Origin of the sequence: Mesorhizobium sp. M5C.F.Ca.ET.164.01.1.1 (assembly GCF_004792125.1) — a bacterium.
Classification (GTDB): domain Bacteria; phylum Pseudomonadota; class Alphaproteobacteria; order Rhizobiales; family Rhizobiaceae; genus Mesorhizobium; species Mesorhizobium wenxiniae.
Window position 1 is genome coordinate 795387 of the sequence record NZ_SRTG01000002.1, and the last position, 51024, is coordinate 846410.

The 51024-nt window shown below is 62.2% G+C and carries 56 protein-coding genes, 2 tRNA genes and 3 pseudogenes (1 of these 61 cut by a window edge); 36 read left to right on the forward strand and 25 right to left on the reverse strand.

Annotation, left to right across the window (positions count from 1 at the left end; all coding sequences use genetic code 11):
• Nucleotides 1-980 carry the 5' end (the start) of an ATP-dependent helicase gene (locus EN807_RS20525; RefSeq protein WP_135936432.1) on the reverse strand. It extends 1102 nt beyond the left edge of the window, so only the first 980 of its 2082 coding nucleotides appear in the window; its start codon is at nucleotides 978-980; its stop codon lies off the left edge, out of view.
• Nucleotides 981-1081: 101 nt separating this feature from the next.
• Nucleotides 1082-1252 (reverse strand): hypothetical protein, encoded by a 171-nt coding sequence (locus EN807_RS35275; RefSeq protein ID WP_082982452.1) that lies wholly within the window; start codon nucleotides 1250-1252, stop codon nucleotides 1082-1084.
• Nucleotides 1253-1402: 150 nt separating this feature from the next.
• Here EN807_RS35275 and EN807_RS20530 point away from each other — a divergent pair, with 150 nt between their 5' ends.
• The 5 genes from EN807_RS20530 (at nucleotide 1403) to EN807_RS20550 (ending at nucleotide 7393) form a co-directional block, all read left to right on the forward strand.
• Nucleotides 1403-1588: a hypothetical protein gene (locus EN807_RS20530; protein WP_065008966.1), complete on the forward strand. Its 186-nt coding sequence runs from the start codon at nucleotides 1403-1405 to the stop codon at nucleotides 1586-1588.
• Between the two features lie 395 nt (nucleotides 1589-1983).
• Entirely contained in the window at nucleotides 1984-3861 is a 1878-nt protein-coding gene (locus tag EN807_RS20535) for an ABC-F family ATP-binding cassette domain-containing protein (protein ID WP_135936433.1), read from the forward strand.
• A gap of 48 nt (nucleotides 3862-3909) precedes the next feature.
• A complete protein-coding gene (locus EN807_RS20540) occupies nucleotides 3910-6018 on the forward strand; it encodes a molybdopterin oxidoreductase family protein (RefSeq protein ID WP_135936434.1) in 2109 nt (702 codons plus the stop codon).
• Between the two features lie 58 nt (nucleotides 6019-6076).
• Nucleotides 6077-6775: a DUF2270 domain-containing protein gene (locus EN807_RS20545; RefSeq protein WP_135936435.1), complete on the forward strand. Its 699-nt coding sequence runs from the start codon at nucleotides 6077-6079 to the stop codon at nucleotides 6773-6775.
• Between the two features lie 348 nt (nucleotides 6776-7123).
• Complete coding sequence (locus tag EN807_RS20550) at nucleotides 7124-7393, forward strand: DUF680 domain-containing protein (protein ID WP_135936436.1); 270 nt, start codon at nucleotides 7124-7126, stop codon at nucleotides 7391-7393.
• Between the two features lie 196 nt (nucleotides 7394-7589).
• Here the strand turns inward: EN807_RS20550 and EN807_RS20555 are convergent, their stop codons facing one another.
• Genes EN807_RS20555 through purM form a run of 3 tightly spaced genes read right to left on the reverse strand, consistent with a single transcriptional unit; the run spans nucleotide 7590 to nucleotide 9902 of the window.
• Entirely contained in the window at nucleotides 7590-8114 is a 525-nt protein-coding gene (locus EN807_RS20555) for a histidine phosphatase family protein (RefSeq protein ID WP_135936437.1), read from the reverse strand.
• A gap of 16 nt (nucleotides 8115-8130) precedes the next feature.
• Nucleotides 8131-8841: a phosphoribosylglycinamide formyltransferase gene (gene purN, locus EN807_RS20560; protein WP_065008972.1), complete on the reverse strand. Its 711-nt coding sequence runs from the start codon at nucleotides 8839-8841 to the stop codon at nucleotides 8131-8133.
• On the reverse strand, nucleotides 8838-9902 hold the full coding sequence (gene purM / locus EN807_RS20565) for a phosphoribosylformylglycinamidine cyclo-ligase (protein ID WP_245477593.1): 1065 nt from the start codon (nucleotides 9900-9902) through the stop codon (nucleotides 8838-8840). The genes purN and purM overlap by 4 nt, the downstream gene beginning before the upstream one ends.
• Before the next feature lie 610 nt (nucleotides 9903-10512).
• Here purM and EN807_RS20570 point away from each other — a divergent pair.
• The 5 genes and pseudogenes from EN807_RS20570 to EN807_RS20590 all read left to right on the forward strand — a co-directional run bounded on the left by EN807_RS20570 (nucleotide 10513) and on the right by EN807_RS20590 (nucleotide 13905).
• Entirely contained in the window at nucleotides 10513-11070 is a 558-nt protein-coding gene (locus EN807_RS20570; protein ID WP_065009012.1) for a CDP-alcohol phosphatidyltransferase family protein, read from the forward strand.
• The gene (locus tag EN807_RS20575) at nucleotides 11042-12241 is read left to right on the forward strand and encodes an AI-2E family transporter (protein WP_135936438.1); all 1200 of its coding nucleotides are present in this window, start codon (nucleotides 11042-11044) and stop codon (nucleotides 12239-12241) included. Before EN807_RS20570 ends, EN807_RS20575 begins: the two co-directional genes overlap by 29 nt.
• Nucleotides 12242-12246: 5 nt before the next feature.
• Nucleotides 12247-12954 (forward strand): DnaA regulatory inactivator HdaA, encoded by a 708-nt coding sequence (gene hdaA, locus EN807_RS20580; protein ID WP_135936439.1) that lies wholly within the window; start codon nucleotides 12247-12249, stop codon nucleotides 12952-12954.
• Nucleotides 12955-13269: 315 nt separating this feature from the next.
• Nucleotides 13270-13526, forward strand: a pseudogene (locus EN807_RS20585) (type II toxin-antitoxin system prevent-host-death family antitoxin).
• Nucleotides 13523-13905: pseudogene (locus EN807_RS20590) on the forward strand (type II toxin-antitoxin system VapC family toxin). The pseudogenes EN807_RS20585 and EN807_RS20590 overlap by 4 nt, the downstream one beginning before the upstream one ends.
• 122 nt (nucleotides 13906-14027) lie before the next feature.
• Here the strand turns inward: EN807_RS20590 and EN807_RS20595 are convergent.
• Entirely contained in the window at nucleotides 14028-14999 is a 972-nt protein-coding gene (locus tag EN807_RS20595) for a GlxA family transcriptional regulator (protein ID WP_135936440.1), read from the reverse strand.
• 129 nt (nucleotides 15000-15128) lie between these two features.
• On the opposite strand from EN807_RS20595, the gene EN807_RS20600 reads away from it, so the two are divergent.
• The gene (locus tag EN807_RS20600) at nucleotides 15129-15956 is read left to right on the forward strand and encodes an alpha/beta hydrolase (RefSeq protein WP_135936441.1); all 828 of its coding nucleotides are present in this window, start codon (nucleotides 15129-15131) and stop codon (nucleotides 15954-15956) included.
• A 129-nt stretch (nucleotides 15957-16085) separates the two neighbouring features.
• On the opposite strand, the gene EN807_RS20605 is transcribed toward EN807_RS20600, so the two are convergent.
• Nucleotides 16086-16162, reverse strand: a tRNA-Pro gene (locus EN807_RS20605).
• Between the two features lie 29 nt (nucleotides 16163-16191).
• On the opposite strand from EN807_RS20605, the gene EN807_RS20610 reads away from it, so the two are divergent.
• The 8 genes from EN807_RS20610 to EN807_RS20650 all read left to right on the forward strand — a co-directional run bounded on the left by EN807_RS20610 (nucleotide 16192) and on the right by EN807_RS20650 (nucleotide 19794).
• Nucleotides 16192-16419, forward strand: coding sequence for a hypothetical protein (locus EN807_RS20610; RefSeq protein ID WP_135936442.1), 228 nt, complete (start codon nucleotides 16192-16194; stop codon nucleotides 16417-16419).
• A gap of 618 nt (nucleotides 16420-17037) precedes the next feature.
• Nucleotides 17038-17343, forward strand: coding sequence for an ETC complex I subunit (locus EN807_RS20620; RefSeq protein WP_127320127.1), 306 nt, complete (start codon nucleotides 17038-17040; stop codon nucleotides 17341-17343).
• Between the two features lie 57 nt (nucleotides 17344-17400).
• Nucleotides 17401-17477 (forward strand) — tRNA-Arg (locus EN807_RS20625).
• A 51-nt stretch (nucleotides 17478-17528) separates the two neighbouring features.
• A complete protein-coding gene (locus tag EN807_RS35620) occupies nucleotides 17529-17822 on the forward strand; it encodes a hypothetical protein (protein WP_189522518.1) in 294 nt (97 codons plus the stop codon).
• Between the two features lie 78 nt (nucleotides 17823-17900).
• The gene (locus tag EN807_RS20635) at nucleotides 17901-18185 is read left to right on the forward strand and encodes a DUF982 domain-containing protein (protein ID WP_127320125.1); all 285 of its coding nucleotides are present in this window, start codon (nucleotides 17901-17903) and stop codon (nucleotides 18183-18185) included.
• A gap of 125 nt (nucleotides 18186-18310) precedes the next feature.
• Nucleotides 18311-18520 (forward strand): hypothetical protein, encoded by a 210-nt coding sequence (locus tag EN807_RS20640; RefSeq protein WP_029354275.1) that lies wholly within the window; start codon nucleotides 18311-18313, stop codon nucleotides 18518-18520.
• A 700-nt stretch (nucleotides 18521-19220) separates the two neighbouring features.
• On the forward strand, nucleotides 19221-19520 hold the full coding sequence (locus EN807_RS20645; protein WP_127317189.1) for a DUF1236 domain-containing protein: 300 nt from the start codon (nucleotides 19221-19223) through the stop codon (nucleotides 19518-19520).
• Nucleotides 19521-19593: 73 nt separating this feature from the next.
• The gene (locus tag EN807_RS20650) at nucleotides 19594-19794 is read left to right on the forward strand and encodes a hypothetical protein (RefSeq protein WP_135936443.1); all 201 of its coding nucleotides are present in this window, start codon (nucleotides 19594-19596) and stop codon (nucleotides 19792-19794) included.
• A gap of 427 nt (nucleotides 19795-20221) precedes the next feature.
• Here EN807_RS20650 and EN807_RS36695 read toward each other — a convergent pair whose 3' ends face one another.
• The 3 genes from EN807_RS36695 to EN807_RS37680 are packed head-to-tail and all read right to left on the reverse strand — an operon-like array spanning nucleotide 20222 to nucleotide 21356.
• Complete coding sequence (locus tag EN807_RS36695; RefSeq protein WP_246684231.1) at nucleotides 20222-20443, reverse strand: hypothetical protein; 222 nt, start codon at nucleotides 20441-20443, stop codon at nucleotides 20222-20224.
• Complete coding sequence (locus tag EN807_RS36700) at nucleotides 20440-20967, reverse strand: divalent metal cation transporter (protein WP_348640249.1); 528 nt, start codon at nucleotides 20965-20967, stop codon at nucleotides 20440-20442. Before EN807_RS36700 ends, EN807_RS36695 begins: the two co-directional genes overlap by 4 nt.
• Nucleotides 20968-20981: 14 nt before the next feature.
• Nucleotides 20982-21356, reverse strand: coding sequence for a divalent metal cation transporter (locus tag EN807_RS37680; RefSeq protein WP_348640253.1), 375 nt, complete (start codon nucleotides 21354-21356; stop codon nucleotides 20982-20984).
• 553 nt (nucleotides 21357-21909) lie between these two features.
• On the opposite strand from EN807_RS37680, the gene EN807_RS20665 reads away from it, so the two are divergent.
• Nucleotides 21910-23136 (forward strand): anion transporter, encoded by a 1227-nt coding sequence (locus tag EN807_RS20665; protein WP_135936445.1) that lies wholly within the window; start codon nucleotides 21910-21912, stop codon nucleotides 23134-23136.
• 53 nt (nucleotides 23137-23189) lie between these two features.
• On the opposite strand, the gene EN807_RS20670 is transcribed toward EN807_RS20665, so the two are convergent.
• Both EN807_RS20670 and EN807_RS20675 read right to left on the reverse strand, forming a co-directional pair.
• A complete protein-coding gene (locus tag EN807_RS20670; RefSeq protein ID WP_127316482.1) occupies nucleotides 23190-23579 on the reverse strand; it encodes a YkvA family protein in 390 nt (129 codons plus the stop codon).
• A gap of 120 nt (nucleotides 23580-23699) precedes the next feature.
• Nucleotides 23700-24869, reverse strand: coding sequence for a cystathionine beta-lyase (locus EN807_RS20675; RefSeq protein WP_135936446.1), 1170 nt, complete (start codon nucleotides 24867-24869; stop codon nucleotides 23700-23702).
• A 445-nt stretch (nucleotides 24870-25314) separates the two neighbouring features.
• Here EN807_RS20675 and EN807_RS20680 point away from each other — a divergent pair, with 445 nt between their 5' ends.
• The 5 genes from EN807_RS20680 to EN807_RS20700 all read left to right on the forward strand — a co-directional run bounded on the left by EN807_RS20680 (nucleotide 25315) and on the right by EN807_RS20700 (nucleotide 30373).
• The gene (locus EN807_RS20680) at nucleotides 25315-26343 is read left to right on the forward strand and encodes an amino acid ABC transporter substrate-binding protein (RefSeq protein ID WP_135936447.1); all 1029 of its coding nucleotides are present in this window, start codon (nucleotides 25315-25317) and stop codon (nucleotides 26341-26343) included.
• Between the two features lie 63 nt (nucleotides 26344-26406).
• Nucleotides 26407-27594, forward strand: coding sequence for an amino acid ABC transporter permease (locus EN807_RS20685; protein WP_127316477.1), 1188 nt, complete (start codon nucleotides 26407-26409; stop codon nucleotides 27592-27594).
• 4 nt (nucleotides 27595-27598) lie between these two features.
• The gene (locus EN807_RS20690; RefSeq protein ID WP_127316476.1) at nucleotides 27599-28756 is read left to right on the forward strand and encodes an amino acid ABC transporter permease; all 1158 of its coding nucleotides are present in this window, start codon (nucleotides 27599-27601) and stop codon (nucleotides 28754-28756) included.
• Between the two features lie 21 nt (nucleotides 28757-28777).
• Nucleotides 28778-29581 carry an amino acid ABC transporter ATP-binding protein gene (locus EN807_RS20695; RefSeq protein WP_065008990.1) on the forward strand — a complete coding sequence of 268 codons (804 nt, stop codon included), beginning with the start codon at nucleotides 28778-28780 and terminating at the stop codon, nucleotides 29579-29581.
• Between the two features lie 123 nt (nucleotides 29582-29704).
• Nucleotides 29705-30373: a TIGR02117 family protein gene (locus tag EN807_RS20700; RefSeq protein WP_135936448.1), complete on the forward strand. Its 669-nt coding sequence runs from the start codon at nucleotides 29705-29707 to the stop codon at nucleotides 30371-30373.
• 9 nt (nucleotides 30374-30382) lie between these two features.
• Here the strand turns inward: EN807_RS20700 and EN807_RS20705 are convergent, their stop codons facing one another.
• Both EN807_RS20705 and EN807_RS20710 read right to left on the reverse strand, forming a co-directional pair.
• The gene (locus EN807_RS20705; protein ID WP_135936449.1) at nucleotides 30383-31609 is read right to left on the reverse strand and encodes an FAD-dependent monooxygenase; all 1227 of its coding nucleotides are present in this window, start codon (nucleotides 31607-31609) and stop codon (nucleotides 30383-30385) included.
• Nucleotides 31610-31625: 16 nt separating this feature from the next.
• The gene (locus tag EN807_RS20710) at nucleotides 31626-31871 is read right to left on the reverse strand and encodes a zinc-finger domain-containing protein (RefSeq protein WP_127316473.1); all 246 of its coding nucleotides are present in this window, start codon (nucleotides 31869-31871) and stop codon (nucleotides 31626-31628) included.
• Between the two features lie 317 nt (nucleotides 31872-32188).
• On the opposite strand from EN807_RS20710, the gene EN807_RS20715 reads away from it, so the two are divergent.
• Together EN807_RS20715 and ppx are read left to right on the forward strand one after the other, a co-directional pair.
• Entirely contained in the window at nucleotides 32189-34390 is a 2202-nt protein-coding gene (locus EN807_RS20715; RefSeq protein WP_135936450.1) for an RNA degradosome polyphosphate kinase, read from the forward strand.
• A complete protein-coding gene (gene ppx / locus EN807_RS20720; RefSeq protein WP_127316471.1) occupies nucleotides 34390-35925 on the forward strand; it encodes an exopolyphosphatase in 1536 nt (511 codons plus the stop codon). The genes EN807_RS20715 and ppx overlap by 1 nt, the downstream gene beginning before the upstream one ends.
• A gap of 28 nt (nucleotides 35926-35953) precedes the next feature.
• Here ppx and EN807_RS20725 read toward each other — a convergent pair whose 3' ends face one another.
• From EN807_RS20725 to EN807_RS20740, 4 genes are all read right to left on the reverse strand, one after another.
• Nucleotides 35954-36376: a DoxX family protein gene (locus tag EN807_RS20725; protein ID WP_135936451.1), complete on the reverse strand. Its 423-nt coding sequence runs from the start codon at nucleotides 36374-36376 to the stop codon at nucleotides 35954-35956.
• 169 nt (nucleotides 36377-36545) lie between these two features.
• Nucleotides 36546-36968 carry a DoxX family protein gene (locus tag EN807_RS20730; RefSeq protein WP_135936452.1) on the reverse strand — a complete coding sequence of 141 codons (423 nt, stop codon included), beginning with the start codon at nucleotides 36966-36968 and terminating at the stop codon, nucleotides 36546-36548.
• Between the two features lie 122 nt (nucleotides 36969-37090).
• Nucleotides 37091-38488: a class II fumarate hydratase gene (fumC, locus tag EN807_RS20735; protein ID WP_135936453.1), complete on the reverse strand. Its 1398-nt coding sequence runs from the start codon at nucleotides 38486-38488 to the stop codon at nucleotides 37091-37093.
• 272 nt (nucleotides 38489-38760) lie between these two features.
• Nucleotides 38761-39531, reverse strand: coding sequence for an NIPSNAP family protein (locus EN807_RS20740; RefSeq protein WP_135936454.1), 771 nt, complete (start codon nucleotides 39529-39531; stop codon nucleotides 38761-38763).
• Between the two features lie 96 nt (nucleotides 39532-39627).
• Between EN807_RS20740 and EN807_RS20745 the strand changes: the two genes are divergently transcribed.
• Nucleotides 39628-40314, forward strand: a complete 687-nt coding sequence (locus tag EN807_RS20745; protein WP_135936455.1) for a TetR/AcrR family transcriptional regulator — start codon at nucleotides 39628-39630, stop codon at nucleotides 40312-40314.
• Nucleotides 40315-40349: 35 nt separating this feature from the next.
• Here the strand turns inward: EN807_RS20745 and EN807_RS20750 are convergent, their stop codons facing one another.
• Nucleotides 40350-40937 carry a hypothetical protein gene (locus tag EN807_RS20750; RefSeq protein WP_135936456.1) on the reverse strand — a complete coding sequence of 196 codons (588 nt, stop codon included), beginning with the start codon at nucleotides 40935-40937 and terminating at the stop codon, nucleotides 40350-40352.
• Nucleotides 40938-41063: 126 nt separating this feature from the next.
• On the opposite strand from EN807_RS20750, the gene EN807_RS20755 reads away from it, so the two are divergent.
• The 6 genes from EN807_RS20755 to EN807_RS20780 all read left to right on the forward strand — a co-directional run bounded on the left by EN807_RS20755 (nucleotide 41064) and on the right by EN807_RS20780 (nucleotide 44484).
• On the forward strand, nucleotides 41064-42194 hold the full coding sequence (locus EN807_RS20755) for a metallophosphoesterase (RefSeq protein WP_189522519.1): 1131 nt from the start codon (nucleotides 41064-41066) through the stop codon (nucleotides 42192-42194).
• 584 nt (nucleotides 42195-42778) lie between these two features.
• On the forward strand, nucleotides 42779-42988 hold the full coding sequence (locus tag EN807_RS20765; protein WP_010915421.1) for a cold-shock protein: 210 nt from the start codon (nucleotides 42779-42781) through the stop codon (nucleotides 42986-42988).
• A gap of 303 nt (nucleotides 42989-43291) precedes the next feature.
• Complete coding sequence (locus tag EN807_RS20770) at nucleotides 43292-43519, forward strand: hypothetical protein (protein ID WP_065009018.1); 228 nt, start codon at nucleotides 43292-43294, stop codon at nucleotides 43517-43519.
• Nucleotides 43519-43926, forward strand: coding sequence for a hypothetical protein (locus EN807_RS20775; RefSeq protein WP_065009001.1), 408 nt, complete (start codon nucleotides 43519-43521; stop codon nucleotides 43924-43926). Before EN807_RS20770 ends, EN807_RS20775 begins: the two co-directional genes overlap by 1 nt.
• Before the next feature lies 1 nt (nucleotide 43927).
• Nucleotides 43928-44095, forward strand: a complete 168-nt coding sequence (locus EN807_RS35625) for a hypothetical protein (RefSeq protein WP_189522520.1) — start codon at nucleotides 43928-43930, stop codon at nucleotides 44093-44095.
• 5 nt (nucleotides 44096-44100) lie between these two features.
• Nucleotides 44101-44484: a YkgJ family cysteine cluster protein gene (locus EN807_RS20780; RefSeq protein ID WP_135936458.1), complete on the forward strand. Its 384-nt coding sequence runs from the start codon at nucleotides 44101-44103 to the stop codon at nucleotides 44482-44484.
• 9 nt (nucleotides 44485-44493) lie between these two features.
• Here EN807_RS20780 and EN807_RS20785 read toward each other — a convergent pair whose 3' ends face one another.
• Both EN807_RS20785 and EN807_RS20790 read right to left on the reverse strand, forming a co-directional pair.
• Nucleotides 44494-45792: an amidohydrolase family protein gene (locus EN807_RS20785; protein WP_135936502.1), complete on the reverse strand. Its 1299-nt coding sequence runs from the start codon at nucleotides 45790-45792 to the stop codon at nucleotides 44494-44496.
• Between the two features lie 526 nt (nucleotides 45793-46318).
• Nucleotides 46319-46681, reverse strand: a pseudogene (locus EN807_RS20790) (transposase); the annotation flags it as partial.
• Nucleotides 46682-46889: 208 nt separating this feature from the next.
• Here EN807_RS20790 and EN807_RS20795 point away from each other — a divergent pair.
• Entirely contained in the window at nucleotides 46890-47501 is a 612-nt protein-coding gene (locus EN807_RS20795; RefSeq protein ID WP_135936459.1) for a LysE family translocator, read from the forward strand.
• A gap of 123 nt (nucleotides 47502-47624) precedes the next feature.
• Here EN807_RS20795 and EN807_RS20800 read toward each other — a convergent pair whose 3' ends face one another.
• The 3 genes from EN807_RS20800 to EN807_RS20810 all read right to left on the reverse strand — a co-directional run bounded on the left by EN807_RS20800 (nucleotide 47625) and on the right by EN807_RS20810 (nucleotide 49377).
• Entirely contained in the window at nucleotides 47625-48287 is a 663-nt protein-coding gene (locus EN807_RS20800; RefSeq protein WP_135936460.1) for a hypothetical protein, read from the reverse strand.
• A 181-nt stretch (nucleotides 48288-48468) separates the two neighbouring features.
• Nucleotides 48469-48831, reverse strand: coding sequence for a nuclear transport factor 2 family protein (locus tag EN807_RS20805; protein ID WP_065009126.1), 363 nt, complete (start codon nucleotides 48829-48831; stop codon nucleotides 48469-48471).
• Nucleotides 48832-48951: 120 nt separating this feature from the next.
• Entirely contained in the window at nucleotides 48952-49377 is a 426-nt protein-coding gene (locus EN807_RS20810; protein WP_135936461.1) for a nuclear transport factor 2 family protein, read from the reverse strand.
• 210 nt (nucleotides 49378-49587) lie between these two features.
• On the opposite strand from EN807_RS20810, the gene EN807_RS20820 reads away from it, so the two are divergent.
• Nucleotides 49588-50187: a TetR/AcrR family transcriptional regulator gene (locus EN807_RS20820; protein ID WP_135936462.1), complete on the forward strand. Its 600-nt coding sequence runs from the start codon at nucleotides 49588-49590 to the stop codon at nucleotides 50185-50187.
• 91 nt (nucleotides 50188-50278) lie between these two features.
• Here EN807_RS20820 and EN807_RS20825 read toward each other — a convergent pair.
• A partial coding sequence (locus tag EN807_RS20825) for a TCP-1/cpn60 chaperonin family protein (RefSeq protein ID WP_281405214.1) occupies nucleotides 50279-51024 on the reverse strand: 746 nt, incomplete at its 5' end.

Sequence of the window (51024 nt, forward strand, 5' to 3'; positions counted from 1 at the left end):
GCCTCGCCGATCACCGCATTGGCGGCGGCCAGGATGGTCTCGGTCGAGCGGTAGTTGCGCTCAAGCATGACGATCTCGGCCGGCTGCGCGAACTGTTTGGGGAAGTCGAGGATATTGCGCACTTCCGCCGCTCGAAACGAATAGATCGACTGCGCATCGTCGCCGACCACCGTCAGCCCGGAGCCGTCCGGCTTGAGCGCCGTGAGGATCGAGGCCTGCAGCCGGTTGGTGTCCTGGTATTCGTCGACCAGCACATGGTCGAAGCGCCCGCCCAGATGCGCTGATATCTCCGGCTCGCCGGCCATCTGCGCCCAGTAGAGCAGCAGGTCGTCGTAATCGAGCACGTTCTGCGCCTGCTTGGTCTCGACATATCGGGCGAACAGCGTCTTAAGCTGTTCTGCCCAACCCGCGCACCAGGGAAACACCGAACCGAGAATCTCGCCGAGCGGCGCCTGCGCGTTGACGGCACGCGAATAGATCGCCAGGCACGTGCCCTTGGTCGGAAAACGGCCTTCGGTTTTGGAGAAGCCGAGTTCGTGCCGGGCGAGGTTCATCAAGTCGGCCGAATCCTCGCGGTCATGGATGGTGAAGGCCGGATCGAGGCCGATCTCCAGCGCATAATCGCGCAGCAGCCTGGCGCCGATGCCGTGAAACGTGCCGGCCCAGCTCAGCGCATCGGTGATGATGGAAGCGTCTCGGCCGAGCACCTCGCCGGCGATGCGCTCGACCCGCTTGGCCATTTCCGATGCGGCACGACGCGAAAACGTCATCAAAAGGATGCGCCTCGGGTCAGCGCCCCTGACGATCAGATGCGCGACGCGATGCGCCAGCGTGCTGGTCTTGCCGGAGCCGGCCCCGGCGATCACCAACAGCGGCCCGGCGACCTTGCCGTCGCCATGCTCGACGGCAATGCACTGCTCGGCATTCAGCTTCGCGAGATAGGCAGGCCGGAAGGTCGAATCACGGGCAGCGAGGTTCATTGCCCATCAAGCATCGTTTCCGCTTTGTTCGCAACGGTTTCGGCGTGAAAGTTGCGATCGATGCGTCCGTTTCTACTGGCGCACCCGCCGATGAACTGGACCTAGCGCTCGGGCTCTACGCCCATTGCCGCCGACTGCCGCCGCAACGACTCGTCGTCATCGGGAGGCGGCAGCAACGGCGGATCGAAGTCGTCGGGCACCTCGTCAATGATTTCTCTGACTATACGGTAGGCCACGTAGACTGCGGCACCGGCTATGAGCAGACGGATCATGATCTTCTCCATTGGTGTGGACAAACCGAAGAGCCCGCGTTTTGTTCCTCGCTCTCTCGTTTTGTTCCCCGCTTTCCGAACGCCCCGAGCTCTGCCCGAGCGTGCAACCAAATCAGCACCGTCTCGTTTGCCCGATGACAGGAGGTTGCGATGAACAAGCTTTCAATTTTGCTGGCCCCGACCTGGCTCGTTTTGGCGGCAGCGCTGGCTGTCGCGGCTTGCGATAACAACATCCCACCGACAAAGGCCCCCGGCGCCGATCAAAACCCGCAGGTCGACCCTGCACCCAAATCGACGTCAGGCGATGAGCAACCCGGCACGCCGCCGGCGCAGTGATGGAACGCAGAAAAAGTGGCCGGCGCCGCTTGGGAGGGGAGCGATGACGCCGGCCAGGCGGGTATCAGGTCCGCCGCGTACATAGAGATAGCTGAGTCTTGCCGTTGCGTCATGGGGTGATCGCGGAAGACGACCGCGTTGGACAGTCAATCTACTGACAAATGTGACAAAACTGCAATTTCCGATGCGAGAAGCCGATGCTCGCCAGGCGCCGCGTCGTCGCAGCAGGTTCCGGCCCAACCCGGGGCTGGCCTCTGATCCGGTGAGGACGGCGATCGGAACTTTCCTCCCGCAGCATCAGGCAATCTGCCGCTGCCGGCCATTTTCATGCCTTATCCGGCCAAGCGGCGCTCAAGGTCTTGCGAAGCGCTGACGTCCCGTGCAAAAGCGCGGCCATGCTGATCATTAACGACCTTTCGCTCCGCATGGCCGGACGTCTGCTTCTCGACCATGCCTCGCTGACCTTGCCGGCCGGCAGCAAGGCAGGCCTCGTCGGTCGCAACGGCACCGGCAAGACCACTTTGTTCAAGGCGATTACCGGCGACCTCGCCTCCGAGACCGGCTCGATCAGCCTGCCGAAGAACACGCGCATAGGCCAGGTGGCGCAGGAAGCGCCCGGCACCGAGGAGCCGCTGATCGAGATCGTGCTCAAGGCCGACCTTGAACGCTCCGCATTGATCGAGGAGGAAAAGTCGGCGACCGATCCGCACCGCATCGCCGACATCCACATGCGGCTGGCCGATATCGACGCCCATTCGGCCGAGTCGCGTGCGGCCACCATCCTCGCCGGCCTCGGCTTCGACGACGACGCCCAGCGGCGGCCAGCCTCGTCGTTCTCCGGCGGCTGGCGCATGCGCGTCGCACTCGCCGCAGTGCTGTTTGCCGAGCCCGATCTGCTGCTGCTCGACGAGCCGACCAACTACCTCGACCTCGAAGGCACGCTGTGGCTGGAAAACTACGTGTCGAAATATCCGCACACCGTACTTCTGATCTCGCACGACCGCGACCTGCTCAACCGCGCCGTCAACTCGATCGTCCATCTCGACCAGAAGAAGCTGACTTTCTGGCGCGGCGGCTACGACCAGTTCGAACGCCAATACACCGAGCAGCGCGAATTGCAGGAGAAGGGCAGGGTCAAGCAGGAAGCCGCGCGCAGGCACATGGAATCCTTCGTCGAGCGCTTTCGGGCCAAGGCTTCCAAGGCGAGACAGGCGCAGTCGCGCATCAAGGCGCTGGAGAAGATGAAGCCGATCGCCGCAATTGTGAACGACAACGTGCGGCCGTTCTCCTTTCCCGAGCCGGTGAAGACGGTCGCCTCGCCGATTATCGCGCTGAACAATGTCAATGTCGGCTACACCGAGGGTCAGCCGATCCTTAAGAAGATGACGCTGCGCATCGACGCCGATGACCGCATCGCGCTGCTTGGCGCCAATGGCAACGGCAAGTCGACGTTCGCCAAGCTTCTGTCGGGCCGGCTGAAGCAGGAGACCGGCACCATGACGGTGGCGCCCGGGCTGAAGGTGGCGATCTTTGCCCAGCATCAGCTCGACGATCTCCGGCCGAACGAAAACGCCTATGAGCATGTCCGCCGGCTGATGCCGGAAGCGCCGGAATCGAAAGTGCGCGGCCGCGTCGCCCAGTTCGGCCTGACCACCGAAAAGATGAACACCGCCGCCAAGGACCTGTCGGGCGGCGAGAAGGCGCGACTGCTGATGGGCCTGTCGGCTTTCGAGGGCCCAAACCTGTTCATCCTCGACGAACCGACCAACCATCTCGACATCGACAGCCGTGAATCGCTGATCCATGCGCTGAACGAGTTTCCCGGCGCCGTCATCCTGATCTCGCACGACCGCCATCTGCTCGAGGCAACGGCCGACCGGCTATGGCTGGTCAAGGATGGGACGGTCAATCCTTTTGACGGCGACCTCGATGACTACAAGACGCTGGTCACCGGTGTCTCCGGCGACCGCCGCGGCAAGCGCGAAGCCGAAAAAGCCTCGAAGGCCGACCGCCGCCGCGACGCGGCCGCACGCCGTGCCACCTTCGAGCCACTGGCCAAGGAAATCCGCGCCACCGAAGCGCTGATGGACCGCATCCGTAAGCGCATCGACTTGATCGAGGACGAACTCGCCAACCCGGCGGTCTATGAAAAGGACCCGTCGACGGCGACACGGCTGGCCAAGGAGCGCTCGCAACTGGCCCACACGCTGGCCGCCCATGAGGAAAAATGGCTGTCGATGTCGGCGGAATACGAGGAAGGGACGGCGGAGTAGCGCCATCTGGCCCTACACGCCGCCGCCATAAGCGGCTAGTTTGGCCCTATGAATCAGCACGCCAAGCTCAGGATCGGCCATTCGGCCTGTCCGCATGATTGCCCTTCGACCTGCGCGCTCGAGGTCGAGCTGCTCGACAGCAAGCGCATCGGCCGCGTCCATGGCGCCAAGGCCAACACGTATACATCAGGCGTCATCTGCGCCAAGGTCGCCCGCTATGCCGACCGCGTCCATCACCCCGACCGCTTGTTGAAGCCACTGATCCGCGCCGGCGCCAAAGGCGAGGGCGTCTGGAAGGAAGCGAGCTGGGAGGCCGCGCTCGACCTCGTCGCCGAAAAATTCATTGCGGCCGAGGCAAAATACGGCTCGGAGACGGTCTGGCCATATTACTATGCCGGCACGATGGGGCTGGTGCAGCGCGACGGCATCGAGCGGCTGCGCCACGCGAAAAAGTACTCCGGCTTCTTCGGTTCTATCTGCACCAATCTGGCTTGGACCGGCTGGATGATGGGCGCCGGCGCGTTGCGCGGTCCCGACCCGCGCGAGATGGCCAAGTCCGACTGCGTGGTGATCTGGGGCACCAATGCCGTGGTCACCCAGGTCAACGTCATGACCCACGCGATCAAGGCGCGCAAGGAACGCGGCGCCAAAATCGTCGTCATCGACGTCTACGAGAATGCGTCGATGAAGCAGGCCGATCTCGGCCTGGTGCTGAAGCCCGGCACCGACGGCGCGCTGGCCTGCGCGGTGATGCATGTGCTGTTCCGTGACGGCATGGCCGACCGCGCCTATTTGGAAAAATACACCGACGACCCGCACGGTCTGGAAGCGCATCTTCGGACGAGGACGCCGCAATGGGCGGCTGATATTACCGGGCTTTCCCTCGACGAGATCGAGGCCTTCGCCCGTCTCGTCGGCACGACGAAGAAAACTTATTTCCGCCTCGGCTACGGCTTCTCCCGCCAGCGCAACGGCTCGGTCAACATGCATGCCGCAGCATCGATCGCCGCGGTCACCGGCTGCTGGCAATATGAGGGCGGCGGCGCCTTCCATTCCAATTCGGGTATCTTCAAGCTGAACCAGGAACTGCTGGAAGGCACGCGGATGCGCGACCCCGCGATCCGCCATCTCGACCATTCGCGCATCGGCCCGGTGCTGACCGGGGCGGAGGATGCTCTTTATGGCGGCCCGCCGGTGACGGCGCTGCTGATCCAGAACACCAATCCGGTCAATGTCGCTCCGGAGCAGCGGCTGGTGAAGCAGGGCTTTTTACGCGACGACCTGTTTTCCTGCGTGCACGAGCAGTTCATGACCGACACCGCAAAACTCGCCGATGTCGTGCTGCCGGCGACGATGTTCCTCGAGCATGACGATGTCTACAAGGGCGGCGGCAACCAGCACATCACGCTCGGTCCGAAGCTGATCGACCCGCCGGAAGGGCCGCGCACCAACCATTTCGTCATCGAGGAACTCGGCAAGCGGCTCGGTGTTGGCGACAGGCCTGGCTTTGGCATGACCGAGCAGCAGCATATTGACATCATTTTGGGCAAGCGCGGGCTCGGCAGTTTTTCGAGCCTCAAGGAAGAAAAGTGGGTCGATCTGCAGCCGGATTTCGAGGCGGCGCATTTTATTGACGGCTTCGGCCACGCGGACGGAAAATTCCGCTTCCGCGCCGACTGGACCGGGCAGGCGGCGCCCAACCGGCCGCCGAAAAGCATGGGCCTGTTCGGGCCGGTGGCAAACCTGCCGGAATTCCCCGACCACGTCGACCTGATCGAGGTGGCGGATGCGGCGCATCCGTTCCGGCTGACCACCTCGCCGGCGCGCAATTTCCTCAACTCGACTTTTTCGGAGACGCCGGTGTCGAAGGCCAAGGAGGGCCGGCCGGAACTGCTTTTGCATCCGGACGATGCGGCAGCTTATGGGCTGGCCAATGGCGACCGCGTCGAGATCGGCAATGCGCGGGGCGAAGTCGTGCTGCACGCAAGATTGTTCGACGGCATCAGGCGCGGCGTCGTAATCGCAGAAGGTATCTGGCCGAACAGCGCCCACGAGCGCGGCGAGGGCATCAACGTCCTGACCGGCGCCGACGCGCCGGCGCCCTATGGCGGTGCGGCGTTCCACGACAACAAGGTCTGGCTGCGCGCGGCGAAGTGAAGCGTCGGAACGATATATCCATCCGGCCGTTTTTGCGTGGGCGGGTGGAGGTATGGTGATGGCAGAAGCGTTGGCGGCGCCGGACCCCATCGGAAGGACACTTTCGTCCGGTGAACTCGTAACCACGATGTCGCACTTTCATCGCGCCGAGATTCTGCGCATGACGGGGTGGCGCGACCGCCTGGACCGGACGAGCAATTGGGCGATAACGGTCGTCGCGGCAATGTTGTCCATCTCGCTTTCGACGGCCAGCGCGCATCACGGCGTGCTGCTTTTTGCCATGCTGCTTGTCCTGTTGCTGCTGTGGATAGAAGCGCGGCGATATCGCTTCTTCGACGTTTACCGGGCCCGCGTGCGCCAGTTCGAACGGCACTATTTCGCGCAGATATTCTCGCCGCAGCCGGACTTCGCGTCCGATTGGCTGTTGGTCGTCGGCGAAAGTCTGCGCGCTCCAAAATTCCTCATTTCGCAGCGAGCGGCGTTGGCGCGCCGTCTGCGTCGAAACTACATCCACATGCTGCTGATCCTGCTGATGGCCTGGATCCTGAAACTGTCGACTCCCGGTCTTCTAACCGAAGGTGTCCGCATCGGCTTCGTCGGTTCGGTGCGCGAGGCCGTCACCAGCGCCGCCCTTGGGCCTATTCCCGGGTTGGTCATCGTCGTGCTGGTCGCCGCCTTCTATGCCGGTCTGCTGGTCACGGCGTTCCTGACCGCTAGCGACGACGGCGAGCTCTCTTTTGGCGACGTGCACGTCTAGAGCGGCAGCGTAAAACCGGTAGATCTGCGATTTCATCTGCGCAGGAATCGAACCGATCGGTTCGTTTTTGTTGACGCATTGTGCAAGACCAAGTGAATGCAAATGGCCAGGCCACGCGGCAGGGCGTATCGCCTAACGCATTGAGAAGAAAGTCAAAGATTGTGGCGAGGGAAGCCTTTTGGCGGATTGCAAGCACCCGCTTCAGGAGGTGGCCGGAACATCTTTGTGATTGGAAACTGCTGCAGGGCCAACCCACCTCGGGGTGGTCCGAGCGACGCGAAATCCTCCCAAGGCACGCCACGAGACGGACAACAACACTGAAAGTGTGAAAGTATTGGAGTACCTGAAATGACCAAGATTGCTCTCACCGCTGCCGCCATCCTCATTGCCACAGGCAGCGCCTTTGCCGGCAGCGACCACTATGGTTCGGACGGCGTCAACCAGCCGGCAGCGCTTGCTGGCAATGCGCCTGTTGGAAATGTCGACAACACGTTCACGGGTTCGATCGGCAAGCTGCTCCCGACCGAGCACAACGCTGTCAACACCAATGCGACGCCCGAGTCCGGCACGGCCCAGTCGGTCGTGCCTCAATCGGGCCGGGGCAACTGGGGCCGCTAAGCCCTCAAGCTCCGGAACGCAAAGTGCGGCGGGCCTTGGCCCGCCGTTTTGCTTCTGCCTATCAAGTCTCTGCCTACAGCGCCGCGCATCCTTTTCGACGCGCAAAGGACGCTGCAGCACTTGATTTTGCGCATGATCCCTTCGGAACGGAAGGTCAGCGCAGCAAAAAATCAATTCCGATCTTCGGGCCCATGCGCTAGCGCAGATCCTTCGGCCAAACGCAGTGCGTCAGCCGGGCATCGCCGAGGGCCAGCCGTGCCCAGTCACCGTCGAAAACGAAGCGGGCCAGGGCTGCGGTCGGGAATTTTTCTTCAAGCTTTTTGAGTGCCGCGGCGTCCGATCCGGCGCCGGCCAGCCGGCGTGCGAATTCCTCCAGGCCGGGATTATGACCGAGCACCAAGAGGCTGCTCGTTGCCGCATTTGCCTGCCGCACCTTGGCGAGAACGTCTGCCGCGCTGGCCTCGTAGAGCGCCTGAACAAATTTGGCCGGCGTTTTCGCCGGCAGTTCCGCCGAGACCAGCCGCCATGTGTCGCGGCTGCGCAGCGCCGGCGACACCAGCGCCAGGTCCGGCAGCCAGCCATGCCTGGCCAGTTCGCGCCCGGCCAGCGGGGCGGCCTTCACCCCGCGCCCGGAAAGCGGCCGGTCGAAGTCGATAAGGTCAGGATCGTCCCAGCTCGATTTGGCGTGACGCAGAAGAAGGAGTTGCTTCGTTGTCGCCATGCCAGCCTTCTCCTGCTCAGGGCGTGATGCGCGCCAGATGCTCGAGGTCGGTCTCCTCGCGCAGCGGATCGGGCGCCATGACCACGGAGGAGCTGTTGTCGGCATCGTCGGCGAAGTGGGCAAGCACGGTACGGCCGCCCTCCATCCGCGCCTTGCCTTCGGCGACCAGCCCGAGCGCCAGCGGATAAAGCCGGTGCTCGGCCTTCAGCACGCGCGCGGCGAGCATGTCCTCATTGTCGCCGACCATCACCGGCACGGCGGCCTGGGCGATGATCGGGCCGTCATCCATGTCCAGGGTGACGAAATGCACCGTGCACCCATGGATGCGGATGCCCGCGCGGATGGCTCGCGCATGCGTATCCAGCCCCTTGAAGGCCGGCAACAGGGCAGGGTGGATGTTGATCATCCGTCCCAGCCACTTCTCGACGAAGCGCGCGCCGAGGATGCGCATGTAACCGGCCAGCGCCACGATCTCGGCGCCGAACGAGACAAGTGCGGCGTCGATCGCCCCGTCATGCGCTTCCTTGCTGGTATAGTCGGCTCGCGAAATCACCTTGGTGGCGATGCCGCGCGCCGCGGCGATACCGAGACCGGCGGCATTGGCCCGGTCGGAAATGACGCCGACGATCTCGGCCGGATAGTCCAGGTTGCTGGCCGCGGCGATCAGCGCCGTCATGTTGGAGCCGCGTCCCGAAATCAGAACCACGGTGCGTTTGCGCGCGCTCATAGGCCGATCGAGCCCCGATAGATCACGCCGGCGTCGCGGCGCGGCACGATGCGGCCGATCGGCGTCACGCTCTCACCGGCCTCCTGCAGGACGGCCGCGACCTGTGCCGCCTGGCCGGAGGCGACGGCGAGGATCATGCCGACACCGCAGTTAAAAGTGCGCATCATCTCTGCGGGCGCCACGCCGCCGGTCTTCGCCAGCCACGAGAATACCGCCGGCACCTCGATGGCATCGAGATCGAGCTCAGCGGAAAAATCTTTCGGCAGGACGCGCGGGATGTTTTCAGGAAAGCCGCCCCCGGTGATGTGGGCCAGCGCCTTGATGCCATGCGTGTTACGGATCGCCTTGAGGATCGACTTGACGTAGATGCGGGTCGGCTCGAGCAGCGCCTCGGCCAGCGTGGCTTCATCGTTGAAGGGCGCTGGATCGGTCCACGCAAGGCCGCTGGTGGCGACGATGCGGCGGACCAGCGAAAAGCCATTTGAATGCACGCCCGACGAGGCCAGCCCCAACAGCACATCACCCTCGACGAGGTCGTCGGTCGGCAGCAATTGGCCGCGTTCGGCCGCGCCCACGGCAAAGCCGGCGAGGTCGTAGTCGTTGCCGTGATACATGCCGGGCATTTCCGCCGTCTCGCCGCCGATCAGCGCGCACCCGGCCTGCCGGCAGCCCTCGGCGATGCCGCCGACGATCGAAGCACCCTGGTCTGGATCGAGCTTGCCGGTGGCGAAATAGTCGAGGAAGAACAATGGCTCGGCGCCCTGCACGACGATATCGTTGACGCACATGGCGACGAGGTCGATGCCGATCGTGTCGTGCTTGCCCGCATCGATGGCGATCTTCAGCTTGGTGCCGACGCCGTCATTGGCGGCGACCAGCACCGGGTCGGTGAAGCCGGCGGCCTTGAGGTCGAACAGGCCGCCAAAGCCGCCGATCTCGCCATCGGCGCCCGGCCGGCGCGTCGCGCGCACCAGCGGCTTGATCTTCTCGACCATGAGATTGCCGGCATCGATGTCGACACCCGCCTCGGCATAGGTGAGCCCGTTCTTGCGCTTGCTCATTTTCCGGCGCCTGCTCATCGCTGTTTCGTTTGCTTGAGGGCTCTTCGCATGAACGGTTTTGCCCCGCAAGGCAAGCGGCGATGGCGGTGTTCAATTAGACCGGCCGAACCGGGCTCCATACGCTCCAGCAGTAGAAAGAAATGCCCGCCAGCGCAGCGGCGAGGGCACCGACGGTCGCTAAAGACCTGACCTCGTCGCTCGGGAGGACTCCGTAGGAAAAACCGGCGGCGATCAAACTTGCCGCCACACTCCCGACACCTGGGTTTACGGCGACTGACCGCCCGAAAACGAACGCCACGGCGGCAGCCGCTAACCAGAGAGGCCAAGACGCCAGAAGGCCGACGACCAAGGCAAGAACGAAAGTGGTCAAAAGGTCATGCATCGCCGGGTCGCGGTGTGGAGATGCGAAGGCTAAGAGGCTTTCTGTCACTCCGGCCAAATAGCAAAGTGTGACACGCAGGGCGAGTGTAATTCTCTGTGCCATCGTCATTCGCTAGCTTCGTTTTTTCGGTTTGGAGTGGAGCAGGTGAGCGAGGAGAGAGCGTCGCCACTTGCCGTAGCCTCTCATCTCCATCATGTATCATCAAAACAGAAGCGACGGGATATGCGTTTGACCATCCCCAACATGATCACGATCATGCGTTTCGTGCTGGTGCCGGGCGTGGTGCTGGCCATGCTGCAGGCGCGATGGGACTGGGCTTTCGCCGGCTTCCTGATCGCCGGCATTTCCGACGGCGTCGACGGCTTCATCGCCCGCCACTTCAACCAGTTTTCGCAGCTTGGCGCCTATCTCGATCCGATGGCCGACAAATTGCTGCTGGTCTCGGTGTTCGTCGTGCTGGGCTTCATCGGTGAATTGCCGCTGTGGCTGGTCATCACCATGGTGTCGCGCGATGCGCTGATCGTCTGCGCCGTCGTTTTGTCCACCGTCATGGCCCACCCGGTCGAGATGAAGCCGCTGTTCGTGTCGAAAGCCAACACCGCCATCCAGATCGGGCTGGCGGCGGTGGTGCTGGGCGAGCTGGCCCTCGCCATCGACCTCGACCCGCTCAGGCCGGTGCTCATATTGCTGTCCGGGGTCTTGACCGTGGCTTCGGCCGCGGCCTATCTCGTGGCTTGGCTGAGGCATATGAGCGGCTATGGCGAAGGCTCCAAACCGGGCACCTGACCAGGACATCGACGCGGCAGCCGAGGCTGCCGCTGCCGATGCTGCCGCGTCTGGCGTGTTTCGCCGCCAAATCCGCTTCTGGCTGATCAGCGCCGTCATCCTCGCGATCTTCCTCTATGTCTTCAGCGGCATCCTGCTGCCGTTCGTCGCCGGCATGGTGCTCGCCTACTTCCTCGACCCGGTCGCAGACCGGCTGCAGCGGCTCGGCCTGTCCAGGCTGATGGCGACGATTGTCATCCTGTTTGCCTTCATCGTCGTTCTGGTACTGGCCTTCGTCATCCTGATTCCGGTGCTGGCTTCGCAGATGGCCGATTTCGCCAGCAAGCTGCCGGAATACCTGACCCGCCTGCAGACCCTGATCACCAGCTTCGATCCGAGATGGCTGGAAGAGAAGTTCGGCGTCGACGCCAATGGCCTGCGCGAAGGATTGAATTCGCTGCTGACCTCCGGCTTCGGCCTCCTGACCACGGTGTTCACCTCGATCTGGAGCTCCGGCGTGGCGCTGGTATCGGTGGTCAGCCTGTTCGTCGTCACGCCCGTCGTCGCCTTCTACATGCTGCTCGACTGGGACCGCATGGTGGCGATTGTCGACAGCTGGGTACCGCGCGACTATGTCCAGACCGTCAGGGCAATCGCCAACGACATCAATACCGCCACCGCCGGCTTTGTGCGCGGCCAGGGCACGCTGTGCCTGGTATTGGGCGCCATGTACGCCACCGGGCTGACCTTGACCGGCCTGAATTTCGGCATCCTCATCGGCCTGTTCGCCGGGCTGATCTCTTTTATTCCCTATGTCGGCTCGCTGACCGGGTTGGTGCTGGCCGTCGGCGTCGCCTTCGTCCAGTTCTGGCCGGACTGGACCATGGTCGCCGCGGTGGCCGGCGTGTTCTTCGTCGGCCAGTTTATAGAGGGCAACATTTTGCAGCCGAGGCTGGTCGGCAAAAGCGTCGGCCTGCATCCGGTGTGGCTGATGTTTTCGCTGTTTGCCTTCGGCGCGCTGTTCGGCTTCGTCGGCTTGCTAATCGCCGTGCCGGCCTCGGCCGCCGTTGCCGTTCTGGTGCGCTTTGCCATTTCCCGCTATCTCGAGTCGCCGCTCTACAAGGGCCACAATACCGAACCTGTCCCGCCGCTGCCGGCGCGTCGCCGCGGGAGCGGTGGGCCGCGCAGTTGAGCCAGATGCCGGACCACAACAAGATCGACCCGCCTCGCCAGTTGCCGCTCGATCTCGGCCACGGCACGGGCTACTCGCGCGACGAGCTCGTCGTCTCCGGCACCAACCGCCAGGCGGTGGCGCTGGTCGATCGCTGGCCGGACTGGCCGTCGCCGGTGGTCGTGCTCGCCGGTCCGGCGGGCTCTGGAAAAACCCACCTGGCCTCGATCTGGCGCGCCCGCGCCGGCGCAGTGAAGATCGACGCCGGGCGGATCGGCGACTGCATGGCGAGCCTCGGCGCGCGGCCGGCCCTGATCGACGATGTCGATGCCGGTCCGATCGATGAAGAGGGGCTGTTCCATCTGATCAACGCGGTGCGCGGGGCCGGCTCGACCTTGCTCTTGACCGCGCGGCGCTTTCCGTCCGCCTGGGGCGTCAGACTTCCGGACCTCGCTTCGCGGCTGAAGGCGGCGGCGACGGTCGAGATCCATGAGCCCGACGATCACTTGCTGGCCGGCGTCATCACCAAACTGTTCGCCGACCGCCAGGTCGAGGTCGAGCCGCATGTCGTGCAATATCTGGTGCGCCGCATCGAACGCTCGCTGGCAACCGCGATGCGGGTGGTCGAGCGGCTGGATCGCACCGCGCTCGAGCGCAAGACGCCGATCACGAGGGCGCTGGCCGCCGAAACCGTCAGCGCCATGGATGAGGGGCAGGGCGAGTTCGAGATCTGATACGACTGACTCAGGCGGTGTCCCATTTTGGGAAATCAGTGCTGGCATCCATCTTGCAGGGTCAGCCTTGCCGGCTAACCCCGGTCCTGATGCGTATCAAATCAGGTTGTAGGCTCGCCGGGAGATGAGGCGGTTGGGGTTCTCTTCCCGGCGAGCTTGCCTTCAAAGAGGGTCGCCAGTCGCGGATACGGCACTGGCAACCGCGCCCACGGATAGCAGCAATCCCGAGCCGCCTTTGGCCGTTATAATGGACCGTTGAATGGTCTATTTTCATCGTAAATATGGACCAGAGGATGATCCATGGAGGAGGGGCCGATGCAGATATCCGTTACAGACGCGAAGGGACAACTGACCGAATTGGTGCGTCGTGCCGAGGCAGGAGACGAGATCATTCTGACCCGCCACGGTCATGCGGCCGTGCGCCTGGTTCCGGTCAAGGCAGTGCCGGACAGGAAAAGCCGTCGGGCATTGCTGGAGGCGATGCGCGCATCCGCGCCGTCAGGGCGAAGGTCGGGCCATCTGCCGCGCGAAGCCAGGATTTTCTCTACGGCGATGATGGCCTGCCTGAATGATCGTGGTCGATACCTCGGCGCTGATGGCGATCGTTCTTGACGAGCCGGAGGCTGATGTCTGCATCGCGGCGCTCGAGGCCGAAGACGTCATTCTGATTTCCGCCGGCACCGTGGCCGAAGCGCTGATCGTCGCGGCGCGGCGCAATGTCGGCGAAGAGCTGTCCAGCCTGATCGACAGGCTTGGTTTCGAAATTGCGGCAGTGACGCCGGCGTCTGCGCGTTGCATCGCCGAGGCTACGCAAAATGGGGTAAGGGCATTCACCCGGCCGCGCTCAATTTCGGTGACTGCTTCGCCTATGAGGTGGCCAAGGAACATGCCTGCCGCCTGCTTTATGTCGGCGACGGTTTTTCAAGGACCGATATCGAAAGCGCTCTCTAAGGAAGCAAGCAGACGATAGGCGCGATCCTGTTTGCCGGCCATTCGCGTCGTCCGGTCGACCCGGTCGAGACTCGTCACACCGCAACCGCCACCGTTCAGCTTTCGCCGGGCAGGGCCGCTCGTTACACGCCAAAACGCCTGCGGTAATCGCCCGGCACTAGGCCGGTTATCCTGGCGAACACTTTGCGGAAGGAGCCGGGATCGTCATAGCCGACAGCCCAGGCGATCTGGTCGATGGATCGGGTCGTCGCTTCCAGCATCTCACGTGCCTTGCCGACGCGCAGGTGCTGGCAATACTCGGTCGGCTTGAGGCCGGTGGCGTTGCGAAAGCGGCGCAAAAAAGTCCGCTCCTCCAAGGCCGCATGCTCCGCCATGGTGGCAAGCGTCACATCGCGCGCGCCTCTCGCCTGGAGCCAGTGCTGCACCTTGAGGATGGCTTCGTCGCCATGGTTCAGCCTGGCAACAAACGGGCTGTAGAAGCGTTGCTCGCGTCCCGGCGGGTCCACCAGCATGAAACGCGCCGTTTCTATCATGACTGTCGGCCCAAGCACCCGGTCGACGAGTTTCAGGCCGAGATCGGTCCAGGCCATATAGCCGCCGGCGGTGATGATGTCGCCATCGTCGATGACCAGTCTGTCGGCATCGAGCAGGATGTCGGGAAAGCGTATCGCCAGCGCGTCGCGATAGGCCCAATGCGTGGTCGCAACACGACCCGACAGCAGGCCGGTCTCGGCCAGCACGAAGGCGCCGGCGCAGACCGAGCCCAGCGTCGCGCCCGCCGCATGGCGGGCCCTGAGCCAGTCGGCATAAGGCGCGGCCGCCTCGCGCGGGATCGGATCACCCAGCGTCGGAGGCAAGATGACCATGGCAGGTCCATGGCCAGGGCCGGGCTCGCTGTCGAAGGTGGGGATGACCGTTTGGCTCGCCTCTTGCCACTGCCAATGTCTGACGCGAAGCCTCAGCGCATCCGGCGATCGTTCGGAAGCCAGCCGGTTGGCCAGCTGAAAGAGATCGGTGAGGCCCAACACTGCCGCTGCCTGAACGCCGGGATAAACCACAAGCCCGATTTCGACCGGATCACGCGCCGCAATCATCTGTCAGTTTTGCCTTGTTCAATGTCTGTTTTGCCAATCCTCACCATGACTTCGTTGCGATAGCTTTGTCCACAGAAGGAATCAACCTTCCCCCAACCAATTCAGCCACCTGCATCAAGGAGTAAGAGGATGAGCACATTCACCACCGAGGACGGCACCGAGATTTTCTACAAGGATTGGGGCACAGGCCAGCCAATCGTGTTCCATCACGGCTGGCCGCTCAGCGCCGATGACTGGGACAACCAGATGCTGTTCTTCCTCGACAAGGGCTATCGCGTGATCGCGCATGACCGTCGTGGGCACGGCCGCTCGACACAGACGGCGACCGGCAACGAGATGGAGACCTATGCCGCCGATGTCGCGGCTCTGGTCGCTCACCTTGATGTCAAGAACGCCGTCCATATCGGCCACTCGACCGGCGGCGGCGAGGTGGCGCGTTACGTTGCCCGCTACGGTGGCGAAGGACGCGTCGCCAAAGCGGTGCTGATCGGCGCGGTGCCGCCGATCATGCTCAAGACCGACAGCAACCCCGGCGGCCTGCCGATCGAGGTCTTCGACGGCTTCCGTGCCGCTTTGGTCGCCAACCGCGCCCAGTTCTACAGGGATGTGCCGGCTGGCCCGTTCTACGGCTTCAATCGCGAGGGCGCCAAGGTCTCGCAAGGGGCCGTCGACAATTGGTGGCGCCAGGGCATGATGGGCGGAGCCAAGGCCCATTACGACTGCATCGAGGCTTTTTCCGAGACCGACTTTACGGAGGACCTGAAGAAGATCGACGTGCCTGTCCTGATCATGCACGGCGATGACGATCAGATCGTGCCGATTGGCGACTCCGCTCTGCTTGCAGCCGAGCTGGTGAAACACGGCACGCTCAAGGTCTACAAGGGCCTTCCGCACGGCATGTGCACCACCCACCCGGAGATCATCAATCCGGATCTCCTGGCGTTCATCCAAAGCTGACGCTTCGCAGCTTCAGGCGGGCACGCGCGGAAAGCCGGGCTGCCCGTCGGTCGCGGAGTGCTTCGTCGGCCGCAGATGCTGTCCGGCGCAGGTGCACCGCAGCACGGCCGGTAATTTCCGGTGAATGAATGGTCGGAGTGGAGAGATTCGAACTCCCGACCCTCTGGTCCCAAACCAGATGCGCTACCAGGCTGCGCTACACTCCGAGTCCTTGCGGGCTATAGGGTTCCGGGCTTTGGAAGGCAACCCCCGAAACGACAAAAACGGAACGAACGCCATACAGTGGCAGGGAGTGGCACGAAAAGTCCAATCGGCGGCGGTGCTTGGAACATCAATCGCTTCGCCAGCAAGAAAGCTGCTTGAATTGAGCGATCCTCAGCCCGTCACCAACGATACCACCTCAGAATTCTTTAATCTCGTGCTCATCGAAATCCGCGCGACCGACAACCTGGAAAAGGCTTAGCTAGCCAATTGCAACGCCCCTCGGGCGGCCAACAGCTTGTGCTTTTCGAAGATCGCTAGCTTCTGCGGATAAGTAATCCGCACCTTGGCGTTGCACCCGTCACATCTGAAGTGCGCGATCGTTCTTAGCGCAGAGCCCTTCCTTACCGCCGGATGCGAGCAATCCGGACATTCGAATGTGAGCGCAACATCAGACAAGTCTTCGGCTAAGCCCATTTCCATCCCCTTCGCAAGCGCTGTGGCTACATTCTGGCGAGTCTCAATTAGCAATTCAGATGTAGCAATTCGGATGCCAATCCCATTGTGCCAAAGCGAGACGAGAACGATTTGCTTCGGGATTCCCCAAGCGCCTTGGGCGCCCGGCACAACGTGCTCGTCAACGGCTCCCGCTGCTGATTACCGCGGCCCGAGTCCTTGCGGGCTATAGGTTCCGGGCTTGGCCGCGCGACCCTAAAAGACGAAAACGGAACAACGGCAGGGTCTTTTGCCGTGAACCGTCGCGCGGTCACCGTCGGTGGCCCGCCGTGTACGGCTGGCATCGGCCTTGCCGCCGGCGGCATTGCGCAGTAATGACGGGAATACAGCGGCCGTGCCGCTTGCACGTAGCAACGAGGTGTTCATGTCCGCGCGCATTTTCAGCCCAGCCAAAACCGCGATGCAGTCCGGCAAGGCCAAGACCGGCCACTGGGTGCTGGAATTCGATCCCGAGATGCGCAAGAAAATCGATCCGCTGATGGGCTACACCACGTCGGGTGACATGCGGAGCCAGATCAGGCTCACCTTTGACACCCGGGAAGAGGCGGTGGCCTATGCCGAGAAAGAGGGGCTGGCCTTCCGTGTCGAGGAGCCGAAGGAATCCAAGCGCCGTCAGATTTCCTATGCGGAGAATTTCCGCTATGACCGCAGGACGCCCTGGACACATTGACCGGCAAATGCCGGGCGCCCAGCGCATAATTCAGCCGGCCCTTGGCGTCGGCCCAGCGGTCCCGTAGCTCAGCTGGATAGAGCACCGGCCTTCTAAGCCGATGGTCACAGGTTCGAATCCTGTCGGGATCGCCAGCATTTTCAGGGTCCATACCGGACAGATGGGTTACGGTTTATACCGGAGACATGGGTAACCCATTCGGCCCGAAGGGGTTTGTCGAGTGGTTCCAGTCTGCATGTCTCATCGTCGAAGTATCCCAAATCATAGTCCATGAAGCTGGTCAGCCAGATTCGGTCCTCGACCTGTTCGGTGCCGACGGTCTGACCGGCAAAGACGAGGCTGAGATTGACCTTCTTGCGGTCGAAACAGATGCGCCCGCATGTGGTGACGGTGACGGCCTTGTCGTGGAGCCGATGCTCTTGATCGCTCGGTCAGTTCCGATTGCGTCACGTCTAAAGGCTCGGGCAGCGGCGCTCTGAATTCACGATGATGCACGTTCATGCAACCACCGCCATGTCTTCGCGTTTAACCGCCTTCAATGCTGGGGAGTGGCAAAAATGACGGCGTTCATCCCGATTACAATCTACCTGAATCACAGGCCGATGGTGGTCGCGTCGATAGCCGACGCTGCGAAAGCGCTTCAGCAACCATGGCCATTCATGGACAAGCCGTGCCGACTTGAAGCAATCCGAATGATCGAGGAATGCCTGGCCGGACATTGCAGTCATCAAGCTGCGTTCGCCGCTTTCGAGGCGGCTGCAACTGAACAGGGACTGCTTAAGCAGAAGCCTCCAAGCGAAGGCCTCAAGAAATTCGACGGGGTTGCTGAAGATTTGATGTGAGGTCGTCCTCGCCCGCTCGCAGATCTTGAGGGCGCATCTCGCGTCTGCGATTCTGCAACGGGGTGCGGTTTTTTTGTGTATAATAGTGCTGCACGAACAAAATCTCTGGGCGAAGGGGGTTTGTCATGCCGCTTCGTGGAAGAGCAGAGGATTCGGGTGTTTTCAACCCGTCAGAGCTGGCGCTACTTGGCCGCGTGTTCGATCGTTTGAAGATTGACGGCCAATCGGAACAACAGCGCGAGTCGCTCGCGTCCCGAATTATTGCCAATTACATGGCGGGAGTGGTGGACGAGGAAGAACTTCTGTCGGCTTCGAAACAGGCTCTGGGGCGGTAGGCCCGGGTAAAGCAAGCTAACCGAGTTGACGCTCCCAACCGCCGGTTGGTAGACGAGACGCAGCCGGCGCGCGTAGGATTTTCTACGATCCGGGCACACCCACCCCCGCCCACCCTGTGCCTGGTGAACGACTGATCTCCCGCCGTGCCGAAAGGTGCGGCGGGCTTTTTGACTCCCGTATGGAACACCCGGCTCGGGGAGGGCGTTCGGCTTCTGCCGCATCTCCTGTGAACTCCGTGGCGAGGAAGGGCTGCTTCACGCCTCGGTGCTGGGCTCCGGCGATGAGGACGTCGCGCTCGCATGGACCACCCGCCAAAGCGAGGAATGGCGGGTGGTCCCTTATCAACGCAGGAAGGGACTTAGCTGCGCGGATCTCAAGTCGGCCGGCCCCTAGCTAACGATGATCCCTATTGCCAGGAACGCGATGGAGACGGCGAAGACCGGAGCGAGTAACCAGCGGGCTTGGTGGACGCTATTCTCCATGGACTCCTCCCGTGAACTCACAGCGAGCAACTACTGCGAGCAGCGGCAGTTCCGGGTGGCGCGATGTCCGGGCTATTACGCGAAAACAGGCGAGACTTAGGTCCCGTCTGGATCAGACCGAAGCCCAACCAGGGAACGTTTGCGGCTGCCTGAGGTTGGTGAGCCTGGCGCCAAGACGATGCCGTTCAGCGCACAGAGTTCACATGAGGAGGCACTTATGAGAATGCATCTTTCCACTGCAGCCGCGGGATTTCTACTGCTGGCAGGTATCGGCGCTGCTGCTGCTCAGGACGTAATCATCGAGCCTGAACAGGAAACCGTCATCAGAGAATATGTGAAGAAGCAGCCGCTCGCGTCGGTGAAAATCCCTGGAGTGGAGCTCAATATCGGCTCAACCCTGCCCGAGACGGTCGAGCTTCATGAAGTTCCCGACACCAAATACAGGTACGTGGTGGTCGACAACCGGACCGTTGTCGTCGACCCGGGCACGCGTAAGATCATCAAAGTTATCGAATGACCTAAGCGACTGAAAGCAGCCCGCCGTGCCGAAAGGTGCGGCGGGAAGTCAAGCGACGAGGAATGTGATCACCATGTCGAACCGTGAAATTGGAGCGTCCCAGGCGTTGCGATTGCGCGTGGCCGACCTCAATGAGAGGATGCGCGGCGCCCGAATTACCGAAAGTGAACTGAAGACCTTTCGAAAGGTCGCAGCCGTCATGGAGGACGGCAAGGGCAGAATCGATGCCGACGATTTAATTGCCGCATCCTTTGTCGTGGAGACGCTGGACTAACCAAGCTGCCTCAAAACTCTCCAGAATGCGAAGTGCTGCAATGTCCCTCACTCCCAGCCTATTCTCTGTTGGCCTGACTTTCCAATGCCCGCAGTGCAACTTCACCGTTATCAAGAATGGCAGCTGGTTTCAGGTCGTTTCCCATTACAGGTGCGACGGATGCGGACGCGAGATCCGGATTACCTATCCCGACAAGATTGCGATTTTCCAGAAGCACGCGCACTTGGCCACGCCGCCCCGGGAGCACGGTAGAGACGTGTGAGCTCGAATTGCCGGGGTATGGCGCGAGCGTCATGGTGACCTTAGATAAACCAGGTCGCTACCAGCCCTAAAGAGGCGGAAAAGATTGCGATCGTAGTAGCCCATCCCAGAGCGTTGGTTGTGCGGCTGTTGACCTTGTCTCCCATGATCCGCGGGTTGTTCGTCATTAGCATGACAAGCAGAAGCAGTGGCGGCGTGGAAAATCCTGCACGATGCCGGACCAGACGAACGCCTTCATTGGGTTGAAACCCAGGAAATTCAGGCCGACAGCAATCAGCGTGAAGGCGCCGATCGCGATATAGAACTTTGGCGCCTCACGCGGCTTGGCATGAAGATTGTGCTTCCATCCAACAGCCTGCGCCAGATCGTATGCCGCACCTGTCGTCATGACCGGAACGGCAAGGAACCGACCCCGATCACGCCGGCAGCGAACAGTACGCCAGCGGCTGCACCAGCGAGCGGCTTGAGAGCTTCGGCTGCTTGAGCGGCGGTCTCTACGTCGTGCTCGCCGGCTTCATAGAGCGTAGACCCTGTCGACAGGATGATGAAGTACATGATGAGGTTGGAAAAAATCATGCCGATCAGGATATCGCGGCGGGAGCGGCGCAGTTCACCGTCCGTGGCACCCTTGCGCTCCTTCAGCGTCGTTCTCCCCTCGGCAATCTCTTCCTCCACCTCCTCATTCGACTGCCAGGTGTAGAGGTACGCTGAAAGGGTGGTGCCGATGATGGCCACCAGAATGGACAGGAACTCGCGGCTGAACTCGATCTTCGGAACAAGGGTGCCCCACAGCACGGCGGCCGCATCCGGCTTTGCCATGATGGCTGAGCCGACATAGGCAAGCAGGGCCAGTGCGAGCCAGCGGTTTCGTATGAGCGTGTAAGAGCCCCAAAGCTGCAGAGCAAAGATCACGGCTGCGACTACGATCACAATGAGGGGATCGGAACAGGAAGGAAGATGTTGATCGATGCAGCCATGCCGCCGAGATCGGCGGCTGCTTCGATCGTGTTGCCGATCAGCACGCCCACAAGAACAGCCCAGAGCAGCCACCGTGGGTAGAAGTCCTTGATCGCATGAGAGAGGCCGCGGCCCGAAACCTGTCCGAGCTTCGACGATAGATACACGACGGTGTACATCATCGGCAGCGTTACAGGAGCGGTCCAAAGCAGGTCTGGGCCAAAGCGCGCGCCGGCACTCGCATAGGTACCGATGGCCGAGCAGTCGTCGTCAGCAGCGCCGGTGATAAGGCCGAGTCCAAGTGCTCGTCCTATGCCGTCTTTCTTGTGAAGTGGCGTTAGGATCGCGCTGCATCATCGCGGCCACGCCGCGCTAAGAGCGTAATGCGCAAGCACGACCGAAACGTCGAGGGCAATTATCCAATAAATGTACTGCAGCACGGGAGTGGATCTCATTCCGGCAAACCTCTACCGCCGTTCCAACTCGGCAATCCGCTTGTTCCAGCGTCAGTCGGGTGTTCAGCGATCGCCTTGCCATGCCGAAGGCGCGTTCTGCGCTTTGCTGGTCGGCCGGCCCAAAGGTGGGAACAGTCTCCATCCTCGCCATGATCGAGCCACGATTTCAATGAGCTTGGGCTTCTTCTAAGCCTTCATCTTTGACGGAAGCATACCCCAACGTTTTACGAGAAACTCTGCTGGTGTGATTGTCTGGATGAGTTGGCCGATGGTGCGCCAGTCTCTTCGATGGTTCGACGCTGTACGTGTCGCATCAATGTTTGATATTGCCAAGGCTTGCCCGATCCGATTGAGCTCAGGTGAGTATGGCGGCAGGAATCACAGCCTGCGCCGGCTACCCTTATGGCGGGGCAGGGCGGATCTGAACGGGGCTTTCCCACGAATGACATTGATGGGTGCGGCGGCACTGCTGATCCTGATCCTGACCTATGCCGGCGTTGCCATCGGCAGGATCCCCGGCTTGCGCCTTGACCGGGCAGGCATTGCGCTGCTCGGCGGTGCGGCGATGATCGCCATCGGCGCGCTCAGCCTGGAGGACGCCTACCGGGCGATCAATTTCGACACCATCAGGCTGCTGCTCGGCATGATGATCGTCGTCGCGCATCTGAAAGTCTCGGGCGCCTTTCGCGCACTCGGCGCTGTTGCCATCGAGCATGCGCATGCGCCCTTTATGCTGCTGGTGATGGTGACGCTGCTGACCGGTGTCCTGTCAGCGTTCCTGGTGAACGACGCGATCTGCCTGGTCATGGCGCCGATCGTCGTCCACGTCACCCGGGTCATCAACCGCAACCCGATTCCCTACCTGATCGCCACCGCTACGGCGTCGAATTGCGGCAGCGTCGCCACCATCACCGGAAACCCGCAGAACATGGTCATCGGCGCGCTGTCGGGGGTTTCCTATCCGGCCTTCTCGGCGGCCCTGGCGCCGGTCGCGCTGTTTGGCCTCGTCGCCGTCGTCGTCATCGTGCGCATCGTCTATCGCGCCGAATTTGCGGGCAAGACCGAGCTCAGCCCCGAGGTCTATCGCGGCCGCATGCTGCCGGGACAGGTGCTCAAGGCCGTGGTCGTCTGCATCGGACTGGCAATCGCCTTCTTTGCCGGCGTGCCGGTTGCCAAGGCCGCGCTCATCGGCGGCGCCATTCTTCTCGTGACCCGCGCGATCAAGCCGGCGCGCATCTACGGCGAGATCGACGGGCCGCTGCTGTTCATGTTCGCCGGCCTGTTCATCGTCGTCGCCGGCGCCGAGAAGACGCTGCTCAGCCCCGACATCGTCGCCTCGGCAAAAAACCTCGGGCTGGACGACGTCTGGCGGCTGTCCGGCTTCACTGCAGTGCTGTCCAATATCATGAGCAACGTTCCGGCCGTGCTGGCGCTGCGGCCGTTCATACCCGGCCTGGAAAACCCCGAGCGAGCCTGGCTGGTCGTCGCCATGAGCTCGACGCTTGCAGGCAATTTCACGCTGCTCGGTTCGGTTGCCAATCTGATTGTCGCAGAGCAGGCGCGAGCCGCCGGAAAGACGCTGTCTTTCGGAGCGTTTTTCAAGGTCGGACTGCCGCTGACGCTGGTCACGCTTCTTGCCGGGACGGCGTGGCTGGCGCTTGGGTTTTAGCCCGCCGGCGCAGCAGGCAAGGGCGGTTTCAAGTGCAAGCAAGCCTGATCGGACTATCTGGCGTGGGTGGGCCAAAAAGCCCAGATCAGCAAAGCTGCCAAAGCCAGCCAGAGCGCCACGATAAAGAACATTCCCGTCCTGCTTTGCGGGCGTGTTTCGAGCGCGGCAGCCTGCGCTCGAAACTCATCCATCAGCGGCGGCGGAACAAGCCTTATGGCCAGGACTACGCCGAGCGGTACGATGATCAGGTCGTCAAGATAGCCGAGCACCGGAATGAAATCCGGGATCAGGTCGATTGGGGAAAGCGCATAGGCGGCCACCATCCCCGCCACGAGTTTCGCGGACCAGGGCACTCGAGGATCGCGTGCGGCGAACCACAGGGCGACGACATCAAGCTTGATGTCGCGCGCCCGGCTCTTTGCCGCTTCCAGCCATGCTTTCATAGGGTTACTTTAGCACAGATTGTCCGTCGGCGCCCGAGCGGCAGTTGCTGCTGGCAGGGTTCGATCAGGGTGAAGCCGTCAGCAACTGAAACGACTTTTTTCGAATCAGCTTGGCAAGCGTCAAGCAGCCGCCGCCGCAGTGAGGCCGAGCGACAGATCGGCCTTCAAATCCTCGACGTCCTCGAGCCCGATCTGCAAGCGGATGAGCGGGCCGTCATAAGGATTCTTGGCCACGACGCGGTCGCCGAGGAACACCGGCACGGCAAGGCTCTCATAGCCGCCCCAGGAATAACCAAGGCCGAATATCCTGAGCGCGTCGAGGAAGGCATGCTGCTGTTTCTGGCCGCCGCCCTTGAGCACGATCGAAAAAATGCCGCTCGAGCCGCAGAAGTCGCGCTTCCAGAGATCGTGATCGGGGTGGCTGGCAAGCGCTGGATGCAGCACGCGCGCCACGCCCGGCTGGCCCTCCAGCCAGCCGGCGATGGCCAGTGCGCTGCGCTGATGGTGGTCGAGGCGCACACCCATGGTGCGCAGGCCGCGCAGCACCTGATAGACATCGTCCGGCCCAGCGCAGCAGCCCATCGTGTAGAACGTCTCGCAAAGCTGTTTCCAGCAGGCCTTGTTGGCCGACGCGGTGCCGAGCAGCACATCGGAATGGCCAGCCGGGTATTTCGTCGCCGCATGAATCGAGATGTCGACGCCGTGGACGAGCGGGCGGAAGTAGAGCGGCGTCGCCCAGGTGTTATCCATCATGACGATCGCGCCTGCGGCGTGTGCCGCGCTGGCGATGGCCGGTATGTCCTGCACCTCGAACGTGTTGGAGGCCGGCGATTCGGTGAACACGACCCTGGTGTTGGGCTTGATCAGCGCCGCTATACCGGCACCGACATGCGGATCGTAGTACTCGACCTCGACGCCCAGCCGTTTCAGCATCGTGTCGGCGAAATTGCGGGTCGGGTGATAGACGGAATCGACGATCAGGACATGGTCGCCCGCCGACAGGAAGGCGAGCAGCGGCACCGTCACCGCCGCCAGGCCCGAGGGCACCAGGATCGTGCCGGCCGAGCCTTCGAGCGCGTCGATCGCACCGGCAAGCGCGTCGGTGGTCGGCGTGCCGCGCGTGCCGTAGGTGTATTTCTGGCTGCGTGCCGCCATCGTCGTCGCGTTGGGATAGAGCACGGTCGAGGCATGCACGACCGGCGGATTGACGAAGCCGAAATAGTCGTGCGGATTGTTGCCCGAATGGGCAAGCCGCGTGTTGATGCCCATTTCGTTGCCGTCTTTTGCCATTGCGCTTCGCCTCTGATGAAGCGCTAGCCATAGTGCGGCGGCATTGGCCGCGCAACCGTTCGCCATCCACCAGCCGGCGGACTTTGGATATGCCAATTCATCGCACGACAAGTCAGTCATGGGCCGTAAATCCGAGCGACCGGGTTTTGCCGGCGCAGCCCCGATTTTGCGTTGACCGGACTTTGCCGGCTTTGTTCGCACCGCTTGCTAATTTCCGGGCGCGTTTGTCTGCAATTCAGGCATTTGCGACAATTGGTTTCGAACTCATTCGGTTTCGGTCATTTTCCTTGACCTCACCGAAATAATCGCCTTCGATGCAGTTCGTGAATGGGAGGCAGTGCGTCGGTTGCGATGCAGGTTCCGGGAATGGGCCGGAACGGGAAGCTGCGTTCACACGGAAAAAAGTCAGGTTCGCCTGAAAAAAACAGAAAAGGGTCTGTGGGTTATGAAACACATTGCAATCGGCATTCTGGGCGCCGCCACGCTTGGATTGGTGGCTTCGGCCGCGTCGGCGGCCACGCTCGACGACGTCAAGGCCAAGGGCTTCATCCAATGCGGCGTCTCGACCGGTCTGGCCGGCTTCTCGGCGCCGGACGACAAGGGCGACTGGCAAGGCATCGATGCGGATTTCTGCCGCGCTGTCTCGGCCGCCGTGTTCGGCGATGGCACCAAGGTCAAGTTCACGCCGCTCAGCGCCAAGGAACGCTTCACCGCGCTGCAGTCGGGCGAAGTCGACATCCTGTCGCGCAACACCACCTGGACCATCAACCGCGATACGGCGCTTGGGCTGAACTTCGTCGGGGTCACCTACTATGACGGCCAGGGCTTCATGATCAACGCCAAGAAGCTGCCGGGCGTGAATTCCGCGCTGCAGCTTTCGGGCGCGGCGGTCTGCGTGCAGAGCGGCACCACGACCGAGCTCAACCTCGCCGACTACTTCAAATCGAACAAGATGGAGTACAACCCGGTCGTCTTCGAAAAGCTGGAAGAGGTCAACGCCGCCTATGACGCCGGCCGTTGCGACGTCTACACCACCGACCAGTCGGGCCTCTACGGCATCCGGCTGACGCTGGGCTCGCCCGCCGACCACGTCGTGCTTCCCGAGATCATCTCCAAGGAACCGCTCGGACCGGCGGTCCGGCAAGGCGACGACCAGTGGTACCACATCGTCAAGTGGACCTACTTCGCGCTGTTGCAGGCAGAGGAACTCGGCATCACCAAGGCCAATGTCGACGAGATGAAGACCTCGGAGAATCCCGAGATCAAGCGCGTGCTCGGCCAGGAGGCCGATACCAAGATCGGCACCGATCTCGGTGTCTCCAACGACTGGGTCGTCAACATCGTCAAGGCAATTGGCAATTACGGCGAAATGTTCGAACGCAATGTCGGTTCGGGCAGCCCGCTGAAGATCGCGCGCGGCATCAACGCGTTGTGGACCAAGGGCGGCCTACAATACGCTCCGCCGATCCGCTGATCGAAATGTGATCCGGAAGGCAGCTTTCCTGCCTTCCGGTTTCTCTTTCCAGGGGATGGTCGAATGGCATCGCAGGAAATTCTTCGCGAGGAGCCAAGCCGCGGCTCCTTCATCAATGATCCGAAGATCCGCGGCATATTCTTCCAGGCGGTGGTCGTCATCGTGCTGGTGGCGTTGGTCTGGTGGATCGCCCAAAACGTCATTGCCAATCTGACGCGCCTGCGCATCGCTTCCGGTTTTGGCTTCCTCAACAGCCGCGCCGGCTTCGACATCAGTGAGAGCGCGATCGCTTATTCGTCGGATTCGACCTATGGCCGCGCCATTCTGGTCGGCTTTCTCAACACAGTGATTGTTGCCGTCGCCGGCATCATCACCGCGACCCTCATCGGCTTTATCATCGGCATCGGCCGGCTTTCGCACAACTGGCTGATCAGGAAGATCTGCACGATCTATGTCGAGGTCTTCCGCAATATCCCGCCGCTGCTGGTCATCTTCTTCTGGTACTCCGGCGTGCTTGCCGTGCTGCCGCCGCCGCGCGAGAGCATCAATTTGCCGTTCAGTTCCTTTCTGAACCAACGCGGCTTTTATTTTCCGCGTGCCGTGTGGGGCGACGGCTCCTGGCTGATCCTGGTTGCTCTACTTCTCGGCATCGCCATGGCGTGGTTCGTCGCCCGCAAGGCGCGTCAGCGGCAGATGGCGACCGGCCAGCAATTCCCTGTGTTCTGGACATCGACGGCTTTGATCATCGGCTTGCCGTTGCTGGCCTACGCGCTGAGCGGTTTCCCGCTGAGCTTCGATTATCCAAAGCAATCGACGTTCAACCTGACTGGCGGCTTCCAGGTCAGGCCGGAGTTCCTGTCGCTCTATTTGGCGCTGTCATGCTATACGGCCGCCTTCATCGCCGAGATCGTGCGCGCCGGCATCAGGGGCGTCAACAAAGGCCAGACCGAGGCGGCCGCTGCGCTCGGGCTGCGGGCGGGACCGATCCTGCGGCTTGTCGTCATTCCGCAAGCCATGCGCATCGTCATTCCGCCGCTGACCAGCCAATATCTCAACCTGACCAAGAACTCCTCGCTGGCCATCGCCATCGGCTATCCGGACTTGACTGCAATCGCCGGAACGGTGCTGAACCAGACCGGCCAGGCCGTCGAGGGTGTGGTGATCATGATGGCCGTCTATCTCGCGCTAAGCTTGCTGACCTCGGCGATCATGAACGTGGTCAACGCCAGGATGGCGCTGGTGGAGAGGTAGGGTCATGCAGGAACACGATCTTTCTTTCGTTCGCGTCGAAATGGCGCTGGCACAGTCGGCGCCGCCAAGCGAGCGCGGACTGGGCGCCTGGATACGCAAAAACCTGATCGCGTCGACCGGTGACACGATCCTGACCATCATCGGCATCGTCCTGGTCGCGATGATTCTGCCGCAAGTGATCAACTGGGCCTTCATCAGTGCCCAGTGGACCGGCACGGACCGCACGGTCTGCGCCACCGTGGCGCAAGGCGGCATCCAGCCGGACGGCTGGTCCGGCGCCTGCTGGGCCTTCGTCAACGCCAAGTTCGGCCAGTTCATGTTCGGCCGTTATCCGATCGATGAGCGCTGGCGGCCGATCCTGGTCGCCATCCTGTTCGTGGCGCTTCTGGTGCCGCTGCTCATCCCGAAGGTGCCGCGCAAGGGGCTGAACGCCATTCTTCTCTTTGGGGCGCTGCCGGTCGTTGCCTTCATCCTGCTGGTCGGAGGCATGTTCGGCCTGCCACTTGTCGAAACCTCGCTGTGGGGCGGGCTGCTGGTGACGCTCAGCCTATCCTTCGTCGGCATTGCCGTGTCGCTGCCAGTCGGTATCGTGCTGGCGCTCGGCCGGCGCTCGAATATGCCGATCGTCAAGCTGCTGTGCATCATCTTCATCGAGACGGTGCGCGGCATTCCGCTGATCACCGTGCTGTTCTTTGCCAGCGTCATGCTGCCGCTGTTCCTGCCGGCCGGCGTCAGCTTCGACAAGTTTCTCAGGGCACTGATCGGCGTGTCGCTGTTTGCCGCTGCCTACATGGCCGAAGTGATACGCGGCGGCCTGCAGGCGATCCCCAAGGGCCAATATGAAGGCGCCGATTCGCTCGGCCTCGGCTACTGGCAGAAGATGGGCCTGATCGTGATGCCGCAGGCGCTGAAGCTGGTCATTCCCGGCATCGTCAACACCTTCATCGGCATGTTCAAGGACACCAGCCTGGTCATCGTCATCTCGATGTTCGACCTGCTCGGCGTCGTCAAACAGAATTTCTCCGACGCCAACTGGGCGACGGCGCAGACGGCCAGGTCCGGCCTGGTGTTCGCCGCCTTCGTTTTCTGGCTGTTTTGCTTCGGCATGTCGCGTTATTCGATGTTCACGGAACGCCGGCTTGATACCAGCTACAAACGCTAAGAACAAAAAAGGGAACCTTCCATGGCCACAGAAAATGCAGTCAGCGCGGAAGAGATCAAGGTCAATGCCGCCAAGATGCAGGTTTCCACCACCGATGTCGCCATCGACATCATCGCCATGCACAAATGGTACGGCGAATTCCACGTGCTGAAGGATATCAATCTGAAGGTAATGCGCGGCGAGCGCATCGTCATTTGCGGCCCTTCGGGCTCCGGCAAATCGACGATGATTCGCTGCATCAACCGGCTGGAAGAGCACCAGAAGGGCAAGATCATCGTCGATGGCAAGGAATTGACCAACGACCTCAAGAAGATCGACGAAGTTCGCCGCGAGGTCGGCATGGTTTTCCAGCACTTCAACCTGTTCCCGCATTTGACCATCCTGGAAAACTGCACGCTGGCGCCGATCTGGGTCCGCAAGACGCCGAAGAAGCAGGCCGAGGAAATCGCCATGCACTTCCTCACGCGCGTCAAGATCCCGGAACAGGCCAACAAATATCCCGGCCAGCTTTCCGGCGGCCAGCAGCAGCGCGTCGCCATCGCCCGCTCGTTATGCATGAACCCGCGCATCATGCTGTTCGACGAGCCGACCTCGGCGCTCGATCCCGAAATGATCAAGGAAGTGCTGGAGACAATGGTCGGCCTCGCCGAAGAGGGCATGACCATGCTCTGCGTCACCCACGAGATGGGCTTTGCCCGCAAGGTCGCCAATCGGGTGATCTTCATGGATCAGGGCCAGATCGTCGAGCAGAACACACCGGCCGAGTTCTTCGACAATCCGCGCCACGAGCGCACAAAACTGTTCCTGTCGCAGATCCTGCACTGATCGCTCTCACGCGAATCAAAAGAGCCCGGCCGAAACCCCGCCGGGCTCTTTTTTTTGGGTCCGAGCTGTCACCGCCTATCGCGCCCCGGTTGCAAGGCCGCCCCTCATGGAAAGTCGTCCCTCATGAAAAAGCTTGGGCGTTTTCTCGCCATTCTGGTGGTGGCAATCGTGCTTGCCGTGGTTCTGGGCACATTCATTCCACGACCGCTCTTGCCGGCGGCCGCCGCCGATCCCGTCGCCACCAGGCACATCCTGGTGCTGAAAAATCCGATCCACACCGATATCGCTGTCCCGGTCGACGACGAAGTGCGCAAGCGCTTCCATTTCCTGGTCGATGACGGCATTCCGGCCGACATGACTGGGCTCCGCTACATTGTCTTCGGCTGGGGCAGCCGCGCCTTCTATCTGGAAACGCCGACCTGGTCGGAACTGAAGGCGGTGCCGGTGATGAAGGCGCTGACACTGGACGCATCGGTGATGCATGTCGATGTCGCCGGAAACATTGTCGAGCCGCACCCCGACGTCGCCGGCTTCGACATCAGAGAGGAGCGTTTTGCAGCGCTGCTCGACTTCATCGCCGCGAGTTTCCAGCGAGGGCCGAACGGAGCGATCCTGATCGAGAATGCCGCCTATTCCAGGTTCGACCGCTTCTACGAAGCCAACGGCCATTTCAACGCGCTGGTTGGCTGCAACACCTGGACGGCGGCGGCTCTGCGTATCGCCGGCCTGCGGACAGGCTGGTGGAATCCGCTGCCGGCCTCGCTCCACCTGTCGATGCGGATTTATAATTGATGCTTGGCACTAGTGTCCGACGGTTTCCGGCACCTGCCAGCCATAAAGCCAATCGAGATCGGCGGCGAGCCTTTCCGGAGAGCGCAGCTTCAGGAACAGGTTGCGCGCGACCGCCACCGGCCCGGAAGCGTGCCAGGCGAGACGGTTGACGGCACCGCGGCGGGCGACCTTGCCGATGCGCGGGCGCCGCACCTTTTCCCAGGCGGTAAGGGCGCTCCAGGGGTCGGCAGGCGAGGCGGCGACAAAACCGGCAAGGGTTGCGGCATCCTCGATCGCCATCGCCGCGCCTTGCGCCGCAAACGGCGTCATCGCATGCGCCGCGTCGCCGATCAGCGCGATGCCGGCGGGCGTTGTCCAAGGCTGTGCCGGGTCGACCGTATGGATCGGCCATGCGGTCCATGGGCCGGCATCCTCGGCAAGCCGGGCCAGTGCTGCCGCCGTGCCACGCATGGCGCCGACGAGGATGTTGGGGTCGGCGTGGCCCGACCAGCCCTCGGCGATGATCTCGCCCGTGGTGAAGGCGGCCAGGTTGAACGCCGTGCCGTTGCTGACCGGATAGGCGACGAGGTGAAAACCGGGATGCAGGAAGGCGGTCACGCAATTGGCGGCGCCGACCGCCGCAAGCGCTTCTCCCGCGACACTGTCTGCACTGATCGTAGCGCGCCAGGCAAGCTCGCCCGAAAACCGGCTTTTGGCCGCAAACCCGCCAAAAGCACGGATGGCCGACCAAACGCCGTCGGCGCCGATCAGCAGAAAGCCGTCGGCTTCGACCGCCTTGCCGGCAATCTCGACTGTTGCCGTGGTATGGCGCGGTCCTGCGGCGACGCCGCCGACGCGCGCGCCGGTGACGAGACTGATGTCCGGCTGTTCGGCAAGGCGCGCCATCAGCGCGTCTTGCAGATCGGCCCGATGAGCGACGAGATAGGGCGCGTGCCAGCGCCTTTCGGCTGCTTCGCCAAGCGGCACCCGCGCCAGCTCGCGCAGTGTGGCGGCGTCCTTGAGCACGACCGCCTCCGGCCGCACCGCCGCCGGCAAGAGCCGGTCGAGCACGCGGAGCTGGCGAAGGATGCGCGTTGCGTTGGGTGAGAGCTGGATGCCGGCGCCGGCCGCTTCGAGGCGCGGCGCCTGTTCGAACAGCCGCACCAGATAGCCGCGCTCGGAAAATGCCAGCGCCGCAGTCAGTCCGGCGACGCCGGCGCCGGCGATAACGACCTGCCGGGACCGGGTGTCGTCCATGGGGATGACGTGCGCGTCAGGCGGCCTGGTCGATATAGAGGCATCCCGCAGGCTGCGTTTCCGTCGCCTTCAGCTTTGGCGAATAGCGAAAAAGCGTCGAGCAATAGGGGCAGACCTTTTCATTGTCGTCGCCCATGTCGAGAAACACATGCGGATGGTCGAAAGGCGGGTTGGCGCCGGTGCACATGAATTCCTTGACGCCGATGTCGATCGCCGCATAGCCCGCATCGTTCTGGAAATGGGGAATGGAACCGCTTGCCATCGTCGTCTCCTGCATTTGCCGCATGACCCCGGATCATGCGCGCAATCAAAATTCCACCGCGCCCTTTGCGCGTCCAAGGGCGCGCCGCGCTGTAGCCTGGATTGCATCTGGATCATAAGCTGTCTCTTTGCAAGATCGATGAAATCAAACTGTCGTAAAAGCCTGTCACAGGATAAGCTAAGCCGGTTAAGGCATGGTCCGAAAACCGAATTCGGTTTCGCTGGGGATCATGCGTAGCTAAGAGTGATAGAGCGTCCTTTGCGCGTCCGCAAAGACGCGCGACGCTGTGGCCAGCGGGTGCGAAACGAGCAGGAACCATGAACGAACTAAAGCCGGTGCAGAGCGAATTCACCACTGTCGAGGTGGCGAGCCCCGAGGGCGGCAACCCGGACCGTTTCGTCAACCGCGAGTTTTCCTGGCTGCAATTCAACCGCCGCGTCCTCGAGGAATCGCTTAACGCCAATCATCCGCTGCTCGAACGTGTCCGCTTCCTGTCGATTTCGGCCGCCAATCTCGACGAGTTCTTCATGGTCCGTGTCGCCGGTCTCGCCGGCCAGGTTCGTGAAGGCATCAAGCTGAAGAGCCCGGACGGCCGCACCCCCGAACAACAGCTGGAACAATTGCTGCGCGAGGTCGAGCGCCTGCAGGAAGACCAGCAGAAAAGCCTTTCCGCGCTGATGCTGCTGCTCGACAAGGAAGGAATCGAGAGCATCAGCCGCGATGGGCTGACCAAGGACGAGAAAACCTGGCTCGAGGATCATTTCCAGGAGCAGGTATTTCCGGTGCTCACACCGCTGTCAATCGACCCGGCGCATCCATTCCCGTTCATTCCCAATCTCGGCTTCTCGATGGCCCTGCAATTGCGCCATCGCAGGAATGGCGAGGAGATGAGCGCGCTGTTGCGTCTGCCGGTGGCGCTGAAGCGCTTCATCCGCTTGCCCGACCGCAAGCATCATGTCCGCTTCATTACGCTGGAAGAAGCGGTCGGCCTCTATATCGGCAAGCTGTTCCCCGGCTACGAAGTCAAGGGCTCCGGCACGTTCCGCATCATCCGCGACAGTGACATCGAGGTCGAGGAGGAGTCGGAGGATCTCGTGCGCCTGTTCGAGACGGCGCTGAAGCGCCGCCGCCGCGGCTCGGTCATCCGCATCGAATTCGACAAGCTGATGCCGGCCGAACTGCGCGAGTTCGTCGCCGGCGAGCTTGGCGTCTCGTCGAGCCGCATCAGCGTGCTCACCGGCCCGCTGGCGCTCAGCCAGATTTCCGAGATCGTCGCCATCGCCCGCGACGATCTCAAATTCACGCCCTATAATCCGCGCTTTCCCGAGCGCATCCGCGAGCACGGCGGCGACTGTTTCGCTGCCATCCGCGAGAAGGACATCATCGTTCATCACCCCTACGAATCGTTCGACGTGGTGGTGCAGTTCCTGCGCCAGGCGATGGCCGACCCGGAAGTCGTGGCAATCAAGCAGACGCTCTATCGCACCTCGAACGACAGCCCGATCGTGCGCGCCTTGGTCGACGCGGCGGAGGCTGGCAAGTCGGTGACGGCGCTGGTCGAGCTCAAGGCGCGTTTCGACGAGGAAGCCAACATCCGCTGGGCGCGCGACCTCGAGCGCGCCGGCGTTCAGGTCGTGTTCGGCTTCCTCGAACTGAAGACCCATGCGAAAATGTCGCTGGTGGTGCGGCGCGAGGACGGCAAGCTACGCAATTACGTGCATCTCGGCACCGGCAACTACCACCCGGTCACCGCGCGCATCTACACCGACCTGTCCTTCTTCACCACCGCTTCGACGATCGCCCGCGATGTCGCCCAGCTGTTCAATTTCATCACCGGCTACGCCGAGCCGACCGAGGAGATGCGGCTGGCCATCTCGCCGTTCACGCTGCGCAAGCGCATCCTCAAGCACATTTCGGAGGAGATTGCCCATGCGCTGGAGGGCAGGCCGGCCCGCATCTGGATGAAGATGAATTCGCTGGTCGACCCGATCATCATCGACGCGCTTTATGACGCCAGCCGCGCCGGCGTCGAGATCGATCTCGTCGTGCGCGGCATCTGCTGCCTGAGGCCCCAGGTGCCGGGCCTGTCGGAAAACATAAGGGTCAAGTCGATCGTCGGCCGCTTCCTCGAACACAGCCGCATCTATTGTTTCGGCAACGGCCATGGACTGCCCTCGGACGGGGCGGTCGTCTACATCTCGTCGGCCGATTTGATGCCGCGCAATCTCGACCGCCGCGTCGAAACCATGGTGCCGATCACCAATCCAACGGTGCATGAACAAGTCCTCGGCCAGATCATGCTGGGCAACATCATGGACAACCAGCAAAGTTTCGACGTATTGGCTGACGGAACCTCCCGGCGCGCCACGCTTGAGGAGGGCGAGGAACCGTTCAACGCGCAGGAATATTTCATGACCAATCCGAGCCTTTCCGGACGCGGCGATGCGCTGAAATCGCATGCGCCCAAGCGCATCGCGCAGTTCAAGCGCCGCAAGAAAAACGCCGCAGCGACCGGCTGATGATTTCAACGTCCCAGGGCCGGCTTCAGGACCGCCGACCGCTGTCCATCATCGACATCGGGTCGAACTCGATCCGTCTTGTCGTCTATGAGGGGCTGGCGCGCTCGCCGACCATGCTGTTCAACGAAAAGATGCTGGCCGGCCTCGGTCGCGGCATCGTCTCGACCGGAAAGCTCGATCCCGAGGCGGTGACCCGCTCGATGGAGGAGTTTCGGCGTTTCCGCGCGCTGTCCGAGCAGGTCGGCGCCGAGCGTATGTATGTACTGGCGACCGCCGCCGCCCGCGAGGCGGTCAACGGCCCCGATTTCATCCACCGCGCCGAAGACGTACTCAAGACCGAGGTCCAGGTGCTGAGCGGGCGCCAGGAAGCCCACTATTCCGCGCTTGGCGTCATTTCCGGCTTCCACCCGGCCAACGGCATCGCCGGCGACCTCGGCGGCGGCAGCCTCGAACTGGTCGACGTCGATGGCGAGGCAATCGGCGACGGCATCACGCTGCCGTTGGGCGGCCTGCGTCTACAGGATATGGCCAAGAACTCACTGGCCCAGGCGGCAAAGATAGCGCGCGACGAGCTCGCGAAGGCAAAGCTGCTGAAAGGCGGGCAGGGCAGGCCGTTCTATGCGGTTGGCGGCACCTGGCGAAACCTCGCCCGGCTGTACATGGAAATGACCACCTATCCGCTGAGCGTCATGCACCATTACGAGATCGGCATCGACAGCGCTACGAACTTCCTCAAGCAGGTTGCCAAGGGCGAGATCGAGAAGATAAGGGGTATCGAGGGCGTCTCAAAGAACCGCCGCTCGCTGCTGCCTTATGGCGCCACCGTGCTGCAGGAGATCATGGCGGCGATGCAGCCGTCCAAGATCATTGTTTCGGCGCTGGGCGTGCGCGAGGGCTTTCTCTATTCGCTGCTCGACAAAGCCGAGCAGATGGCCGATCCGCTGATCTCGGCCTCGGAGGAACTCGCCCGGCTGCGTTCGCGCTCGGTCACCCACGCGCATGAGCTTGTCGAGTGGACGGGCAAGACCTTCGCCGCCTTCGGCATCGAGGAGACCGTCGACGAGGCGCGTTACCGCCAGGCCGCCTGTCTGCTTGCCGACATCGGCTGGCGCGCACATCCCGAATATCGCGGCAAGCAATCGCTCAACATCATTGCCCACGCCTCCTTCATCGGCGTCGACCATCCCGGCCGCGCCTTCCTGGCGCTGGCCAACGCCTACCGTCATGAGGGCATCTTCAACGAATCGATCGCGCCGGAAATCAAGGCACTGGCGACGCCACGCTATATCGAACGCGCCCGCGTGCTGGCCGCCGTGATGCGCGTCGTTTACCTGCTGACGGCAGCGATGCCAGGCGTCATGCCGCGGTTGAAATGGGAGAGCCGTGGCAATGGCGTGCTTGCGCTGGTACTGCCGGCGTCGCTGGCCGATCTTTACGGCGAGCGGCCGGCCGGGCGACTGGCACAGCTGGCAAGGGTCACCAACCGCCGGCTGGTACTGGCGGTCGAGGGCGGCCCCAATATGCCAGCCAAGTAATCTGGCTCAGGCAAACAGCTTGTGCCGGTCAAGTCGTTTCAGGACCGATCCGAAGTATCCGCCCATCAAACGAATAGGCACCTGCGCCAGCCATCGCCAGCGCCAGAAAACCGCCTGATAGGGCGATGTCCTTCATCAGCATCTGCGAATGCATGAAGGTCAGCGTCGGATCGTCGCCGCCCTGGCCATAATGGCCGATGAAGCCTGCCGCGATGCAGAAGGCGGCAAGCAGAAGCGCCACGACAGGTGTCTTGAGGCCGACGAGGATGAGCAGCCCGGCGATCAGCTCGAACAGGCCCGTACCCCAGGCAGCAAGCGTCGGCAGCGGCAAGCCGAGGCCGGCGAAATAGCCCGATGTGCCGGCGATGTCGCTAAGCGCGTGAAAGCCGGACGGAACGAATAGCGCGGCGAGCAGCAGTCGGGAAAGCAGTAGCAGCGCATTGCGGGGCATTGGTCACCTCCGAGGTCGGCCAGGCCGGTTGTCTCGCCCCGACGTCTCGATCTTAGCAGAAATTCGAGCCAAGCCACTCGGCCCGGCCAAATCGAAGGTCGTTAGATCGACAACGAAAAAGGGGCGCGAAAAATTCCGCGCCCCTTGCTGCAATAGCTACTAGCTTGCGTCAGCCGCGCCTTGCGTCGACCGAATAGGCGCCGGCGCCTGAGGAAGCCAGCACGAGGAAGCCGCCAGCAATCGCCAGATTCTTCATGAAGCTGATCATCTGCATCTGATCGGCCCAGCCGGTGTGGGCGACCAGTCCCGTGGCGACGGTGAAGATTGCCAGCACCCAGGCGGTGATCCGGGTCTGAAAGCCGATGAGGATGGCGAGACCGCCGAGCAGCTCGATCAGGCCGACGACAATCGCCGTTACGGTCGGCATCGGCAGGCCCATGCTGCCGAAGTAACCGGCGGTGCCGGCGATCGCAGTGAGCTTGCCGAAACCGGAAAGCACGAAAATGGCTGAAAGCAGAACGCGGCCAAGCAGGATGGTGGCCGAGGCGTTGGAAACGGTGCCGGAACCGGCAACGGATGTATTGGTAGACATGATGGGCTCTCTCCGGAAGGGTTGCGTTGCCCATCCACATAGAGCAGGGCGACTGTTCACCAAAGATGCAGAGTTGGTTACAGATTGTTCACAGCAGTAACGTTTTTGCGATCAGCTCAAAATCATCCGGGGTGCGTCATGTCCTCCGGCCGCACCAGGCGGTCGTAGTCGGCTTCGCTGACCAGCCCGGTGGCCAGCGCTTCCTCGCGCAAGGTCGTACCGTTCTTATGCGCGGTCTTGGCGATCTTGGCGGCGTTGTCGTAGCCGATGGTCGGCGCCAATGCTGTCACCAGCATCAGCGAACGGTCGAGTGCGGCCTTGATGTTCTCTTCCCGCGCCTCGATGCCGACGACACAATTGTCGGTGAAGGAGATGGAGGCGTCGGCGAGCAGCTGCACCGATTGCAGGAAATTATAGGCCATCAGCGGGTTATAGACGTTGAGCTCGAAATGGCCCTGGCTGCCGGCGAAGGTCACAGCCGCATTGTTGCCGAACACCTGGATGCAGACCTGCGTCAATGCCTCGCACTGGGTGGGGTTGACCTTGCCCGGCATGATCGATGAACCCGGCTCGTTTTCCGGCAGCGACAGTTCGCCGAGGCCGGAGCGCGGGCCGGAGCCGAGCAGACGAATGTCGTTGGCAATCTTGAACAGGGCGCCGGCGCAGGCGTTGATGGCGCCATGCGAAAACACCATGGAATCGTGCGCGGCCAGCGCCTCGAACTTGTTCGGCGCGGTGACGAAGGCGATGCCGGTGATGTCAGCGATTCGCGCCGCCACCTTCTCGGCAAAGCCGATCGGCGCGTTGAGGCCGGTGCCGACGGCCGTGCCGCCTTGCGCCAGTTCCTGCAGGCCGGGCAGCGTCATCTCGATGCGTTTGATCGACGAGGCGACCTGCGCGGCATAGCCTGAGAATTCCTGGCCAAGGGTGAGGGGCGTCGCGTCCTGCGTATGCGTGCGGCCGATCTTGATGATGTGGGCGAAAGCTTTGGTCTTGGCTTCGAGCGCCGCATGCAAATGCTTCAGCGCCGGCAGCAGGTCGTGCACGATGCGCTCCGCGCAGGCGATGTGCATGGCCGTCGGATAGGTATCGTTCGACGACTGGCTCATATTGACGTGGTCGTTGGGGTGCACCGGTTTCTTGGACCCCATGACGCCGCCCAGCAGTTCGATCGCCCGATTGGAGATCACCTCGTTTGCGTTCATGTTGGATTGCGTGCCCGAGCCGGTCTGCCAGACGACCAGCGGAAAATGATCGTTGAGCTTGCCGTCGATAACTTCTTGGGAGGCTTCGATGATCGCCTTGCCGATAGCCAGGTCGAGCCGCTTCAGCTCCATATTGGTTTCGGCCGCCGCCCGCTTGACGATGCCGAGGGCGCGAACGATCGACGCCGGCTGCTTTTCCCAGCCGATCTTGAAATTGCCCAGCGAACGCTGCGCCTGCGCGCCCCAATAACGGTCGGCGGCGACTTCGATGGGACCGAACGTGTCGGTTTCGGTTCTGGTCTCTGGCGCGCCCACTTGTGTCTCCGGTCTGTCGAATTCGGCACCGGCGTATCGCGTTGTAGAAATGGCTTCAAGCGGAGATTGCGAGCCGCAAAGATGCAAATCGGTTGAAGGAGCGGGGGCTCTTCCTTCTCCCCTTGTGGGAGAAGGTGGATCGGCGCGTAGCGCCGAGCCGGATGAGGGGTGTTGGACGGAGCGCCGTCGGTGCCAAGCTGGAACACCCCTCATCCGACCGAACTTCGCTCGGCCACCTTCTCCCACAAGGGGAGAAGGAAGAGGCTCCTCTCTCACCGACCAAGCAGCGATCGTGAGGTTGCAGATAGGCGCAGCGTTTCCGTCGGTCTGGCTAGCCTCGACAGCAATGCCTGCCAGGCCGGCGCCGCGGCAAGCGCGGCTTCAACGCTTTCATGGGCGTCCGCGCTGTCGAAGGCGGCGACGCTGATGAAGACGTTTTCACCTGATCTCACCGGCAGGCGGGGAAAGCTGTTTTCGGCATGCTCGGTGACAAACGCAGCAAGTGGCCGCGCGCCAAATTCCGCCAGCGTGGGAATGGCGTCGGTTTCGAAGCGGCTGGCGAAGTCGGCCCCGGCGCCGGGCCGCAGATGGTGAATCTTGATGACAACAATATCCGACAAGCGATTGCGTCCGCTTGGCTTTTCGTAACCCGGCACGGCTGTCCGTTGTGAGCCTGTCAGCTCGAAGCCCGCGCCCGGCCATGCCGGTTTCAGCAACAGCACGTCGTCGGAGGAAATCATCGTGGCGTTGGCGGCATCGCGATAGGCAGCCCACACGGGTCCCTCGTAGAAAGCGGTCAGCGCATTTTTCCGCGCTTCCATACCGTCGAAGCCGCGCAGCCAGACGAACATGTCAGGCCGGTCGAGATCGCGGAACTGACCGATGATGGTCATCCCTGCCGCTTCCTGACCCTCGATCAGGTGACCGTCGAAGATGTCGATCAGCGTGTCCCGCCGGCCAGGTTTCAGCGTGTATTGCCTGAGCTCGACGACCGGCGAGGCATTGAGGCTGGATTTCGACGGGGCATTCGGGGGCAGGCTCATCGCACAATCTCCAAAACAGGGTGCTCATCCTGTTTTTATAGACAGACCGGTTGTCCTGTTTTGTCAATCTGCTATCGTGTGGAAATGTCAGCAGAGATGACCGCTCGCCTGAAGGTGCGGCCCGGGAAACGCACCAACGATCCGGACGGCCTGCGCAAACGCGTGCTCGATGTCGCCGAAGCTTCCTTTCAGGCGCGCGGCTACCACGCATCCAGTCTCGGCGACCTGATGGCGGCGGCGGGCGTCACCGGCGGCGCGCTGCATCATCATTTCCCGACCAAGAAGGCGCTGGCGCTGGCGGTGATCGAGGAACGGGTGGCGGCCGCCGTCGAAGAAACATGGATCGCGCCGGTGCAGGCGGCAGGCTCGGCGCGCGAGGGCGTGCGCAGCGTGTTCGAGGCCGTGGCAACGGAACTGGCGCAACAGGGTTTCGTGCGCGGCTGCCCGCTCAACAATCTGGCGCATGAGCTGTCGCTGGCCGATCCGGATTTTCGCGCTGCCCTTGCCGGCATCTTTTTGGCGTGGCGCCAGGCGATCGCCGATAAGATCAGGGCCGACCAGCAGGCGGGCAGGGAGCAGGACACCGATCCGCCGCGCTTCGCCGCGCTTGCGGTCGCGACCTATTCCGGCGCCATGTCGATGGCCAAGACGGCGCAGGATTCCGGTGTGCTGCGCGATTGCCTGAACGCGCTGGAGCAGGGAGCTTCCCCAGTTTCGTCATCCAAGGGCGGAGCAGGAGCGAAGCGACGTCGCAGGGTGCTGCGGCAGTACAAAGCCTTTTGATCCCGGAGCGCCAGTCGCCCTCTGCCCTGCCGGACTCAATTCGGCAGTGGTTTGATCACCTCGTAGCCGACCACGCTTTCGCCGCTGGTACCCTCGTCATAGCGCCTGGCCAGAACGGCCTGCAGGTCGGGCGCGTAGAGCGCGGTGAATTCATCCTGTGTCTTGCCGGCCTCGTTCTTGATCGTCTGCCTCACGGCGAGCACGTTGTATTTGCAGTCGCCCAGGCTGAAGGTCTCCTTTCCCTTGACGTTGATCTCGAGCGTCTCGATGCCCTTCGGTTGTTTGTTTGCTGCGAGACGGACGAATATGGTCTTGCTCTTCGCCCCGGCCTTGAGCGGAAACAGCTTTCTGAGATCGGAAAACGGGATCATGGCAAGCTGACCGGTCTCGCTGTCGCGAAACACCTCGATCAGGCCGCCGAACAGAAACTGCGTCTGCGGCGATTGGGATTGGTATTCGTTGGCAACCGACACCATTCCAGCCGCCGCCGGTCGAAACTCGCTGTGGATGCCGGGCCTTTCGAGAATGAAGCCGGCCTTGGCGGCTTTGGCGTCGATACACTCGGCACCATGAACGGCGCTCGCCAGCATGGTGAGTGCCGTGCCGATGGATATAGACTTCATAGCGTCCTCGTCTGCCCGCGCAAGTTGAGTCCTGACGCTAAAGGAATGCCAGACCTGCGGCACCGTGTCGACATACCGTTCGAGCCAACTGGACGAAGAGGCGCCGGCTGTGCTGAATCTCGCGTCATGAATCGCATCTCGGCAGGATCTCTCTCCCGGCGCAGCTTCCTGGCACAGGCGGCAGCGTTTGCTGCAGCCGGCGCCCTTGTGCGACCGGCGTTCGGAGGGACCGGGCAGGGCATTCCGCCTGTCGACGCCACCTTCCTGTTCGTCGCCGATGTCCATGCCTGCCGCATGGCCAGCGGGCTGAGCCCCAATTGTCAGCAGGAAGGCAAGACCGACGCCGCCTTGCTGCGCAGTGTCGCCGCGTTGAACGCCATCGGCGAGAAGGACTGGCCGGCCGAAATCAACGGCATAGCCACCGGCCTGCGCTCAGCCGGCAGCCGCATCGGCACGCCGCTCGGCCTCGTCGTCGGCGGCGACATGACCGACGACGGCGGCGGCCAGGTCACCCAGCCCAGCGAAGGCACGCAGCTGCTCCAGTTCAGCCAGCGTTACCAGCAGGGCGTCGGTCCCGATCGCGTGCATGTGCCGGTCTTTGTCGGACTCGGCAACCATGATCTCGACCAGAACGGCCCGCCGCAGCACGTCGACTGGTACCGCCGCGAAATGCGCGATTATGTCGAGGTCAACCATCGTGCCGGCGTGTTCTTCAAGCCGCCGGTGCCGGTAACCGACTACGATGTCGACACCGACTGCTATTCGTGGGACTGGGGCGGCCTGCATCTCGTCCAGACGCACCGTTTTGTCGGCGACACCGGCCACGGCGCGGTCTCCGGCCTGCCATGGCTGAAGCAGGATTTGGCGGCCCACGCGGCGGACGGCCGCCCTGTCATCCTGTTCCAGCACTATGGTTGGGATATTTTTTCGATCGAAAGATGGGATGCCGCCAAAGGAACCTTCGACGATGACGGCACTGGTGCGCCGCACTGGTGGAGCGAGGCGGACCGGCAGGCGCTGCTGGCGGCGCTGAAGGGCTACAACGTCATCGCCATCTTCCATGGCCACCAGCACGAGACACCGATGATGTACCGCAGCGATGGGCTCGATCTGTTCAAGCCGAAGGCCGCCTATATGGGCGGCTTCGCGGTGGCGCGGGTGACCAGCGACAGCATGGACATAGTGCTTGGCGAAGCTGTCGATGACCATGGCGAAGTCGCCTTCACCAACGCTTTCTCCAAAAGCCTGAACTTGTAACGGCAACTGAAGCAAACGGATGGCCGCCTAAGCCGCTTTCCTCATTGCCATTGAAACGGCGGCGCAGGGATCAGAGCACCTTCCTGAGCTTGTCCTTCATGTCGCCATAAGCTTTCTGCATCTTGCCGGCGATCTTGTCGGCCGCGCCTTCAGCCTGGGGCGATCGCCGCTCGCCATAAAAGAACGCCCCTCGCGCGTTTTATTGCACGGGAGGCGTCCTTTGTGTCAGCCTTTCCTGGGATTGCTCTCATGAACTGCTGACGATACCCAAAATGCACGGATGCCAAAATTGTTCCCGGCATCGTGCGATTTTTTTAACAGCTGACGCTGGCCCGGGTTCGGCGCCAGATCCATTATCGGATTGCCTGCGCAGCCAAGCTTGCGGCGACCGGGCGGCGAAAGCAAAAAAATTGACACGGTGCCAAAAGAAGTCCATAAGCAATTCGTCGATATTTGTTTGACCGACTTTTGTTATCCGCGTGTCCAAGCGCGCCTTTGACGAACTTCCCCCATCAAAATCGAGACAAACGCTTTTGTGCATTCGCATGACGGCGAACGAATATTTGCCACGGAAAGGGTTCGTTATGAGCACAGGCACAGTTAAATGGTTCAACGCCACCAAGGGTTTTGGTTTTATTCAGCCTGATGACGGCTCGGCCGACGTTTTCGTCCACATCTCGGCCGTAGAGCGCGCCGGAATGCGTGACATCGTCGAGGGCCAGAAGCTCGGCTACGAGATGGTCCGCGACAACAAGTCGGGCAAGATGTCCGCCGATCAGTTGAAGGCGGCCTAAAACGGAATTCAGCCTCGCCGGTGACCACGGATGTACTGGCACCGGTGAACGGCGCATTCCAGCGCATGGACCCGGGAAACATCAGTTTCCAGAAAGGATCATGCGGAGATGAGGAAGTGTCAGCGCGTTCAACCGGACGCGCGGCGCTTCAGCGGGAGGTCAGGCAATGCCTGGCCTTTTGCATTTCGCGCTTCACAAATTGGAAAAGAGCACCGCGCGCTCGCTTGAACGTGTTAAGGATGCTCAGCAATTTGAATCCGACTGCCGTATTGCGGCATCATGCTCCGAACCGGGAGAAAGACCTTGACCGCCTCTTCAAAGAAACCCCGCGACCAGGCCGAATCCATCTTCAGCAAGGCCCAGACCCAGTCCATGTCGCTCAACCGCATCATTTCCGAACAGGATGCTGTCAGCGAGGCCCGGGAAGCCAAGACCGCGCGGCTGCGCGAGTTGCGCCTGGAAAAGGAAGCCGACGAGATGGCTGCGGCCGCCGCGCTCGCAGCCTCGCCGAAGCGCGTGGGCAAACGCTGATGGCCACCAAGCGCGTCCCGCAAAAGGCGATCGCCGCCGATTCGACCATCGCCGATGTCGTGGGAGAGCTCGACAAGCCGGTCGAATATGTCCGCCGGGTGCTCGAGAAGCTCGAGCGCTGCAAGCGCGCCCATGGCGATGCCCAGGTCAGGCTCGGCGTGCGTGGCCGCGCCGAATGCCCGAACTATCTGATCGAGTATGTCCGCGAAAATGCCAAGACCCATGAGCGGGTCACCCATCAGGATGCCGCCTATAGCGGCAGCACGCATCGCGAGCTGGCGCCCCGGCACATCGAGGAGGCCAGGAACTGGTCGCCCGAGGAAATGAACATCACGGCGGTCTCGGCGCTGATCGGCCGCCTTCGCAACCCGAATGCGCCATCATCGCGTTTCTCCGACGAGGATTGATATGGCCATAAAATTTTCCGCCAAGGACCAGCCGGCGGCATCCGTTGCCACCGCAAAGCTGGCCAAGCCGGCCGCCGCGCCGAAAGCCGATATTACCGCCGAGGCCGCGACCGATCTGTTCAAGTCGCCGGCAGAAGTGGCGTCGCGCAAGACCAAAAAGAAAAAATAGCGCCTTTGCCGCAAAACGCCGATCTGAATCCGGTTGCGTCAGGGCTGCTTGCCTTAGCGAGCGCCGGAGATTTTTCGCCTCTGGAGGAGCGAGCCGCCCCTCTCTTCGACTGCCAGAGCTGCGGCGCCTGCTGTTCCTATTCATCCGAATGGCCGCGCTTCTCGACCGAGGATGACGCGCAGCTCGACCGGATCCCGCAAGACCATGTGGCCGCCGACGAAGCGGGCATGCGCTGTGACGGCGTGCGTTGCTCGGCGCTTGCCGGCGAGGTCGGCAAGTCGACCGCCTGCGGCATCTACGAGGTCCGACCGGACGTCTGCCGCGCCTGCATGCCCGGTGGCGACGATTGCCTGATGGCGCGTCGCAGCCATGGGCTGCCGACGCTGTGATAACGGGCCTCAGATAGTGTTTTTGTATATCAGGCCGTCTTTCATGATGATTTTGAAGTTGTTGGCTGGATCGGCCACCAGATCGAGGTTCTCCAACGGATTGCCTTCGACGAGCAGGAGGTCCGCGAGCGCGCCTTCTTCGATCACGCCGAGTTTCCCCGGATAGGGGTTGCGACGGCCCGACAGCGCGAGCAGCTCGGCATTGGTCCCGGTCGCCATGACGAGCGCTTCGGCGGGTGTGTACCAGCGGGCAAGCGAGGCCAGGATTGCCCCCTGCTGCTTCGCCAGCGCGCGGGAGAACAGGACATCCGTGCCCCACGCCGTCTTGATCTTGTATTTCTTCGCCAGTTCGTAGGTCCGGCCGATGCCCGGCCACACCTCGTCCGCCTTGGCTCGCTCGACCGAACCCTCCCGGAGGCCTGTCCTCATCAATTCGGGAAGCGGCTGCAAGCTCAGCCAAATGTCCTTTTCGGCGATCAGCCTGGCGGTTGCCTCGTCCATGAGGAAGCCGTGCTCGATGCATTTCACTCCAGCCGCGATGGCCTTGCGGATCGCATCCGAGGTGAAGGCGTGCGCGGCGACGTAGGTGCCCCAATTCTCAGCAATTTCAACGGCCGCCCGCAGTTCGGGCTCGGTGAAGGTGGTGACGTCGAGCGGGCTGTGGGGCGACGACACGCCGCCGCCCGCCGTCAATTTGATCAACGCAGCCCCCTGCATGAACTGCTCGCGGGCACGCAAACGCACCTCGTCGGGGCTGTCCACAACTATGCTGCCGCCGTTCCTCTCCATGGGGGTGAACAAGCCGCCGATCGTCCGAGGCAAGTCGCTCATCTGACGGAAATCCCCATGCCCGCTGGTCACTGTGATCATGGCGCCGGACGGATAGACGCGCGGTCCCGCTATGATCCCCTGATCTATCGCGCGCTTGAGACCGAACGCCGGCCCGCCCACGTCGCGAACGGTGGTGAAGCCGCGCATCAGCGTATCCGTCGCCTCGTCGCCGGCCGCAAGATTGGCGAAGCCGACGTCGCCCATTACCTCAGCCGGGCCGCTCGCAATCAGCATTGCGTGCCAATGCGCATCGATCAGCCCCGGCATCAGCGTTCGCCCGTAGCCGGCAATGCGCCGCGCGCCTTCAGCCTCGATGGGACTCGTCGAGATGCGCGCGATCACATTGCCCTGGACCAGCACGTTCGATGGAGCGGAAAGAGCGGCGCCTTTTCCGTCGAAGATGCGGACATTTTCGAAAAGCACGTCATCGGCGCTGGCGGTGGCGCAAAGTCCGAGCAGGAGAGCCGCCGCAAGCATTTCTCTGCCTGAGCGAAACAAAGTGAAAACGGGGCGCGCAAGAAAGAACAACGCTGCGGCGCAGGACACGGCATGCGCCACGACCTCGCCTTTTGTCAGCTCCTGCGATCCAAAGGATTTGTGACACATGACGATATCCTGCTCCAGGAGGAGGTGGTCACGGCGCATAGGACAAGTTCTAGCTTATACGACATGGTCGTCAAGAAGCGTTCCAGACTGGTCTCTTTCGCAGTGAAGGGTCGTTCGAAGGTCAGGCCGATCGTGGTGATACCAGGGCAAGCAGTGCAAGGTTCGCCTGAGGAAGCGATCAGACGAGGGAGCGCGCCCGGAATGGGTGGGAAGTAGCCGTTCGGTTCATATGCCAGGACAAGCACGTTGCCAGGGGCGGGTATTCGCCTTGGTCTTTCCTGCGAGGCAGCCGCCCAGAACCCAGGAGAAGGATTGGTAACGGGCTACCCTGTCGCTCCAGTCTTGTCACTTAGGTCGGGGCACGCGACCAGGCGCCCACTTCCGAGCGGCTCACGATCTGGCTCGTGAGCGTCTTCACATGTACCGGGCGGTACAGGTTGACCCGCATCATCTGCGCGATGCCGCGCGCGTCGTTGCGATCAGTCTTGTTCGGCTGCGCCTTCAGGAACGCTTTCACATGCCGCGTCTCGATGCAGATGACCGGCAACCCGGCACTCGTCAGCTCCCCGAGAAGCCATTGCGACAAGGGCCCGGCCTCGAGGCCGACCCTTTCAATGTTCAAGGCAGGATCCTTCAGGATGGCGAGGAGATCGTCGGGGTGGCTGACGATCTTCACCTCGCGGCAGATCCTGCCGGATTCATCGACAATGCAAACGGCGGTCTCTTTCACCGCGACATTGAGGCCGATAAAGTGCTTCATGCTGCGCTTCCTTTCCTGATGCTTGTGGCTGTTCGAACAGACCACGTTCTATCATCGGCTCGAAGCGCAGCACCTTCCTGCATCGCCGTCGGAGAAGAGAAGGGGCGCAAGCCGAATACCCCTTCTACCTGGCCCCAGGGCTGGCTTGTGCCCGCGCGGTTCGCTGGCTACCTTGCCGGCGGCAGGGAACAACGCCGGAGGATCATCCTTGAGCATCGAATTCTTGTTGACCTCGCTGATTGTCGTGGCTTCGCCCGGCACCGGCGTTCTCTATACGCTGAGCGCCGGGCTTTCGCGTGGCGCGCGCGCCAGCATCATCGCTGCTTTCGGCTGCACGCTCGGCATCATTCCGCATATGGCGGCCGCCATCACCGGTCTGGCGGCGCTGCTGCACACCAGCGCGCTCGCTTTCGAGACGCTGAAATATCTGGGCGTCGCCTACCTGCTCTACATGGCGTGGAACACGCTGAAAGAGAGCGGCAGCTTGAACGTCGGGCAGGATGTCGCGCGGCGCTCGGCCGGCAAAGTGATCACCTCGGGCATCCTCATCAACATCCTCAACCCGAAGCTGTCGATCTTCTTCTTCGCCTTCCTGCCGCAGTTCGTCAGCACCACCGAACCGCATGCGCTGTCGAAGATGCTGGAACTCAGCACCGTCTTCATGCTTTTGACGTTTGTCGTCTTTGTCGGCTACGGCATCTTCGCCGCCTCGATCCGCAGCCATGTCGTGTCGCGGCCGATGGTACTGACCTGGATGCGCCGCACCTTCGCCGGCGCCTTCGTCGCGCTCGGCGCAAAACTGGCGCTGACCGAGCGGTAGGGCCGTAGTGGCGACTTTGGCTGGTTCAACGGTCGTCTGTGGCCGTCGAACTGCTCGATGCAGATGTTCTAATCCCACCCGACCTCGGCAAACTCGCCAAGGTGGTGGGCATCCTAGAGCCACTCAACCTTCCAGCAAGTAATCCGCCAAGCTGTAGCAGTGGCTCGCCTGGTAGGCGTTCCGCCCCCGGTTCATGTGCGTCAGATTGAATCTCCGAATGGCGCGCAACACCTGGCGGGCTGCGAGGAATTTGTGGATCGAGGCGGAGCCCCGCACATTGATGCCAAAAATGTCCTCGCCGCGCGGGAAGAAACAGCCGACGTCGTCTGGCGTCGTGACGCAGTGCTCGAGAAAAGGTTCGTCCAATTGGCCCCGCGCGGGTGAATGGTCCGTGGTGAAATCCGAAAGATGCACCAGGAATCTTGCACGGACGCCCTCGCCGTCCGCATAGAGCGTGAAAAGCTCCATCCAGCTCGCATTAACGCGGACAAGCGGCTTGTCGGAAGTCGACGGCAGACAAGAAACCGACCAGTAGTGACGCTCGGATTTGCGCGGGATGGGGATGCAGTTTTCGCCGTAGAGCCTTAGAATCTTCAGAACTTCTTGTGCCTGCGGGCGACAAAGCAGCTTCTGAAATCGCGCGACGTACTTGAACCGCAGTTCCATAGACTCCGAGCGCTCGTCGGCGTCACGCAAGTTCGTCTTGCCTTCTATCCAATTGCGCTGCTGCTCAAAATTCAGAAATTGGCGCAGACCAGTAGTGCTGCGGCGAGGAGTCGTGCTCATGGCAGGTGCCCTTAGCGAATGATGAGAACGACAGCAATTCGCCACAGGCAAGCCTCGGCAGTCTGGCGTCTGTGCTGCGACCTGCTGTGTGAGTTGCCCCGGCGAGCTCGGATCTCGTAACATCGGACGGAGGCTCAAGCCCCACGGAATGCCGGCGAGGTCGCGAGTAGCAGGCATTCCCCTATCCCTTCACGTATCCCAGACCTTCGACGATCTTTCCTCCCCGAACGCGCATGATGTTTACCCCTCGAATCCGGTCCGTCTCGTTCTTGCCCCAGCGGAGCTTCCAGCGGATGATCCCGCGGTCCTCGCTGGCCCAAATCTCCTCTGCTTCGAAGACAAGATTCGCAGAGGATGCGATGCCCTTCCAGAAATCGAGGCATGCCTTGCGCCCTTCGTATCGCGCGCCGTCTGGAGTTGGCGCCGTATTTTCGAGAACGCAGCCTTGACCAATCAGATCGTCGAGATCTCCGGGGCGATGCGCCTCAAACGCGTTATGGAAACGTTCAATGATTTTGCGGGTAACTTCGCTGTTGATGTTCATTTTCTCACCTCATTGAGTCATGCAGCCACCGGCTGGCCTTCGCTGGACGCTGGAGGCGCGCTACGACTTGGATGGTCGCGCTCGACTCCATTCCTGCCTGAGAGTGTCCGGCTATGATTATTACGTTCTTCTCTCCTCTAAACTCCGATCCGCTTGTTCGGATCGGCTTCGACCAGGCAGGGGCGCCGATTGACCCGGAGTTTTTGCGTAAGCGAGGGCTTCCACGATCCGGCCGTCTCGGACGCGGATCAGACTGACGCCCCGGAGCGAACCCCCGTCGCCGAAATGAAAGCGCCAGCGGATATTGGCGCGGTCGCCCATCACAAAGGTGTCTTCCACCTCGAAGCGGTTCACGCGGTCGGCCGCCATGGTCTGCCAGAACGTCAGATTCACGTCATAACCTTTGTATCGCGTGCCATCCGGTGCCGGCTGAATCGTCTCCATGACGCAGTCCGGGGCAATGAGGTCTTCGAAGATTGCTGGATCGTGTTCCAGAAACGCCTGATTGAACCTGCGAACGATTTCCGATGTCTCCTTAGATCGCATAACGGCCTCCTTCGAAGACGCCGCTGCCGAGCCGCGGCCGGCCCCAACCTTCTTTCAACGACCCCTGCCATTGGGCCTCTGCCTCACGGATGGTCATTCGCTTTTATCCTCTTCGATGAAAAATGATATATGGACCGATCTACATAATATATAGACCGGTTGTCATATTGCGGGCAAGGCCTATAATGCTCACTCCTGACAGAGGCTGACATGGCGAACGATACACGCACCCGCATGATCGAAGCGACGGCGCTGCTGCTGAGGCAGCGTGGCTATCACGGCACATCGCTCAACGATATTTTGAGCGCCTCCGGTGCGCCGAGAGGATCGCTCTATTTTCATTTTCCGGGGGGCAAAGACCAATTGGTCGTCGAGGTGACGCGCGACAGCGTCAAAAAGGTGACGCAATGGATGGGTGAGGCGCTCGCCGCCGAGCAGGATCCGGCGGTGGCCGTCCACCACATCTACCAGGCGGTCGCACGCATGCTGGAGGATAACCAGTTCACGCTTGGCTGTCCGGTCGCGCCCGTAGTGCTCGACTCGCCGGCCGACATGCCGGAACTGGCCGAATTATGCCGGTCGGCTTTCCAGCAATGGGTAGGCTTGCTGCAAGCGGCCTTCGTCAGGGCAGGGGTGCCCGAGCGCCGCGCCCACGCTCTGGCGTTGCTTGTCGAATCATCGCTGGAAGGGCTGATGGTGATCGCGCGCGCCACCCGCGACCGCGCCCCGGTGCTGGCGGTGGCCGATGAGGTCGCCGCGCTGGTGGAAAGTGCGTTGCCTGCCAAAGAGGTCGCTGACACGGCGCATTAACGACGCCGTCTGAGCCGGGCAGCCCGCTAGACAAAGCAAACAAAAAGGGCGCCTTTCGGCGCCCTTTCCGTGAATGCGAGACAATGCTGGATTAGAAATCCATGCCGCCCATGCCGCCCATGCCGCCGCCGCCCATGCCGCCAGGCATGCCGCCGCCAGCCGCCTCCTTCTTCGGAGCCTCCGCGATCATGGCTTCGGTGGTGACCAGCAGGCCGGCGACCGAAGCCGCATCCTGGAGGGCCGTGCGCACGACCTTGACCGGATCGACGATACCCATGGCGATCATGTCGCCATATTCGCCGGTCTGGGCGTTGAAGCCGAACGTCGGGCCCTTGTTCTCGAGGATCTTGCCGGCAACGATCGATGCTTCCGCACCGGCGTTGGCCGCGATCTGGCGAGCCGGAGCCTGCAACGCGCGACGCACGATGCTGATACCCGCGGTCTGGTCGGAGTTGGCACCGACAGCCTTGATGCTCAGCGAAGCGCGCAGGAGTGCGACGCCGCCGCCGGGAACGATGCCTTCTTCGACGGCCGCGCGGGTCGCGTTGAGGGCGTCATCGACGCGGTCTTTCTTTTCCTTGACTTCGATCTCGGTCGCACCGCCGACGCGGATGACGGCAACGCCGCCCGCCAGCTTGGCGAGACGTTCCTGCAGCTTCTCCTTGTCGTAGTCCGAGGTGGTCTCCTCGATCTGCTGCTTGATCTGGACCACGCGGCCCTGGATCTCGGCCTTCTTGCCGGCGCCGTCGACGATGGTGGTGTTCTCCTTGGAGATCGACACCTTCTTGGCGCGGCCGAGCATGTTGAGGCCAACATTCTCGAGCTTGATGCCGAGGT

Excerpts from the sequence above, each read along its gene's own strand:
- EN807_RS35275 (WP_082982452.1), bottom strand. The coding sequence starts at position 1,252 with ATGATCCGTCTGCTCATAGCCGGTGCCGCAGTCTACGTGGCCTACCGT.
- EN807_RS20530 (WP_065008966.1), top strand. The coding sequence starts at position 1,403 with ATGAACAAGCTTTCAATTTTGCTGGCCCCGACCTGGCTCGTTTTGGCG.
- EN807_RS20535 (WP_135936433.1), top strand. The coding sequence starts at position 1,984 with ATGCTGATCATTAACGACCTTTCGCTCCGCATGGCCGGACGTCTGCTT.
- EN807_RS20540 (WP_135936434.1), top strand. The coding sequence starts at position 3,910 with ATGAATCAGCACGCCAAGCTCAGGATCGGCCATTCGGCCTGTCCGCAT.
- EN807_RS20545 (WP_135936435.1), top strand. The coding sequence starts at position 6,077 with ATGGCAGAAGCGTTGGCGGCGCCGGACCCCATCGGAAGGACACTTTCG.
- EN807_RS20550 (WP_135936436.1), top strand. The coding sequence starts at position 7,124 with ATGACCAAGATTGCTCTCACCGCTGCCGCCATCCTCATTGCCACAGGC.
- EN807_RS20555 (WP_135936437.1), bottom strand. The coding sequence starts at position 8,114 with ATGGCGACAACGAAGCAACTCCTTCTTCTGCGTCACGCCAAATCGAGC.
- purN (WP_065008972.1), bottom strand. The coding sequence starts at position 8,841 with ATGAGCGCGCGCAAACGCACCGTGGTTCTGATTTCGGGACGCGGCTCC.
- purM (WP_245477593.1), bottom strand. The coding sequence starts at position 9,902 with ATGAGCAAGCGCAAGAACGGGCTCACCTATGCCGAGGCGGGTGTCGAC.
- EN807_RS20575 (WP_135936438.1), top strand. The coding sequence starts at position 11,042 with ATGGCGAAGGCTCCAAACCGGGCACCTGACCAGGACATCGACGCGGCA.
- hdaA (WP_135936439.1), top strand. The coding sequence starts at position 12,247 with ATGCCGGACCACAACAAGATCGACCCGCCTCGCCAGTTGCCGCTCGAT.
- EN807_RS20595 (WP_135936440.1), bottom strand. The coding sequence starts at position 14,999 with ATGATTGCGGCGCGTGATCCGGTCGAAATCGGGCTTGTGGTTTATCCC.
- EN807_RS20600 (WP_135936441.1), top strand. The coding sequence starts at position 15,129 with ATGAGCACATTCACCACCGAGGACGGCACCGAGATTTTCTACAAGGAT.
- EN807_RS20620 (WP_127320127.1), top strand. The coding sequence starts at position 17,038 with ATGTCCGCGCGCATTTTCAGCCCAGCCAAAACCGCGATGCAGTCCGGC.
- EN807_RS35620 (WP_189522518.1), top strand. The coding sequence starts at position 17,529 with ATGGGTAACCCATTCGGCCCGAAGGGGTTTGTCGAGTGGTTCCAGTCT.
- EN807_RS20635 (WP_127320125.1), top strand. The coding sequence starts at position 17,901 with ATGACGGCGTTCATCCCGATTACAATCTACCTGAATCACAGGCCGATG.
- EN807_RS20640 (WP_029354275.1), top strand. The coding sequence starts at position 18,311 with ATGCCGCTTCGTGGAAGAGCAGAGGATTCGGGTGTTTTCAACCCGTCA.
- EN807_RS20645 (WP_127317189.1), top strand. The coding sequence starts at position 19,221 with ATGAGAATGCATCTTTCCACTGCAGCCGCGGGATTTCTACTGCTGGCA.
- EN807_RS20650 (WP_135936443.1), top strand. The coding sequence starts at position 19,594 with ATGTCGAACCGTGAAATTGGAGCGTCCCAGGCGTTGCGATTGCGCGTG.
- EN807_RS36695 (WP_246684231.1), bottom strand. The coding sequence starts at position 20,443 with ATGACGACAGGTGCGGCATACGATCTGGCGCAGGCTGTTGGATGGAAG.
- EN807_RS20665 (WP_135936445.1), top strand. The coding sequence starts at position 21,910 with ATGACATTGATGGGTGCGGCGGCACTGCTGATCCTGATCCTGACCTAT.
- EN807_RS20670 (WP_127316482.1), bottom strand. The coding sequence starts at position 23,579 with ATGAAAGCATGGCTGGAAGCGGCAAAGAGCCGGGCGCGCGACATCAAG.
- EN807_RS20675 (WP_135936446.1), bottom strand. The coding sequence starts at position 24,869 with ATGGCAAAAGACGGCAACGAAATGGGCATCAACACGCGGCTTGCCCAT.
- EN807_RS20680 (WP_135936447.1), top strand. The coding sequence starts at position 25,315 with ATGAAACACATTGCAATCGGCATTCTGGGCGCCGCCACGCTTGGATTG.
- EN807_RS20685 (WP_127316477.1), top strand. The coding sequence starts at position 26,407 with ATGGCATCGCAGGAAATTCTTCGCGAGGAGCCAAGCCGCGGCTCCTTC.
- EN807_RS20690 (WP_127316476.1), top strand. The coding sequence starts at position 27,599 with ATGCAGGAACACGATCTTTCTTTCGTTCGCGTCGAAATGGCGCTGGCA.
- EN807_RS20695 (WP_065008990.1), top strand. The coding sequence starts at position 28,778 with ATGGCCACAGAAAATGCAGTCAGCGCGGAAGAGATCAAGGTCAATGCC.
- EN807_RS20700 (WP_135936448.1), top strand. The coding sequence starts at position 29,705 with ATGAAAAAGCTTGGGCGTTTTCTCGCCATTCTGGTGGTGGCAATCGTG.
- EN807_RS20705 (WP_135936449.1), bottom strand. The coding sequence starts at position 31,609 with ATGGACGACACCCGGTCCCGGCAGGTCGTTATCGCCGGCGCCGGCGTC.
- EN807_RS20710 (WP_127316473.1), bottom strand. The coding sequence starts at position 31,871 with ATGGCAAGCGGTTCCATTCCCCATTTCCAGAACGATGCGGGCTATGCG.
- EN807_RS20715 (WP_135936450.1), top strand. The coding sequence starts at position 32,189 with ATGAACGAACTAAAGCCGGTGCAGAGCGAATTCACCACTGTCGAGGTG.
- ppx (WP_127316471.1), top strand. The coding sequence starts at position 34,390 with ATGATTTCAACGTCCCAGGGCCGGCTTCAGGACCGCCGACCGCTGTCC.
- EN807_RS20725 (WP_135936451.1), bottom strand. The coding sequence starts at position 36,376 with ATGCCCCGCAATGCGCTGCTACTGCTTTCCCGACTGCTGCTCGCCGCG.
- EN807_RS20730 (WP_135936452.1), bottom strand. The coding sequence starts at position 36,968 with ATGTCTACCAATACATCCGTTGCCGGTTCCGGCACCGTTTCCAACGCC.
- EN807_RS20740 (WP_135936454.1), bottom strand. The coding sequence starts at position 39,531 with ATGAGCCTGCCCCCGAATGCCCCGTCGAAATCCAGCCTCAATGCCTCG.
- EN807_RS20745 (WP_135936455.1), top strand. The coding sequence starts at position 39,628 with ATGACCGCTCGCCTGAAGGTGCGGCCCGGGAAACGCACCAACGATCCG.
- EN807_RS20750 (WP_135936456.1), bottom strand. The coding sequence starts at position 40,937 with ATGAAGTCTATATCCATCGGCACGGCACTCACCATGCTGGCGAGCGCC.
- EN807_RS20755 (WP_189522519.1), top strand. The coding sequence starts at position 41,064 with ATGAATCGCATCTCGGCAGGATCTCTCTCCCGGCGCAGCTTCCTGGCA.
- EN807_RS20765 (WP_010915421.1), top strand. The coding sequence starts at position 42,779 with ATGAGCACAGGCACAGTTAAATGGTTCAACGCCACCAAGGGTTTTGGT.
- EN807_RS20775 (WP_065009001.1), top strand. The coding sequence starts at position 43,519 with ATGGCCACCAAGCGCGTCCCGCAAAAGGCGATCGCCGCCGATTCGACC.
- EN807_RS35625 (WP_189522520.1), top strand. The coding sequence starts at position 43,928 with ATGGCCATAAAATTTTCCGCCAAGGACCAGCCGGCGGCATCCGTTGCC.
- EN807_RS20785 (WP_135936502.1), bottom strand. The coding sequence starts at position 45,792 with ATGCTTGCGGCGGCTCTCCTGCTCGGACTTTGCGCCACCGCCAGCGCC.
- EN807_RS20800 (WP_135936460.1), bottom strand. The coding sequence starts at position 48,287 with ATGAGCACGACTCCTCGCCGCAGCACTACTGGTCTGCGCCAATTTCTG.
- EN807_RS20805 (WP_065009126.1), bottom strand. The coding sequence starts at position 48,831 with ATGAACATCAACAGCGAAGTTACCCGCAAAATCATTGAACGTTTCCAT.
- EN807_RS20810 (WP_135936461.1), bottom strand. The coding sequence starts at position 49,377 with ATGCGATCTAAGGAGACATCGGAAATCGTTCGCAGGTTCAATCAGGCG.
- EN807_RS20820 (WP_135936462.1), top strand. The coding sequence starts at position 49,588 with ATGGCGAACGATACACGCACCCGCATGATCGAAGCGACGGCGCTGCTG.